Source organism: Sphingobium sp. FG11, from assembly GCF_057809915.1.
The window spans coordinates 1-43,659 of sequence record NZ_JBMDKW010000022.1 but is presented as its reverse complement, the minus strand read 5'-3'; the positions used below and the strand labels follow the sequence as shown (position 1 = coordinate 43,659).

Here is a 43,659-nt window from a genome sequence, read left to right as displayed (position 1 = left end):
TCCTTACAGAGCCTGAATCAGATCGCGCCTCTCAAATCAATGGGTCCTGACCCTAAACTTGGCGCCGAACTCCGGCGGAAAGTAGGTCGGTACGCCGAGAGTGAGCGACGCGATACGCGCTCCGGCCCGATTTTCGATCAGCAAATAACCTTCGCCAACCTCGCCAACCGTGCCGATCTGGCTGATGATAGTGCCTGTCGCGTTGTTGACGACCCGGGTGGGGCCTTGCGCCACGATCGTCTGGTTATTGGTTGTGACGGCGACATCGCAAGGGGCAGCGAAGGTGCCGGGGCAGGCTTGCGCGAAGGCGGGGTTAGCGGCGGCAAGCGCATAAAGGCTCGCACCCAAGAAAATGCTGTTGCGTGCGTGGTTCATGCTGGTCTTCACGGCAATATTCCTCCCCGTTCAATCGCTTCAGGTTATTGACCTGTGCCCGGTCACGCGCCGCGCACCAGTAAAGACGGGGCGGCACAAGGCAGACGATGCGATCAACCTGTTAGGGTAAAAAGGAAATTTAGGGCTTGTGGCAAATTGCGGTGAATTGCGGCGAATGGCGGTGGCGGGCCTTAGAGACTTTCAAACGCTGGTGCGGGCATGCGGACATGACCCAGCAAGCGCATCACTTCGGTATCGTTGCGCCACCGGGCCGCAATCCTTGCGGTGATGCCGGGGGAATACCATCGCTCCCCAACGACCACCGCCTGCCGCATAAGGGCAAGCAGGGCAGACCTGTCACCCATGGCGGAGGCGTAGAAAGCGGGAACTTCATGAATCCGACGCGTGCCCAGCGCGATCTCCCGCTCGGCGTCAGCGATCAAAGCGCGATGCGCGGTCGCCGGATTTGCCGCGACTGCGGCCCGCAGTTGGCGGGCGAGATTAACGAGCTGCGGCTCCTTGCGGGTCGCCGCCAGGTCGTTATAGGCGCGCGATGCCCCGGCCATGTCGCCAAGACCGATATAGACCCAGGTCAGGCAATTATTGATGGTCGCATCGTTCGGATGGCGCTTGCGCAGCGCCGTGAGCAGCCCTAGCGCCATTTGGTCCCGTCCAGCCTGCCATTGAGCGCAGGCATATTCGATCGCGATGGTCTGAGAGCCGGGATCGAGCAGCTTGGCGCGTGCATAGTGGCGCTCGGCTGCCGAGCTGGCGCCCATGTCAGCAAGCATGTTGGCGAACCAGAAATGTGTTTGCGCATCATCACTGTCCAGTTCTAGCGCCGTCTTGAATTCGCGCAGCGCGCTCGTTGGATCATTGTCCCACCAATATTCGACGAAGCCGAGCGCGCGGTGTCCGCTGGCAAGATCGGGGTCCAGTTCGATAGCGCGTTGTGCGGCGATTCTTGCTGCGCCGAAAGCACGGGCGTCGGCTATATCGCCATATTCGCGGGTAATGAGCCAAGCTTCGGCCAGCCCCGCACGCGCGGGCGCGAAATCCGGTTCCTGTCCGATGACCCGTTCGTATAGCCGGATCGCGCGTCGCAGATCGGGGGCGGTGCGGCGGCCCCAGGCATCGCGCGCGGCGACATAATCGGCCGCGACGCTCGGCGAGAGCGGTATGCTCCGGTGCTCCTTACGGGCGGCATCGACACGAGCGCTGGCGACCCATGCCGCCAGGGCTAGGCATGACAGGGTAATGCTAATCCAGATCGCCATGGGGCGCCAGCGGGGCGAGCGGGGAGGGGAATCCGTTGCCGGAAGTAGGGGCGTTGGGAGCAGAGCTGTCGATTCGTCCGCGGCCACTTCATCGATGTCGTGTGCGCCGGGGAGGTCTTCATCATGAGCGAGAATGGACGGCTCGGGCGATCGGTTCGCCCCCGAAGCGGCATTGGCGAGCGCCCAGGCGGTCAATTCCGCTTCAAAAGCGAAGACGGATTTTTGCTTGCCACCCGGGATTTGATGAATGGGCAAGTCCCGTTCCCGCGCCCATCTGGCCACGGTCGTCCGGTCCTTGCCAAAGAAGGCGGCGATCGCCTTCCAACCGTTCAGCCTTGCCCCTGCCCCAATCATTCGCCTGATCTTTAAGTCGCTGTGTACGGATGATTAATCGATCCGTAGAAATTCGCAACTTATCTTTGGCCCAAGATAATCTTGACTGCGATCAGTCTTGGGTACGGAAAGATTGCGCCGCGGCGCAGGCCAGTTGATCGGCTCTTTCATTTTCAGGGTGGCCTGCATGGCCCTTGACCCATTTCCAAAGGACGCGATGGCGGGCGGTTGCTGCGACCAGAGCCTGCCACAATTCGGCGTTCTTGACCGGCTTTTTGTCTGCGGTCTTCCATCCATTTTTCTGCCAGCCCAGCACCCATTTGGTGATGCCGTCCAACACATATTTGCTGTCGGTGAAAAGCGTGACGCTGCATGGACGTTTCAGCGCGTTCAGCGCTTCGATCGCGGCCATCATCTCCATGCGGTTGTTGGTTGTCTGCGCCTCGCCGCCCGATATTTCCTTTTCATGGTCGCCCGACCGGATGATCGCACCCCAGCCGCCTGGCCCCGGATTGCCCTTGCACGCGCCGTCGGTAAAGATTTCGACGCTCGTCAAATCGCTCATGCGCCGAGCAGTTCCTCTGGACTGGACGCGGCGTAGAAGTCCAGCCGCTGCAGATAGGCGAGCGGGTCCTTGCGCGTGACCAGCGCGTCGGCGGGTGTGTTGATCCAGTCGAACGCCCGCGTCAGCAGAAAGCGCAGCGCCGCGCCCCGGCACAGGATCGGGAAGGCCGCCCGTTCCGCGTCTGACAGGCCGAATGTCGCGGCATAGCCCGCCCCCAACGCCGCGCCGCGTTCCGGGAACCATGTCGCGCCGTCCTGGCTGAAACACCAGGCGCTGTGAGTGACGGCCAAATCATAGGCGCGGATGTCGGTGCAGCTGAAATAGAAGTCGATCAGCCCGGTCACGCTGTCGCCCAGCATCAGCACATTGTCCGGAAAGAGATCGGCGTGAATGACGCTGTGGGGCAGGTTGGACGGCCAGTGCGCATCGAGAAAAGCCAGTTCTTGCGCCACCCGATCGCGCAGGCCGGGGGCGATCCGATCGAAATCTTCGCCGCATCGAGCGGCGAGATCATGCCATCCCGCAATGTCCAGCGCGTTGCACCGCGTGCCCGCAAAGCTCGTCGCCGCGCGATGCAGATCGCCGAGCGCCGCACCCGCAGCCCTCGCCTGTGCAGGGGTCGGCTCCGTCACGGAAATGCCGGTCAGAAATTCGATCAGACAAGCGGGGCGACCGGCGAGTTGCTGCAACCGCTGCCCGTCGCGGTCAGCGATGAAGCGGGGGACGAGGCACCCATGCGCACCCAGATGGTCGAGCAGGTCCATGAAAAAAGGGAGGTCGCTTTCGTCCACCCGCTTTTCATAGAGGGTCAGGATATAGCGGTGGCCGGTGCCGTCCGACCCGGTGGTTTCCAGCAGATAATTGCTGTTTTCGACACCCTCTGCGATTCCCTTGGCGGACACCAGCGATCCCGCGTCGTAGCGGGTCAGGAAGGCGTCGATCTCTTCGGCCGGAACATGCGTGTAGACGGCCATCTTATGCTGTTTCCAGTCCGCGCGGCAGTTTGAATGCAATCGTTTCACGCGCCGTTTCGACTTGTTCCTCGGTGATGGCGAAGCGCTCACCGATATGATCCACGACCTCGCGCACCAATATTTCGGGGGCCGATGCGCCCGCCGTCAGGCCGAGAGTGCCCACACCGTCGAGCCAGGCGAAGTCAATCTCGCTCGCGCGCTGGATCAGCCGGGCGCGCGTGCCGGCGCGTTCGGCGACCTCGACCAGCCGCAGCGAATTGGAACTGTTGGGCGCGCCGATCACGAGGATCGCGTCGCATGCCGCCGCGATCGCCTTGACCGCGGCCTGCCGGTTCGACGTGGCGTAGCAGATATCCTCGCCGCGCGGGGCCTCGATGGCCGGGAATCGGCGGGTCAGTACCGCGACGACGGCGGCGGTGTCATCGACCGAGAGAGTGGTCTGCGTCAGGAAGGCCAAGTTGCCGGGATCGACGACCTTCAATGCCTCGGCATCCTCGACTGTCTCGATCAGGGTCATCGCGCCGTCGGATACCTGGCCGAATGTGCCGATGACCTCCGGATGGCCCCGATGACCGATGAACAGGATATGGCGGCCCAACTCGACCTGCCGTTCGGCCTGGCGATGGACCTTGCTGACCAGCGGGCAGGTGGCGTCGAGATATGGAAGCGCGCGCTCGCCTGCTCGTTCGGGCACCGATTTGGGCACGCCGTGGGCGGAAAACACCACCGGCATGCCATCGGGTACGGCGTCCAGCTCTTCCACGAATACCGCGCCCTTGGCCCGCAGATTATCCACGACATATTTATTATGGACGATTTCATGCCGCACATAGACCGGCGCGCCATATTTCTCGATCGCCTTTTCGACGATGATGATGGCGCGGTCCACGCCGGCGCAAAAGCCGCGGGGCGCCGCGATCAGCAGCTTCAGGGACGGGCGGGTGACCGGGGGCGCGTTCATGGCGAGCGGCTTAGGACAATGTGCGCGAAGAGAAAAGCGGCTTCCTTTCGGTTGCGTGCGCGGCGGGGGATGGATAAGGAAGCGCTCATGCCTGTGGCCTAAGGGCCGGTGCTTGCTGGCATGCTGCAAGGAATTTCTGCCTGTGACCCTGCCTGTGATTGTGTCTCGTATCGCGCTGACCGGAATGCTCGCCATCGCCCTTGCGGGATGTTCGCGACGGGGTGAAATCGACGCCACGGGCGGTATTGTCGCGGTGCGGTCCGCCTGTCCGGCGGCGGCCATTCCGGCTTATACCGGCGATATCACGCTGTTCAGTCCGGCGCAGAGCCGCGACGCTTCGGCGATCGATGTGGTCGCGAACATCACCGATCTGCGCTCTACCTGCGCTGACGGCGCGCAACTCTACACCGACGCGAATTTCGTCGTGAACGCTCGCCGCAGCGATGCGAGCGCGGCGCGACAGGTGACTTTGCCCTATTTCGCGACCGTGGTGCGCGGCGGCAATGCGGTGGTCGCCAAGCGGATCGGTCAGGTGACGCTCAATTTCGCCGCCGGCGAATATCGCGCCAGCACGAGCGCCAGGGCCGGGTCCTATGTCGACAAGGCGCAGGCGACGTTGCCGACCGAAATCAGCGACAAGATCACGCAGAAGCGCAAGGCCGGCGACGCGGACGCCGCGATCGACCCGTTCGCGCAGCCCGATGTCAAAGCGGCGTTGCAGCGGACGAGCTTCGAACTGCTCGTGGGGTTCAACCTGACCCCGGATCAGCTGCAATATAACGCGACCCGTTAAGTCCTAACCTTCCCCGTTCGGGCTGAGTTTTCAGGCCCTGACTCCCAAGTTGAGAGCAGCCCTTCGACAGACTGGCACGAGCGGGATCGACAGAAAGTTCATCCCGTGTCCCTCTATACCCGTTTTGCCGCTCATCTGAACGCCGTACTCGACGCGCTGGAGGCGGAGGGCGCTTTGCCCGCCGGTCTCAACCGTAAGGCAGTCACGGTCGAGCCGCCGCGCGATGCGAGCCATGGCGATCTCGCCACGAACGCCGCCATGGTTCTGGCCAAGCCTGCCGGCACGAATCCGCGCGCGCTCGCGGAAAAGATCGTTGCTGGATTGGAGGCGCTGGACGAAGTCGCAAGCGCGGCCATCGCGGGGCCGGGCTTCATCAACCTGACGCTGACCGACGCGACATGGCGCGATGAACTCGCCGCGCTGCATGACGCAGGCGATGCCTATGGCCGGTCGGACATCGGGCAGGGCGTCACCGTCAATGTCGAATATGTTTCCGCCAACCCCACCGGACCGATGCATATGGGGCATTGCCGGGGGGCGGTGGTGGGCGATGCGCTCGCGACGCTGCTCGAATATGTCGGGCATAAGGTTATCCGCGAATATTATATCAACGATGCAGGTGGTCAGGTGGACGTGCTCGCGCGATCGGTGCACCTGCGCTATCGCGAGGCGCTGGGTGAGGACGTCGGCGCGGTGCCGGAGGGTCTGTATCCCGGCGACTATCTGGTCCCGGTGGGGCAGGCGCTGGCGGCGGAGCATGGCGACAGGTATGTGAGCGCGCCCGAGGGCGAATGGCTCGTGCTTTTTCGCAGCTTTGCCGTGGCGCGGATGATGGACATGATTCGCGACGACCTGGCGCTGCTCGGCATCCATCATGATATTTTCGCGTCCGAGGCGGAGTTGCAGGCGGCGGGCAAGCCCGACGAGGCCGAAGCCTGGCTGCGCGCGCACGACCTCGTCTATGACGGCGTGCTCGAAGCGCCCAAGGGCGAGCTGCCCGATGATTGGGAGCCGGTGGTGCTGCCGCTGTTCCGATCGACGCAGTTCGGGGACGATCAGGACCGGCCGATCAAGAAATCCAGCGGCGCGTGGACCTATTTCGGCGCGGATATGGCCTATCATTTCCAGAAGGCGCAGGCGGCCGACCAGTTGATCGACATATGGGGCGCGGACCATGCGGGCACGGTCAAGCGCATTCAGGCGGCGGTCGCGGCGCTGACGGAAGGCAAGGCGCGCTTCGACGTCAAGCTGATCCAGATGGTGCGCCTGCTGCGCGATGGCGAGCCGGTGAAAATGTCGAAGCGGGCGGGCAATTTCGTGACGCTGGCCGATGTCGTGCGCGAAGTCGGCAAGGATGTCGTCCGTTTCACCATGCTGACGCGCAAGGCCGATGCGCAGATGGATTTCGATTTCGCCAAGGTGGTGGAGGCGTCGAAGGACAATCCGGTCTTTTACGTGCAATATGCCCATGCGCGCATTTCCTCGCTCGATCGGCGCGCGGCGGAGGCGGGGATGGCGCTGCCCGATCCCGACCTGTCCCGGCTTGGGACGGAGGAATTGGGGCTGGTCAAGCTCGCCGCGCAGTTCCCGCGCGTGGTGGAGGGCGCGGCCCTGACGCGGGAACCGCATAGAATCGCTTTCTATCTCAATGACTTGGCATCGGCGTTCCATAGCTGGTGGAATGCGGGTAATGATCGGCCGGAGGCGCGCGTTATTCTGGCTGGCGATCCCGCGACCACATCGGCGCGGCTTTTCTTAAGTCGCGGAATAGGGCAGATAATCCGTAATGGCCTCGCCCTGATGGGCGTGGTCGCCCTGACGGAAATGCAGTGATGCGGACGGAGTGCTGAGCGATGGGCGATTATGCGCGTGGCGAACTCGATTTCGATGATGAGGACCGGCTGCCCTGGCTGGAGCCGGCCATTGACGATGACGATGAAGAGCGCATTTCGCCGCTGCGGCTGCTGGGCCTCATCATCGTCGGTCTGGCGTTGATCGGCGCGGTCGTCGCTGGCGTATGGTGGTTGCAGAATCGCGGCAACAGCAACGGCGATGCGGGCGAGGGCAAGCTGATCGCGTCCCCCGGCCCGAACTATAAAATTGCCGCGAACGAGGCCGACGCCAAGAAGTTCGAGGGCGAGGGCGACGCGAGCTATGCCGCGAGCGAGGGCGTCGTGCGTGATGGCCGGATCGATCCCAGCCGCGTGCCAGAGGCTCCCATCACCAAGACCACGCCCGCGCCGACCAGCGGCACGAAGCAGGCCGTCACGGCGAAGCCGTCGCAGAAGGTGAGCGCGCCGGTCGAGGACGAAACCCATGCCAGAGCGACCACTGCCGCGCCCAAACCCGCGAGCGGCGGGGGCATGATCCAGCTGGGCGCCTATGGCAGCCAGTCGGGCGCGAGGGACGCATGGACAAGGCTGTCGAAGCGTTTCGCCTATCTCGCGCCGCTGACCAGTTCGGTCGAATCGGCGGCGGTGGGCGGCGGCACCGTCTATCGCCTGCGCGCGACCGCCGGCTCGCAAGCGGCGGCGCTGTGCGGCCGGCTGAAGGTCGCGGGCGAAAGCTGCATCGTCGTCAATTGAGCGTCGCGGCCCTGAACTAGCCTTCGACAGCGCTTGTCGAAGCGGCTAGCATTACGCGCATGAAACCAGTTATTTTCGGCATCGCCGGCGAAGCATTGAGCGCGGACGAGCGCCGTTTCTTTGGCGAGGCGGAGCCAGCGGGCTATATCCTGTTCCGGCGCAATATCGCGGACAAGGCGCAGCTGCGGGCGCTGACCAACGATCTGCGCGCGTTGCATGGCCGCGACGATCTGCTCATCATGATCGATCAGGAAGGGGGCCGCGTCGCGCGGATGCAGCCGCCGGTCTGGCCGGCATTCCCGCCCGGCGCCGTGTTCGACCGGCTGTACGATATCGCCCCCTCCAGCGCGATCGCCGCCGCCAGAGCCAATGGCCGGGCGATCGCCGCGACCTTGCACGAGGCGGGCATCACCGTCGACGCGCTGCCTTTGCTCGACGTGCGACAGGACGGGGCGAGCGACATCATGGGCGACCGCACGCTGGGCGGCGAACCGATGCGCGTGGCGGCGCTGGGCCGCGCCACGCTGGAAGGGCTGGCGGAGGGTGGCGTCGCCGGGATCGTCAAGCATATGCCGGGCCATGGCCGCGCGCTTGTCGACAGCCATCTGGAACTGCCGGTCGTCACCGCGGAGGAGGCGGCGCTGGCGACCGATCTCGCGCCGTTCAGGACGTTGCGGCACTGGCCCATCGGCATGACCGCGCATGTGATCTACACCGCCTGGGATGCCGAGCGTCCCGCCAGCCTGTCACGTTTCGTGATCGAGACGATCATTCGCGGACGGATCGGCTTCGACGGGCTGCTGATGTCGGACGATCTGGATATGAAGGCATTGCATGGCAGCATTCCGCAACTGGCGGCCGATGTCGTCGCGGCCGGGTGCGATCTGGCGCTCAACTGCTGGGCGCGGATAGACGATATGGTCGGGATTGCCGAAGTGTTGCCGGAGATCGCGCCCGAGAGCAGGGCGCGGCTCGACCGGGCGATGGCGACGATCAAACCGCCGGTGGATGATGCGGCGGTCGGGGATTTGATCGCGATCCGCGATTCGCTGCTGGCGCTGGTTCCGGCCTGAGCGGGGAGACAGGGGGATGGACGACCTGTTCTTCGATCCGCCCGCGCCCCGGCCGGACATGCTGACCGTCAGTTTCGATAGCTGGGAAGGGCCGCTCGACCTGCTGCTGGCGCTGGCGCGGACACAGAAGGTGGATCTGCGCGAGATTTCGATCCTGGCGCTGACCGAACAATATCTCGATTTTATCGAGGGCGCGCGGCAGTTGAAGCTGGAACTGGCGGCCGACTATCTGGTGATGGCGGCGTGGCTGGCCTATCTCAAATCCGGGCTGCTGCTGCCGCGCGAGGCCCAGTCCGATCCCAGCCCCGAGGATATGGCGTTGCGGCTGGCCTTGCGGCTCCAGCGGTTGCACGCGATGCGGGAGGCGGGCGCGCGGCTGATGGCGCGGGATCGCACCGGCCGCGATGTGTTCATGCGACCCGCGCCCGAGGGGCTGCGGCTGGTGCGGCGGGCGCGGTGGCAGGCGAGCCTTTACGAACTCATTCAGGCTTATGGACAATTATGCGCGCGTAACCGGCCGGTGGTCCATCATGTCGCCGCGCGGCCGGTGATGACGCTGGACGAGGCGATCCAGCGGGTGAGCGCCCTGCTCGGCACCGCGATCGAATGGACCATGCTCGAATCCTTCCTGCCGGAAGGGCGCGAGGGCGCGCTCGGTCGGTCGGCGCTGGCGAGCAGCTTCGTCGCGGCGCTGGAACTGGCGCGGCAGGGCAGGCTGGAGATTCGGCAGGAAGCGATCTTTGCGCCGATTTATCTGCGCGCGGCGGTGGGATCGCCGGCATGATATGGGAACCCGACGATATCGTGCGCGCGGTCGAGGCGACGCTCTTTGCGGCGGAAGCGCCGCTGAGCATCGCGGACCTGCGTGTGCATGTGGGACAGGGTGATGTGGCCGCGGCCTTGGCGCGACTGGCCGAGGATTATGCCGGGCGGGGCGTCAATCTGGTCGAGCGCGGCGGGCGCTGGCATTTCCAGACCGCCGCCGACCTCGCCCATATCCTGCGGCGGGAAAAGGACGAGATGCGCAAACTCTCCCGCGCGGCAATGGAGACGCTGGCGATCACCGCCTATCATGAGCCGGTGAGCCGGGCGGAGATCGAAGCGATTCGCGGGGTTCAGGTGGCCAAGGGCACGATCGACGTGCTGATGGAGGCGGGGTGGGTGCGGCCCGCCGGGCGGCGCGAGGTGCCGGGACGGCCGCTCACCTATGCCACCACGCCCGACTTCCTCACCCATTTCGGGTTGGGCAGCCGCCGCGACCTGCCGGGCATGGACGATCTGCGCGCGGCGGGTCTGCTCGATCCGGTGGATTTGGCGCTGGAGGGTCCGGGCGGCCAATCCGTTGTGGAAAATGATGACGAAGACGCCTAGATAGAGCGTCTTGCTGGAGTATAGTGACATGGGTTCCTTTTCGTTGATGCACTGGGTGATCGTGCTCCTGGTCGTCATGCTGCTGTTTGGCGGCGGACGGATTTCCGGGCTGATGGGTGACGTCGCCAAGGGCATCAAGAGCTTCAAGAAGGGCATGGCCGAGGATGATGACGATATCGCTCCCGCCAAGCCTGCCTCGCGGATAGAAGGGCATCGCGTGCCCGAGCAGGACGTGCCGAGCGCGACGGAAGAAAAGACCAAGGCCTGATCGCTCGGGCCGGGTAGCAAGCACGCATGTTTGGAATCGATTCGTCCGAGCTTTTGCTCATTGTGATCGTCGCGGTGATCGTGATCGGTCCGAAGGATTTGCCGCGCGCGCTGTACAAGGTCGGCCAGATCGTCGGCAAGGCGCAGGGCATGGCCCGTCATTTCCGCACCGGCATCGATGCGATGGTGCGCGAGGTCGAACTGGAAGAGCTGGAAAAGAAATGGGCCGCGCAGAACCAGCGCATCATGGCTGAACATCCGTCCGAAGCCGAGCCTGCGATGGAGGCTTTGCCGGCCCCGGTTGAGGCAGCGGCGACCGCAATTGAGAAGCCCGCCTATCTGGCCGATGCGCCCGTGGTGGCTCCAGCTGATTCCGTCATACCGCCGAAAGGCGAGGCGGGGGCATGATCGGCGATATCGATGACAGCAAAGCGCCATTGCTCGACCATCTGATCGAGCTGCGCGGACGGCTGCTCAAATGCGTTTATGCGCTGTTCCTCACCGGGGCGGTCAGCTTTTATTTTTCCGATGCGCTGTTCGCCATTCTCGTCCATCCGCTCAAGGAAGCGTTCGGCGATGCGGGCGGGCGGCTGGTCTATACCAAGCTGTACGAAGCCTTTTTCGTACAGGTGAAGATCGCGGTGTTCGGCGCGTTCGTGCTGTCCTTCCCGATCATCGCCAACCAGCTTTGGGCGTTCGTCGCGCCGGGGCTGTATGCCAAGGAAAAGAAGGCTTTGCTCCCCTTCATCCTGGCCACGCCGTTCCTGTTCGCGATGGGCGCCAGCCTTGCCTATTTCGTCGTGATGCCGACGGCCTTCCATTTCTTCCTGGAGTTTCAGGGCAATAGCAGCGGCCTTCAGGTCGAGGCGCTGCCGAGCGCTGACGCGTATCTGGGCCTGGTCATGCAATTCATTCTGGCGTTCGGGATCAGCTTCCTGATGCCGGTGCTGTTGATGCTGCTCAACCGTGCGGGGTTCGTGAGCCGGGCGCAGCTGATCGGCATGCGGCGCTATATGATCGTGGGTGCGTTCATCCTTGCCGCCGTGCTGACGCCGCCCGATGTGGTGTCGCAGCTGATGCTCGCGGTGCCGCTGTTGCTGCTGTACGAAATCACGATCGTCGCGATCTGGTTCACCGACCGGAGGCAGGCGAGGGAGACCGAGCGCGAGCGCGAGGCGGAAGCCTGAAAGAAAAAGGCCCGCCGGAAATGGCAGGCCTTTTTTTCAATTGGGCGGCTTGTCAGTCGGCGGCTTTTTCCACAGCCTTGCCGGCGCTCTGAACATCCTTGCCCGCGCCCTCTACAGTGTTGCATGCGGCGAGCATCAACGAGCCGGTGAGGAGCAGGGCGGCGACAATCTTCTTCGACATATTCGATCTCCTGGGTGAAATCCTGCGGCCAGATGTTTCCACGCTGGCGGCCGATAGGAAAACCCGTCACCGGAAAAAGCGTTCCGCTTGCGAAAAGATTTAGCGATTTCAGGGATGTGGCAGATAAAATTTGAGCCCGGAACGCGTCGGGGGGGGGAAGCGTTCCGGGCCCATGTTTATGGATAGCAAGAGCGGGGGGCAAAAGATTTGCTATCCGGAATGTAGAACCCCCGACGGCCCGGATCGGTTCCGAAAAAAGCCAAAAAATCTGTTTAAAACTTCTCGCGCAGATTCAGCATGTTGGATGGTTAATACCATCATAACTATAAAAAATGGTCTCTCAGATCAGGGGGCGGCCGCTGTTGCGATATTCGGCGCGGATCGTCGATTGGGGCAGCCCGTCATCGACCGGCGGTGCGGCGGGTTTCCAGCCCAGGGCGGGAACCGCGGTATTCCGCGCCGGGGTTGCGGCGATGTAGGGTGACGCGAGGTCGTCAACCGGTGTTACGGGCTTGACCGGCCAACTGCGCAGCGCCGGGCCGGACTGTGTCTCACGCCCGAGATAAGTCACCTGAAAAGCGGCGGGCGTGCCGTTGAAGCCGGGATTGCGGTAAAAGATATGTGCGCCGATCACCGCGACGGGTTGCAGCGATCCGGACCAGACCGGCCGGACCGCCAGCGTATGATAATGGGTGGCGAGACCGACCGGCTTGTAGACCAGCCCCGATAGCGCATCCTGTGCGATCCGCCGCGCCCTTGCCCATCCGGCGGCGGCAGGCAGGCGGGCCATGGACCCGTCGCAACTGAAGGTGAACTGGCACCGGAAGTCGGTCCGCTCCGACCCCTGATACACCACGCCGCACACGCTGTTGGGCCAGAGCGGGCTGCGCACCCGATTGAGTACGACCTGCGCCACGGCGCGCTGGCCATCGTCGGGTTCGCTGGCGGCTTCATAATAGATGGCGGAGGTCAGGCAGTTGAGCGCGCGATAGCTGTCGACGCCGGTGATGCCCCGGAACAGCGTCGCCGGTGCGGCCTGCACCTCGGCCAGCCCCATCACATGTTCGCTTTGCACCGTGAGCGCGCCGGGCACGGGATCGAACGCGCCTTCGGCGAAGAAGAAAGCGGAGCCGGGGAATGTCAGTCCGGCTTGTTCGGACGGGTCGATGGTGCGGGCGGCCGATCCATCCAGCATGTCGAGCGGCGCGGCGGTGAGAAAGCGCGGCGCGGCGAGCGCGAGCAGTGCCAGTGCGCCCCATGCGCCCCGCATCGCCCATACTCTCGCCTGTCGTCGCACCAGCATGCCAGACCTTTGAAAAAAGGGCGCAATGCCCCCGCCAATCGCCCTTACGCGATTTTCCTTTCGACTTCCTCCCCGGATTTCACATTGTGCCGCATTGGGACGTTAACCGCGGCAAAAGTTAATCGTGCGGGGCGGAGGGCGCGGTCTATTTGACCGCGGCGTCATTCCGTTGCTTGGCAAAGGCGGGCGCGCTCCGCTATGCGGGATACATGCTGCTCCACAATGATAGTCTCGCCCTGATCGGCAACACGCCCATGGTCCGCCTGACCGGGCCATCGCAGGCGACGGGCTGCGACATTTACGCGAAGTGCGAATTCGCCAATCCGGGTGCGTCGGTGAAGGATCGCGCGGCGCTGTTCATCGTCAATGACGCCGAGGAGCGGGGGCTGCTCCAGCCCGGCGGGACGATCGTGGAGGGGACGGCGGGTAATACCGGCATCGGCCTCGCGCTCGTCGCCAGCGCCAAGGGTTACAGGACGATCATCGTCATGCCCGAAACCCAGAGCCGCGAAAAGATGGATACGCTGCGCGCGCTGGGCGCGGAGCTGGTGCTGGTGCCGGCGGCGGCCTATTCCAATCCGGGCCATTTCGTACACACCTCGCGCCGGATCGCCGAAGAGACGGACAATGCGATCTGGGCCAACCAGTTTGACAATATCGCCAATCGCAAGGCGCATATCATCGGCACGGCAGAAGAAATCTGGACCCAGATGGACGGGCGGATCGACGGTTTCACCTGCGCGGCGGGCACGGGCGGCACGATCGCGGGCGTGGGGCTTGGCCTCAAGGCGCATGACGAGGATATCGTCATCGCACTGTCCGACCCCTATGGCGCGGCGCTGTACAATTATTACGCCCATGGCGAGTTGAAAGCGGAGGGCAGTTCGGTCGCCGAGGGGATCGGGCAGGGCCGCATCACCGCCAATCTGGAAGGCGCGCCGATCGACACCCAGTTCCGCATTTCCGATGAGGAGGGGCTGGAGTGGGTGCGCCGCCTGCTGAGTGAGGAGGGGCTGTGTCTGGGTCTTTCGTCCGGCATCAATGTGGCGGGTGCGGTGGCGCTGGCGAAGCAGTTGGGACCGGGCAAGCGGATCGTCACCATCCTGTGCGATACCGGCTTCCGTTATCTGTCGACCCTTTACAACCGGCAATGGCTGGAATCGAAGGGGTTGACGGTCTTTCCCTGGCTGGCGCAAGATAGCTGATCGCCCCGATCCTTTGCGGCGAGCGGGAAATGAACGCATCCATGGCTGAAAATCCGCGTAAGCAGGAAGGATTGCAGCGAGTCCAGATCGGCCTGACCGGGCTGGCGGGCGTGGTGCTGCTCGTGGGGCTGGCCAATATCGTGATCGACAAGGCGCGCCTGACCGACCCGAGTGCGCCACCGACAGTGGTGCCGACGCTGACCGGCAATGCGGTCGCGCCCAAGGAGCCGCTGGCGGAACTGGGCGTCCAGCCCGCGCCCGAACAAGCGCCGATCGTGCCCGATCTTCAGCCCGATCCCAAGCTGCGGAAGCCGATGGACCGCTGACGGTTCCAGGCTGTTGGGTTCCCTGGCACCCGGCGAGATGTGGCCGGGTGCAAATTCTCTTCCGTGGCGACTCCGATGATTCCCCGTCTTGTATCGCCCTGCGCGTGAGCAGGCGGTATCTGCCGGTGTCAGTAACCATATTCATTATGTTCTCCCTTCGCGTAACCCCGGATAAATGGCGTCTGACCAAGTAAAAAACAGAACAAAACAGGATTTCCCAAATCTTCCCGACTTTTTCCTTTCCATGCCCTGCGGGGCTTGGTATCTGCTTTCCATTGGGGTTGTGAAAGGCTTGGCCAGTGCCGCACGTTGGATCGCATGTCGCGATTCAGCGGGCCGACGCCTGCGCCCCACGAACAAGGGGGCGCAGGGTCGATCGCGTGGCGGACGTCATTCTCTACACGGGCAACGCGTTCAGCGTGGCGGACGGCAAGGGCCGTTTCGTGCTGCCCCTTGAGATGCGCCGGCAGGTGAAGCTGTCCAGCGGCGGCGAAACCACGCTCTATCTATCCGTCCACCACGACAATCCCTGTGCGGTGGGCTTTGGCGATTCGCATCGCCGCTTCCTGTTCGAAGAGGTTGAGGATCTGGCGCGCGAAGCCCGCGCCGCAGGTCGCGACTATCACGCCGATCTGGAGCTGGAGCGCAGGCTCGGCACGATCGAGCCGGTCAATTTCGACGATGGCGGCCGCTTCTTCCTGCACCCCGACATCAAGGATGAATATGGCGTCATCGACACGCTCTTCTTCTACGGCGTGGGTCGCTATATCCAGATGTGGAAGCCCGAAACGCTGGTCGACAGCAAGGACCGCCCGGAACTGATCCGCAACAAGGTGCGCCGCTGGCTGGACCAGCGCGACGCGGAGGGCGGGAAGTGAGCGCGGCGGCGGACCTCGACCGCCACATTCCCGTCCTGCTCGACGAAGTGCTCGACGCGCTCGCCATTGCCCCCGGCGAAACGTATGTCGACGGCACGTTCGGCGCGGGCGGCTATAGCCGCGCGATGGCGGCGAGGGGCGCGCGCGTCATCGCCTTCGATCGCGATCCCGACGCCATTGCCGAAGGACGCGCGCTGGCCGACGAGCAGGGCATCACTCTGATCGAAGGCGAATTTTCGCGGATGGAGGAACTGCTGGCCGAACGAGGCGTAGCCGGCGTGTCGGGCGTAACGCTCGACATCGGCGTATCCTCGATGCAGCTTGACCGGGCGGAGCGGGGCTTTTCCTTCCAGTCGGACGGGCCGTTGCTCATGACGATGAGCCAGAGTGGCACGAGCGCCGCCGACTTCCTGAATACGGCGTCCGAAGAGGATATCGCCAATGTCCTCTATCGCTATGGCGAGGAGCCGCGTTCCCGCCGCGTCGCCCGCGCCATTGTCGAGGCGCGGCCGCTGGAGCGCACCGGGCAACTCGCCCAGGTCGTGCGCCGGGCGCTGGGTCATAAGCCACATGACAAGAAGGACCCGGCGACGCGCGCTTTTCAGGCGATCCGCATCCATGTGAACCGCGAACTGGAGGAGCTGGAGCGCGGGCTGGAAGCGGCGGAAGCGGTGCTGGAAGAGGGCGGCCGGATCGCGATCGTCACTTTTCACAGCCTGGAGGACCGGATCGTCAAGCAGTTCCTGCGCCAGCGCAGCGGCGGGGAAGGCGGCGGATCGCGCCATCTGCCCGAGCGCAAGGCGACCCAGGCTCCCACGTTCGAGCGGCCCGCCAAGGCGGTGCGGCCGGGAGCCGCCGAGCTGGCGCGCAACCCCCGCGCCCGATCGGCCACACTGCGCAGCGCCGTCCGCACGGGCGCGCCTGCATCCCATTCGTCCGACCAAACTACCAGCCGGAGTGCGCGCTCATGATCGCGGTGAAGAGGTTGCAAAGCCTGTTCTGGGTATTGCTCGTCGCGCTGGGCGCGCTGGGCGCCTATCTCGTGTCGCTCAAGGTGGCGACCGAGCGCAACGAGCTGATGCGCGTGCGCGCGCAAATCGCGCGGGCGCGGGGGGATATCCGCTATCTCGAAACCGAATTCAGCGCGCGGTCCAGCATGCGGCAGCTCGAACGCTGGAATTCGGAGGACTTCCTCTATGCGACGCCGAGCGCTGCCCAATATCTGGGTGGCGAACGCGCATTGGCGCATCTCGACGGGGTTCAGCCCAATGGGCCTGACTATGTCCCCGCCCCGGTGATGGTGGCTATGGTCGAGACGCCGGCCGACCTGCCGTCCGCCCCGCAAGCCGCGCCCGCCAGCCCGGCGGCGACCCAGATCCACAGCGACATTCAGATCATCCGCGCCGCCCATGCGGAGGATGATGTCGACAAGATCGCGAAGGCCGCGCCGCGCACAGAGCGCGAAAAGGCGAAGGCTGACGCGGATGTGTCGAGGCCCAATCCGGTCGCGCGCCGCGCCGAACGGATGGCGATGCTGGACGCCAAGCTGCTGGACGACAGTACGCTCGGCGATATCAGCGCCAAGGCCGCGCGCGAACGCCGCAAGGAAGTGCGCTGATGGCGACGATCATCATTCAGCCGGGCGGGGCGCGGGCGGGGCGGCAGCGGGTCAACCTGACCGCGATCGCGCACAACCGGCTGATGTTACTGCTCATCCTGTTCCTCGGCATCACGACATTGCTCATCAGCCGGCTCATGTGGGTCGGCATTTTCGCTAATGGCGCACATGGCGATGACGCGATTTCGGCGTTTCTGCCGGCCCGCGCCGATATCGTCGATCGTAACGGGGTGCCGCTGGCGCGGACGATGGACGCCTATTCGGTCGCGGTGCGTCCGTCCAAGCTGATCGGCGACCCCGCCGAGCTGGCGCGCAAGCTGCACGAAATATTCCCCGACGAGAAGGAAGCGGTCCTCTACAAGAAGCTGACTGGCAAGCCCTGGGCCTATCTGCGCCGCCGCGCGCTACCCGAGCAGGTGGCGGCGGTGAATGCGCTGGGCGAAATCGGCATCGAATTTCCGCGCGAAAAGGAGCGGCTCTATCCCCAGCGCACGCTCGCCGCGCATGTGCTGGGCTTTGCGCCGACGCCCGAAGGCGTGGGTGGCATGGGGGTCGAGGCGGCGTTCAACGACCGGCTGATCGACCCGGCATTGCGCGGCCAGCCCTTCGCGATCTCCATCGACAGCCGCGTGCAGGGCGCACTGGAAAGCGAGCTATATGCGCAGATGATCGCTCAAAGCGCCAAGGGCGCGGGCGGGGTGATCCTCGACGCGAATACCGGCGAAGTGATCGCCATGGCGTCGATCCCGGTGTTCGATCCCAACAAGCTGGCCAATTATGCCGGCAAGACATGCAGCCAGTCGCCGCTGTGCAACCAGATGGTGCAGGCGCGCTATGAACTGGGATCGACCTTCAAGCCCTTGTCGATCGGCAAGGCGATGGATCAGGGTGTCGTCACATCGATGAGCAAGCGCTATGATGCGACCGCCCCGATCGAGGTCGGCGGTTTTCGCATCAAGGACGATCATCCGCTGAAGCGCTGGCTGAACGTCCCCGAGACGCTGGTCCACAGTTCCAACATCGTCACCGCCCGCATCGCCGATGAAATGGGGCCGCAGCCCTTGCAACAGCTGTTCCGCAGCCTGGGCTTCGACCAGCGCGCGCCTATTGAGCTGAATGAACGGGCCGCCGGAATTTGGCCGTCGAGCTGGGGCCGGGCGACCACCATGACCGTGGCCTATGGCCATGGCATCGCGGTTACGCCGCTGCATCTGGCCAGCGCCTATGCCGCGCTCGTCAATGGCGGCATCTGGCGGCCTGCCACGTTGCGCAAGATCAAGCCGGGTGAGGTGGCGCCGGGCCATCGCGTCTTTTCCGCCGCCACCAGCGCGCGGATGCGCCAATTGTTGCGCATGATCGTCGCGGCGGGTACGGGTCGCAGCGCCGACGCCAAAGGCTATCGCGTGGGCGGCAAGACGGGATCGGCCGAAAAGCCCCAGGAGGGCGGCTATAACAAGAGTTCGCTGGTGACGACCTTCGCTTCTGCATTTCCGATGGATAATCCGCGCTACGTCGTGCTGGCGATGATGGATGAGCCGAAGGGCAATGCGCAGACGTTTGGGCTGCGCACCGCCGCATGGACCGCCGCGCCGGTGGTGAAGCGCGTGGTCGAGCGGATCGGGCCGATGCTGGGTGTCATGCCGGACGAGCGCCGCGACGTGGATATTTCTGATCTGATGCCGCTCCTGTGGAAAGCCAAGGGAGAGGATTGATGCGGCTGGCCGCGCTCATCGAGGGGCTGGATGCGCCGGTTGCTGCGGGGGACGGACTCGCCGCGCCGGTGACGGGCTTTGCCATCGACAATCGCAAGGTCGCGCCAGGCACGGTGTTCGGCGCGTTTCAGGGCCTGCGCGTCAATGGCGAGGATTATATCGCCGATGCGATCCGCGCCGGGGCGATCGCCGTGGTGGCCCGCCCCGAAGCGCGGGTCGATGGCGCGATCCACATTGCCCATGCCAATCCGCGCCGGCTGTTCGCGCTGCTTGCCGCCCGCTACTTCGCGCCCTTCCCCGATGTCACCGTCGCCGTGACCGGCACCAACGGCAAGACATCGACCGTCGAACTGGTCCGGCAATTATGGCGCATGATGGGCGAGGCTTCGGCATCGATCGGCACGCTGGGCGTCACCACGTCGGTCGATCAGGTTTCGACCGGCCTGACGACGCCCGATATCGTCACGTTCCTGTCCAACATGTCGGGTCTCAAGCGCGAGGGCGTGACCCACGCCGCGTTCGAGGCGTCGAGCCACGGCCTCGACCAATATCGCACCGAAGGACTGCCGGTGCAGGCGGGCGCCTTTACCAACCTGTCGCGCGATCATCTCGATTATCACGGCGACATGGACCGCTATTTCGAGGCGAAGATGCGGCTGTTCGACGAGGTCGTCGCGCCCGGCGGGGCAGCGGTGATCTGGGCTGACGACGCATGGTCGGAACAAACCATCGAGCGGGCTACGAAGCGGGGGCTTCGTGTGCTGAGCGTCGGGGTGCAGGGGCAGGCATTGCGTCTTGCCAACCGCACCCCGACCCAGTTGGGCCAGACGCTGGAAATCGAGGCGGGCGGGGCGATCCATAAGGTCAACCTGCCGCTGATCGGCGCGTATCAGGCCGCAAATGCGCTGGTCGCCGCTGGCCTCGTCCTCGCCACCGGCGGCGATGTGGCGAGGGTGATGGATTTGCTGGCGCGGGTGCAGCCGGTGCGCGGGCGGCTGGAGCGGGCAGTCATCACCAAGGCGGGCGCGCCGGTCTATGTCGATTATGCCCACACGCCCGATGGCTTGCGCGCGGCGATCGAGGCGCTGCGGCCGCATACGAAGGGCAGGCTGATCGCGCTGTTCGGGGCGGGCGGCGATCGTGATACCGGAAAACGGCCTTTGATGGGCGCGGTCGCGGCGGAGCTGGCCGATCATGTCATCGTTACCGACGACAATCCGCGCAGCGAGGAGCCTTCGACGATCCGTGCCGCCGTCATGGCCGGCGCACCGGGCGCGCAGGACATTGGTGGACGCCGCGCCGCCATCGCGGCCGCCATCGCCATGGCGGGCGCGGATGATATCGTGCTGCTCGCGGGCAAGGGGCATGAGCAGGGCCAGATCATCGGCGATCGCGTGCTGCCCTTCGATGACGTCATCGTGGCGCGGGAGTGCGCGGGTTGAGCGACCTGTGGACGTCCGAAGAGATCGCCAGCGCCACCGGCGGGACAGCGTCTGCGTCCTTCACCGCGTCCGGCGTCGCCTTCGACAGCCGCGAGGTGACGACCGGCGACCTGTTCGTCGCGATGAAGGGCGAGGCTACGGACGGCCACCGCTTTATCGACAAGGCGTTCGATCAGGGTGCGGCAGGAGCGATCGTCAGCCAGCCGGTCGACCGGCCGCATATATTGGTGGAGGACGGCGCCGTCGCCCTGGAAGCGCTGGGCCGAGCGGCGCGCAAGCGCATGACGGGCAAGGTGATCGGCGTCACCGGATCAGTCGGCAAGACCGGCACGAAAGAGGCGCTGTTTCACGCGCTCGACCGCGCGGCGCCGGGCGCGGTGCATCGTTCGGTCAAAAGCTATAACAATCATGTCGGCGTGCCGCTCAGCCTTGCCCGGACGCCGCGCGACTGCGCCTTCGCCATCTTCGAGATGGGCATGAACCATGCGGGCGAGCTTTCCGCGCTGACCCGCATGGTGCGTCCCCACGTCGCCATCGTCACCGCCATTGCGCCCGCGCATATCGAATTTTTCGGCAGCGAAGCGGCGATCGCGCAGGCCAAGGGCGAGATATTCGAAGGGCTGGAGCCCGGCGGGACGGCCGTCATTCCCTATGACAGCCCCCATGTCGCGACCCTCTATAACAAGGCCGAGCGCCATGCGGCACGCATCCTGACCTTCGGCCTGCGCGAAGGGGCGGACGTGCGCGCCAGCGAAGCCGTGCCGGCGCCGGGTGGCGGCACGCTCGTCACCGCGATGCTGCCGGGCGCGGAATTATGTTTCACCATCAGCGCGCCGGGCGAACATTGGGTGTCCAACGCGCTCGCCATATTGGCGGCGGTTGAGGCGGTCGGTGGCGACCTGGGCATTGCCGGATTGGCGCTGGCGGAACTGCCGGGCCTGCCGGGGCGCGGCGAGCGACAAAGGCTGGCGGTGGGAGGTGGCGAAGCGCTGCTGATCGACGAAAGCTATAACGCCAATCCCCTCAGCATGGCGGCGACGCTCAGGCAACTGGGTCGTGAAGAGGCGCGGCGGCGGATCGCCGTGCTTGGCGGCATGCGCGAACTGGGCGAGCGGAGCGTCGAACTGCATGAAGGACTGGCCGGGGCGCTGACGAGCGGGCGGGTCGATTACGCCATTCTCGTCGGCGCGGAAATGACGCCGCTCGCCCATGCACTGGACGGCGTGTTGGCTTTCGACCATGTGGCGGATGCCGATGCGGCGAGCGAACTGCTACAGGGGCGGATGCAGGCGGGCGACGCCATATTGGTCAAGGGATCGAACGGGATCGGCCTTTCGCGGCTGGTCGCGGCGCTCAAAAAAGATATGTCGCGCTGTGCCGCGCATAGGAAAGATACGGATTGATGCTCTACTGGCTCGCCCAGACCATGGATTTTGCCGGGGTGTTCAACCTCATCCGCTATCTGAGTTTTCGGGCCGGCGCGGCGATCGCCACGGCGCTCGTCATCGGCCTGCTGATCGGACCGCGCTTCATCGGCTGGCTGAGGGTGCGGCAGGGCAAGGGGCAGCCGATCCGCAGCGACGGGCCGCAAACCCACCTCGCCAAGCGCGGCACGCCGACCATGGGCGGCCTGATGATCCTGACGTCGCTTGTCTCCTCGGTGCTGCTGTGGATGGATCTTTCGTCCATCTATATCTGGGCCTGCCTGTTCGTCACGCTGGGGTTCGGCGCGATCGGGTTTCTCGACGATTATGACAAGGTGACGAAGGCCAGTCACAAGGGACTGTCGGGTAAGGCGCGGTTGCTGTTCGAATTTCTGATCGCCGGCTTTGCCGCCTGGCTGATCGTGCACCAGCATGGCAATACCGCGCTCTACGTGCCGTTCTACAATGGCCCTGCGATCGAACTGGGACCATTCTACTTTCTGTTCGCGGCGTTCGTGATCGTGGCGTTCGGCAACGCGGTGAACCTGACCGACGGGCTGGACGGGCTGGCTTCGATGCCTGTCATCATTTGCAGCCTGGCTTTCCTGCTGATCGTCTATCTCGTCGGCCGGGCCGATTTCGCCCATTATCTGGGCATTCCGCACGTTCCGGGCGCGGGCAACCTTACCATATTATGCGGCGCGATCATCGGATCGGGTCTCGCCTTCCTGTGGTTCAATGCGCCACCAGCCGCCGTATTCATGGGCGATACCGGCAGCCTGGCGCTGGGCGGGACGCTCGGCGTCATCGCCGTCACCGCGCATCACGAGATCGTGCTGGGCATCATCGGCGGGCTGTTCGTGGTCGAGGCGATGAGCGTCATCATTCAGGTGTTCTTCTACAAACGCACCGGCAAGCGGGTGTTCAAGATGGCGCCGATCCACCATCATTTCGAACAATTGGGCTGGGCCGAGCCGACGGTCGTCATCCGCTTCTGGATCATCGCCTTCGTGCTGGCGCTCGCCGGTCTTGCGACGTTGAAGCTGCGATGATCGTTTCCAGCGCCTTTGCGGGGAAAAGCTATGCGGTGCTGGGACTGGCGCGCTCCGGCCTTGCGACCGTCGAAACGCTGGTCGCCAGCGGCGCGCGGGTCGTGGCGTGGGACAGCCAGGAAACGGCGCGCGATCAGGTCGCGGGCAAGGCGGAAATCGGCGACCCCATGGAGATCGACCTCGCCGGATTCGACGGCATCGTCGTGTCGCCGGGCGTGCCGCTCAACAAGCATCCCATCGCCATGCGCGCGAAGATCGCCGGGGTGCCGATCATCGGGGACATTGAATTGTTCGCGCTCGCCCGGCCGACCCTGCCGCCGCACAAGGTGATCGGCATCACCGGCACCAACGGCAAGTCGACCACCACCGCGCTCGTCCACCATATCGTCGGGCAGGCGGGCTTTCCGACGCGGATGGGCGGCAATATCGGCCTGCCGATCTTGGGGCAGGAGCCGCTGGAGCCGAATCTGCATGGCGTCGGCGTCTATGTGCTGGAACTGTCGAGCTACCAGATCGACCTGACGCAGAGCCTCGATTGCGACGTCGCGGTGCTGCTCAACATCACGCCGGATCATCTGGATCGCTATAACGGGTTCGAGGGCTATGTCGCATCGAAGGCCCGGCTGTTCGCGATGCAGTCGGCGGGGCATGTCGCCATCATCGCCACCGAAGATGAGCCGAGCCGTACCATCGCGCACAGCCTCGCGCGTGACGTTGTGGAGGCGACATCCACGGCTGTCGATCCTGCGGCGCAGCTTGGCTGGCCCGCCCTGCAAGGGCCGCACAACGCCCAGAACGCGGCGGTGGCGATCGCTGTGGCGCGCGCTCTGGATATTTCCGACGACGATATTTTTCCGGCGCTTGCCAGCTATGCCAGCCTGCCGCACCGGATGCAGGCGGTGCGCGAACTCCACGGCGTCCTCTACGTCAACGACAGCAAGGCGACCAATGCCGCGTCGACCGCCCCCGCGCTCGCCGCATGGCCGCCGGTCGATGGGCGTCCGCGCATCCACTGGATCGTCGGCGGCCTCGCCAAGACGGACAATCTCGATGAGTGCGCGCCACAGTTCGGCAATGTCGCGCACGCCTATACTATCGGCGAAGCGGGGCATATGTTTGCCGATCTGCTGCGCCCGTCTATGGCGGTGGACGACAGCGAGATGCTATCGGCGGCGGTGCGTCGCGCGGCGCGGGTGGCGCAGCCGGGCGATGTCGTGCTGCTGTCGCCAGCCTGTGCGAGTTTCGACCAGTTTCGCGATTTCGAGGCGCGGGGCGATGCCTTTGCCGCCGCCGTCGCGGCGCTGGAATAGCGCGCCGGGGCGGCGTTATGAACGGGGAAGGGACGACGCGAATGTTCAGGCCGGGCGAGCTGGTGAAAGGCTTCAAGGGCCGCACCGTGCCGCGCGAGCGGACGGCGCTGGCCATCTGGTTCTGGGAGATCGACCGCGTTCTCCTGTCGCTGATCGTCGCGCTGATGGCGATCGGCCTCGTCGCTGTGGCCGCCGCTTCGCCGGTCGCCGCGATCGACCGATCGACCAGCGCGGTCGCGGTCAATCCGCTCATCTATTTCTATCGCCAGCTGATCTGGGTCGTGATCGGCCTGCCGATCATGCTGGTCATTTCGATGTTGCCCCGGCCGCAGGCGCGGCGGCTGGCCCTGTTTATGGGCTGCCTGTTCCTGCTCATGCTGGCGCTTGTCCCGCTGCTCGGCAATACGGTAAACGGCGCGAAGCGGTGGATCGATCTTCCGGGCTTCCGGTTCCAGCCATCCGAATTTCTCAAACCCGTCTATGTTGTCACCATTGCATGGTTGCTCTCGCTGCGTGGCAAGGATTCGACGCTGCCCGTCATCCCGCTGACCGGGGTGCTGACCGCACTGATCGCGGCGCTGCTGATGCGCCAGCCCGATTTCGGCCAGACGGTGATCTTCTGCGCCTGCTGGGCCGCGCTGCTGCTGCTGTCGGGGGTGGCGATGCGCTGGATCGGCGCGCTCGGCGCGGCGGCGATCGGGCTGCTGGTGCTGGTCTATATGTTCTATGAAAATGGCCGCCAGCGGATCAACGATTTCCTTGGCATCGGCGTCAGCCTCGACGCCGGGCCGGATCAGACCGATCTTGCTTTTCGCACCATCACCCATGGCGGCTTTACCGGCGTCGGGCCGGGCGGCGGACAGAATAAATTCCGCCTGCCCGAAGCGCATACCGACTATATCTTCTCTGTGATCGGTGAAGAGTTCGGCCTGCTCGCGTGCATCGCCATTGCGCTCGTCTATCTCGCCATCATCGTGCGGGTGCTGCTGCGTCTGCTGGACGAGGAGGATAATTTCACGATCCTCGCCGCTGCGGGCCTCACCACCGAATTCGGGCTTCAGGCGATCATCAATATGGGCGTCAATGCGCAGATTTTTCCATCCAAGGGCATGACGCTGCCCTTTATCAGCTATGGCGGCTCCTCTATGCTGGCGCTCAGCATCGGTATCGGCCTGCTGCTGGCGTTCACGCGCCGCAATCCCTTCATGGGCCGGCATACCGTGGTCAAATGGAGCGGCCGATGAGCATTTCCCGTCATTTCGTCCTCGCCGCTGGCGGGACGGGCGGCCATATGATTCCGGCCCATGCGGTTGCCGAGGAACTGATGGCGCGGGGCCACCATGTCGCGCTGGTCACGGACGAACGCGGCGCCAAAATCCCCGGCATCTTCGAACGGGCGCAGGTCCATGTGCTGCCCGCTGGTCGCATGACGGGCAATCCGGCCAGCTGGGCGCCGGCGATCAAGGCGATCCTTGCGGGCCGGGCGATGGCGCGGCGGCTCAACGAGACGTTTCGGCCGACCGCGGTGGTGGGCTTTGGCGGCTATCCGACCGTCCCGGCGCTGCTGGCGGCGCTGGCCGATGGCGTGCCGACCGCTATCCATGAACAGAATGCGGTGCTGGGGCGGGTCAACCGGCTGGCGGCGCGGCGGGTCGATGCGATCGCGACCGCTTACCCGGTGATCGAGCGGCTGAAGGACAAATATGCCGCGAAGGTGCATCTGATCGGCAATCCCGTGCGCGAGGAAGTGAAGGCGCTGCGCGAGGAGGAATTCCCGCCGCTGACCGACGAAAGCGTGTTCCGCCTGCTGGTGATCGGTGGCAGCCAGGGGGCGAGCATCCTGTCGTCGGTCGTCCCCGATGGCCTCGCCATGCTGCCGCTCAGCCTGCGCCGCCGACTTCAGGTGACGCAGCAGTGCCGGGCGGGCGATATCGAGCGGGTGCGGGCGCTTTATGCCAGCCTGGAGATACCGGCGGACCTGGCGACCTATTTCAACGACGTGCCCGAAAAGCTGGGCTGGTCCCATCTGGTGATCGCGCGGGCAGGGGCTTCGACGCTGGCGGAACTGAGCTGCGCCGGACGGCCCGCTATCCTCGTGCCGCTGCCGAGCGCGATGGACGATCATCAGACCGCCAATGCGCGGGAGATGACCGAGGCCGGCGGCGCGCGCACGATCCCGCAGAGCCGCTTTACCCCGGTCGAGCTGGCCAAGCAGATGCAGAAAATGGCGATGGAGCCGGGCGCGCTCCAGAATGCCGCGAAGCGCGCGCGCGCCTGTGGCCGGCCCGATGCCGCGCGCGACATGGCCGACCTGCTCGAAAGCATCGGCCACGCGCCGATCGTCAATGATCCGGTGCGCGTTGGGCCTGTGCCCGCCACCCTCAATCTCCAGGGAGTTCCCGCATGAAGGGTGTCGGCACTGACATCGGCACGATCCATTTCATCGGTATCGGCGGTATCGGCATGTCCGGCATCGCCGAAGTGATGCATAATCTGGGCTACAAGGTGCAAGGGTCCGATGTGGCCGAAGGCTATGTCGTGGAAGGGCTGCGCGCGAAGGGCATCGCGGTGATGATCGGCCACAAGGCGGAAAATCTGGGCGATGCGGCCGTGGTCGTCACCTCCACCGCGATCAAGCGCGGCAATCCCGAAGTCGAACTGGCGCTGGAGAATCGCGTGCCGGTTATCCGGCGGGCGGAAATGCTGGCGGAGCTGATGCGGCTCAAATCCACCGTCGCTATCGCGGGTACGCATGGCAAGACCACGACGACGTCGATGGTCGCGGCGTTGCTGGATGCGGGCGGGGTCGATCCCACCGTCATCAACGGCGGGATCATCAACAGCTATGGGTCCAACGCGCGGCTCGGCAACAGCGACTGGATGGTGGTGGAGGCCGACGAGAGCGACGGCAGCTTCCTGCGGCTCGATGGTACGATCGCGGTCGTCACCAATATCGATCCCGAACATCTCGATCATTATGGATCGTTCGACCGGGTGAAGGATGCGTTCGTCGAGTTCGTCGGCAATGTGCCCTTCTATGGCGCGGCGCTGCTGTGCCTCGATCATCCCGAAGTGCAGGCGATCCTGCCGCGCGTGCAGGACCGGCGGATCGTGACCTACGGCTTTTCGGCGCAGGCCGATATTCGCGGGGAAAATGTCGTGAGCTTCCCCGGCGGCAACCGCTTCGACGTGCAGATCCGCGAGCGCGACGGATCGACGCGGCGGATCGAGGGGATCGAAATGCCGATGCCAGGACGGCATAATGTGCTGAACGCGATGGCGGCGATCGGCGTGGCGCTTCACATGGGCATCGAGGATGCAACGATCCAGACAGGCTTCGCGAAGTTCGGCGGGGTCAAGCGGCGCTTCACCAAGGTCGGCGAGATACCGGCTGGCGCGGGTGTTGCCACGGTTATCGACGATTATGGCCATCATCCCGTGGAGATAAAGGCGGTGCTGGCGGCCGCACGGGAAGGCGCGCGCGGGCGAGTCATCGCTGTGGTGCAGCCGCATCGCTTCACCCGCCTGCGCGATCTGATGGATGAGTTCCAGCAGGCGTTCAACGATGCCGATATAGTGTTCGCCGCGCCGGTGTATACCGCTGGCGAGCAGCCGATCGAAGGGGTGGACAGCGCCGCGCTGGTGGCTGGTCTCAAACGGCGGGGGCATCGCCATGCCGCGACGATCGAAGGGCCGGAGGCGCTTGCCGCCGCGCTCGCCGCCGATGTGCAGGCGGAGGACATGATTATCTGCTTGGGCGCGGGTGATATCACCAAATGGGCGGCGGGGCTTGCTCCGGCCGTCGCGGCCAAGGTCAGGGAGGCGGCGTGAGCGCGATCGCGCCCTTTCCTGACGTTGCGATCCCGTCCGTGCGCGGCAAGCTGACGGCGGGTGCGCCGCTTGCGCCGCTGGTGTGGTTCAAGAGCGGCGGCGCTGCGCAATGGCTGTTCGAGCCGGCCGATGCCGACGATCTGTCCGATTTTATGGCGCAACTCGATCCTGCGATCCCGGTGATGGCGCTGGGGCTTGGCTCCAACCTGATCGTGCGCGATGGCGGGGTGCCGGGCGTCGTCGTGCGGCTGGGCAAGCCGTTCGCGAAGGTGGAGGCGCTGGATGCGACGACCCTGCGCTGCGGCGGCGGAGCGAGCGGCATCCTCGTGTCCTCGACCGCGCGCGACAAGGCTGTGGCGGGGCTTGAATTTCTGCGGTCCATCCCCGGTACGGTTGGCGGGTTTGTTCGGATGAACGGCGGCGCCTACGGCCGCGAGACCCGCGATATCCTGATCGAATGCGACATTGTGTTGCGCTCGGGCGAGCAGGTGACGCTGACCAATCGTGATCTGGGCTATAGTTACCGGCATTCCAGGCTGACGGACGGCGCGGTCGTCGTAAGCGCGGTTTTTCAGGGCGAACCCGGCGAAGCGGCTGCGATCCAGGCGGAGATGGACCGCATCGGCGCGGCACGGGAGGAAAGTCAGCCGTTGCGCAGCAAGACCGGCGGATCGACTTTCAAAAATCCTGACGGCCACAAGGCCTGGGCGCTGGTGGACGAGGCGGGATGTCGCGGACTGGTGCTCGGCGGGGCGCAGGTAAGCGAGAAGCACACCAATTTCCTGCTGAACATGGGTGACGCCAGCAGCGCCGATATCGAGGCGCTGGGCGAGGAAGTGCGGCGACGAGTGAAGGATAGGAGCGGCGTGGAGCTTGAGTGGGAAATCCAGCGCGTCGGCATGTTTGCCGATAGCGCCGATCAAGAACGCGTCGGCCTGACGGCCGACAGTGCCGATCGCGAAGGGTCGATCAAGTGAGCCGTGGTCCGTGGCATGTCGCCGTCCTGATGGGCGGCTGGTCGGCGGAGCGGCCTGTTTCGCTGTCATCGGGCGAAGGCGTCGCCAAGGCGCTGGAATCGCGCGGGCACAAAGTCACGCGGATCGACATGGACCGGGATGTCGCTGCGCGCCTCTCCGAAACTAAGGCGGACGTGATATTCAACGCGTTGCATGGCGTGCCGGGCGAAGATGGCACGGTGCAGGGGATGATGGACCTGATGGGGCTGACCTACACCCATTCGGGCCTCGCCACATCCGTCATCGCGATCGACAAGCAACTGACGAAGCAGGCGCTGGTCCCCCATGGTGTGCCCATGCCCGGCGGGCGGATCGTGCAGAGCGAAAGTCTCTATGCGGGCGATCCGCTGCCGCGCCCTTATGTGCTCAAGCCGGTGAATGAGGGTAGCTCGGTCGGTGTGGCGATCGTGACCGACGATGGCAATTACGGCTCGCCGATCGGCCGCGATGTTGCCGGACCATGGCAGGAATTTCCCGAGCTGCTCGCCGAACCCTATATTCGCGGGCGGGAACTGACCACCGCCGTGCTGGGTGACGAAGCGCTGCTGGTGACGGAGTTGCGGCCTAAAAGCGGCTTCTATGATTTCGACGCCAAATATACCGACGGCATGACCGAACATGTCTGCCCCGCCGATATTCCCGACGAGGTTGCGGAGGCTTGCAAGGCGATCGCGTTGCAGGCGCACCGACTGCTCGGGTGCAGGGGCGCGTCGCGATCCGATTTTCGCTGGGATGACAGTCAGGGCGTCGAGGGGCTTTTCCTGCTGGAGATCAATACCCAGCCCGGCATGACGCCGCTCAGCCTCGTGCCCGAGCAGGCGGCCAAGCTGGGCATCGATTATGCCGAACTGGTCGAGCGGATCGTTGAGGATGCGCTGAATACAGGACGCGATTCCGGGGGGAAGGCACATGGCTGAGGCACGAATCCGGCGGGGCGGCACCGCGCGCATCACCCCCGGCAAGGGCCGGGCAGGGCAGGGGCGCGGTCGTTCGCTCAAGCGGCAATCCTGGTTCGACCGGCTGCTCGAAGCTCTACCGATGAGCGAGGCGACGGTGCAGCGCATGGCGACCTGGCTTATCATCGGCATCGTCGCGGCGATCCTGTGCGGCATCGCAGCCTTCTTTGGCGTTCCGGCGATGGCCCGGCAGGAAGCGGCGCAGATCGCCGCGCGCGCGGGTTTCGAGGTGCAGAAAGTCGAAGTGCGCGGCGTCGAGCGAATGGACGAAATGCCCGTCTATAATATCGCGCTGGGGCAGGTGGATCGATCGATGCTGGCGCTCGATCTGCCCAAGGTGCGCACGCAGATGCTGCAATTGGGCTGGGTCAAGGATGCGCGCATTTCCCGCCGCTTGCCCGATACGCTGGTGGTCGACATCGTCGAGCGCGAGCCGGTCGCGGTTTGGCAGCATGAGGGGCAGTTGCACCTGATCGACGTGCAGGGCGCGGTGCTTCAGTCGGTTTCGGCCGGGGCCATGCCCGATCTGCCGCTGGTCGTCGGCCCTTATGCCAATCGCCAGACCGCCGGGCTGAACCGGCTGATGGAGAATGCGCCGGCGCTCAAGCCGATGCTGGCGGGCGCGACCTGGGTCGGCAATCGCCGCTGGGATCTGCGCTTCCAGTCGGGCGAGACGCTGTCCCTGCCCGAAGGCGACCGCGCGTCGGCGACGGCACTGGTGAATTTCGCGCGGATGGATGGGGTGAACCGGCTGCTGGGACGCGGGATCGTGAAGTTCGATATGCGCGATCCCGACCGCTTCGTGCTGCGTTTGCCCGAAGGACAGGCGAAGGACCAGCCCACCGGCACGGACAAGAGCGCCAGCGCCCCGGCGGCGTCGGACGTCACTCCGGGCGAGGACGGTTAGCCATGGCGCAACCCAAGGTCGAAAAGCTCATCACCGCGATCGACATCGGGTCGTGGAAAGTATCCGCGCTGATCGCGGGGCGCACCGACACGGGCGAGCTGGCGATCCTGGGCACCGGACAGCGTGAAAGCCGGGGCGTGCGGCGGGGCTTCATCGCTGACATGGAGCGCACCGAACTCGCCGTGCGCGAAACGGTGGAGCAGGCGGAGCGGGTCGCCGGCACCAATATCGAAGATGTGTGGGTCAGCTTTTCGGGCGGCAGTCTGGTAAGCGACGTCGTGACGGTCGAGCGCGACATGAGCGGTTATCGCATCGAGCAGGCCGATATCGACGATCTGCTGACTACGGGGCAGCAGGGCATCGATCCCGATGGCCGCGTCGTCCTGCATGCGCAGCCGACTTGTTTCACCATCAACGGCCGGGTGCCGGTGAAAAAGCCGCTCGGCATGCATGCCGATCTGCTCGGCGTCGATATTCATGTCGTGTTGGCCGATGGCGCGCCGCTCGCCAATCTCGACCTGTGCGTGCGTGGCGCCTATCTCAACGTCAATTCGATCGTCGCCTCGCCGATCGCGACCGGCCTTGCCTGCCTGTCCGAGGAGGAGCGGGATCTGGGGGTCGCGCTCGTCGAACTGGGGGCGGGGGTCACCAATGTTTCGCTCTACGCCGGGGGCATGCTGGTGGGCCTGCATTCCATCCCCATCGGCGCGTCCGACATCACCGACGATATCGCATCGGCTTTCGGCATTCGCAGGAGCCAGGCAGAGCGGATCAAATGCTTTTATGGTTCGGCCATGCAGAACCGGCGCGATTTCCGCGAAATGATCGAGATCGCGACGCCCCAGGGCGATGTCGCGATGCCGGGGCAGGCGGCCGGTCCCAATGCGGAAGGGGGCAAGATCACGCGCGCCGCGCTGGTCGGCGTGATCAGCGAGCGGCTCAACCAGATCATGTCGGAAGTCAACGCGGCGCTGGCCGGTATGGGCTTTAACACGCCCACGGGACGGCAGGTGGTGCTGACCGGCGGCGGGGCGGAGCTTAAGGGGATCGCCGATTATGCGCAGGGCGCGCTGGGGCGGGCGGTGCGAATCGGCCGGCCGCGCGGCCTGTCCGCCATGCCCGAAGCGCATAGCGGCCCGGCCTTTGCGACGCTCGCGGGCCTTGCGCTTTATGGCGCTTCCAATCCGGTTGATCTCCGCGCGATGGCGCCGCTGCCGCAAACGGTGCATCGTATGGGTGCGCCATTATGGTGGCAGCGGATGATGCGTGCGATGCGAACAAACTACTGACCGATTGCGTTGGAAATGAAATTAGTAGGTGAATTACCCCATTTTCTGTTGCATTAACTTTCAGTGACAGTTTCGCTTCACATAGCCGAAGCTGAGGGAGCATGAATTTATGAGCATCGAGATCAGCCCGCCGCATGTGGATGAACTGAAGCCACGGATTGCGGTTATCGGCGTGGGCGGTGCGGGCGGTAACGCCATCGCGAACATGATCGCCGCCCATGTCGAGGGCGTGGACTTCATCGTCGCCAATACCGATGCGCAGGCGCTCAATGCCTCGCCGGCCGAGCGGCGCATCCAGCTTGGGCCGCAGATAACCGAAGGACTGGGAGCGGGATCGCGGCCGGAAATCGGCAAGGCGGCCGCCGAAGAGACGATCGCGTCGGTCGAACAGGCGCTGGACGGCGCGCATATGTGCTTCATCGCCGCGGGCATGGGTGGCGGCACCGGCACCGGCGCGGCTCCCGTCATCGCCAAGGCGGCGCGTGATCGCGGCATCCTGACCGTCGGCGTCGTGACCAAGCCGTTCACCTTTGAGGGCAATCGCCGGATGAAGTCGGCGGACACGGGCATCGAAGAGCTGCAAAAGCATGTCGATACGCTGATCGTCATCCCGAACCAGAATCTATTCCTGATTGCCAACCCGAACACCACCTTCAAGGAAGCCTTCCAGATGGCGGACGAGGTGTTGCAGCAGGGCGTGCGCGGCATCACCGATCTGATGGTCATGCCGGGCCTCATCAACCTCGATTTCGCCGATGTCCGCTCGGTCATGGGTGAAATGGGCAAGGCGATGATGGGTACGGGCGAGGCGGAAGGCGATGGCCGCGCGTTGCAGGCGGCGGAAAAGGCGATCGCCAATCCGCTGCTCGACGGCGTGTCGATGCGCGGCGCGAAGGGCGTGATCGTGTCGATCGTCGGCGGCGAAGACATGCGCCTGATGGAAGTGGACGAGGCCGCGAATCATATTCGCGAACTGGTCGATCCGGACGCGAACATCATCTGGGGCAGCGCCTTTAATGACGGCCTTAACGGCAAGATCCGGGTGTCCGTCGTGGCGACCGGGATCGATAGCGATGCGGGCGGCAATGCCGCGCCCTTGACCCAGCCGTTCAGCTTCGCGAGCCGTCCGGCGGTGGCCGTGCCGTCCGCCGCAGCCCCCAAGCCTGCACCCGCGCCGCAACCCGTGCCCGTCGAGCAGCCCGAGGCGCTGGAACTGGACGTGCCCGCAGCGCCCGCACCCGCGCCGGTTGAAGCAGCGGCGCGTGCGCCCACTCCGGCGCCCGCGCCCGCACCCTTTGCCGCGCCAGCCCCGGCGGCGATTTTCTCCGATGAGGATCCGTCGGAGGATGAACTGGTTCTCGGGTCGGACAGTGCCGAAACCCAGCCGGCTCCCGAAGCGCCTGCGCCGCGCGTCGCTACGGGCGGCACGCTGTTCGAGCGTATGGCCGGGCTGACGCGGGGCACGGAAAAGGGTGTTTCGCCCGATGAGGGCGCGCCGGGTCTCGACATTCCGCGCTTTCTCAATCGGCAGAGCAACCAATAATATAGGCTGGCATCCGTGTTGAGCGGGACGGCGACGTTTCGTCCGCTCCGGCGGACGGACGGTCGCGCTTTTGGGGCCTGTAAATTGCCTATTCATGGCCTGATCCACTAAGGGGCAGTGGTGAAACGCTTTTCCTTATGCATTCTGGGATCGCTCCTGCTGGCCAGTGGCGCGCAGGCGCAGTCCGATCAGGCCCAGCTCGTCCTGCCGTCCGGCGCGGCCGACCTTAACAACCATCTTGCCCGTCTCGCGGCCAATCCCCGCGACGTCAGCGCGCTGATCGGCGCGGGCGAGGCGGCGCTGGCGCTGGACGACCCCCGTGCCGCCGCCGGATTTTTCGCGCGCGCCGACGCGATCGAAAGCGGCAATGGCCGGATCAAGGCGGGGCTGGGGCGGGTGATGCTGCAAATGCAGAATCCGGCCGAAGCATTGCGCCTGTTCGATCAGGCGAACCGGCTTGGCTATCCCGATGCCACCATTTTGTCCGACCGGGGCTTGGCGCGCGATATGGGGGGGGATCAGGCAGGCGCACAGCGCGATTATCAGGCGGCGTTGCGGACCCGCCCCGATGACGTCGAACTCATCCGCCGCTATGCCGCGTCGCTCGGCATTTCCGGTCAGGTTGACGCTGCGGAGCGGCTGTTGCAGCCGTTGCTATACAAGAGCGATCGCGCGGCGTGGCGCTATCGCGCTTTCATTCTCGCGATGAATAACCGGCAGGCCGACGCCAAAAAGATCGCCGACCAGACCATGCCCGCCCAGCTGGCGGCGGCGATCGCGCCCTATATGCAGAAAATGCCCTATCTGACCGCGGGTCAGAAGGCGGCTGCTGTGCATTTCGGGCATTTCCCCGCCACTATCGGAACGACGATCGCGGCCATCACGCCGACCCCGGCCGCGCCGGGAGCCGCTTCCGCGCCGGTGCAGGTCGCATCGACGATAGCGGCGACCCCGCAAACGACGACCCGCAGCGACTGGCGGTCGCGCCGCGAGGAACAGCGGCGGGCAAGGGAAGCGAAGGCGGCGGCACGCAAGGCGACCCAGCTCGCGGCTGCGAACCCCCTGCCGAGGCCGACGCCATCGCCGGTCGCAGAACCTGTGTTCGGGCGGGCCGCTGCCGTTGCTGCTCCGCAGGCGCCCCGCTCGCCATCCACATCCGCTTTGCTGGCACAGTCGGCTGCGCCATCGCCGCCGCCCGCGCCTGTGGAGCGCGGGCCGATGACGCAGGCCCGGACGGAACCCTCATCTCCACAGGTGCAGGGACCGCCAGCACCGGGCTTCGACACCATCACCCCGTCCTCACCGCGAACGCAGGCTCAGTCACCATCGACCGCCAGTCAGATCAACGCGATCTCCCTGGCGCAAGCCTCCGCGCCGTCGCCGGCAGCGACAGCGCCCGTATCGATTACGCCTGCGACGGCTCTCGCGTCATCGGCTCCGCCCGCATCGACGATACCCACGCAAGCCGCGCCAATCGCGCCGCCGACCGCTGCGCCGCTGCCTGCGACCCCGGCCCTGGCGCCAGTATCGAACCCGACTGCGCCGCAACCCAATCCGGCCGCGACGCGTAGTCTGGCCGATATCATTCGCGCGATCGACGTACCCGAGGCCGAGCGGCAGGCCAGTGCTGGCGCGGTCGATCTGGCGGAACTCGACGCTTTGCAGACGGCTCGCCGGGCTGGACGACAGGCCATCGCCGAGAAGGCGAAAAAAGCCGCCGCTGCAAAGGCGAAAGCCGAGGCCGAGGCAAAAGCGAAGAAGGAAGCCGAAGAAAAGGCCCGTCTCGCGGCCAACCCGGCCCGCAACTGGCTTCAGATCGGGACCGGGGCCAATCGCAGCGCTTTGGGCTTCACGCTGAAGGCGATGCGCCGCAAATATGCGTCGATTGCGCCGCAGGACGGCTGGATGGCCAGTTGGGGCCGGACCAACCGGCTGCTGGTCGGTCCGTTCGCCAGCTTCACGCGCGCGCGGACGCTGGAGGCCAAGCTCAAGGATGCCGGGGCGGATGTGTTCGCGTGGCAAAGCGATGCGGGAGAGGTGGTCGAAAGGGTGAGCGGCGAGTAAGGGGCGGGGATGACCACCCTTGCTTCCTATGCCTGCCACCCCGATCGCAGCCGTGGCCGCCTGCATCCAGAGCCGGGCGGGGAGATGCGCGGGCCGCGTGACGTTTTTCAGCGCGACCGGGACCGCATCATCCATTCGATCGCCTTCCGCCGATTGCGGCACAAGACGCAGGTGTTCGTTTCGCCCGATGGCGATCATTATCGCGTCCGCCTGACCCACAGTCTGGAGGTCGCGCAGATCGGCCGCACGACCGCGCGGACACTGGGCCTCAATGAAGATCTGACCGAAGCCCTGTGCCTCGCGCATGACATCGGTCATCCCCCGTTCGGCCATGCCGGGGAGGATGCGCTGGAGGCGGCGATGGAGGATCGGGGCGGGTTCGATCATAATGCGCACACGCTGCGCACGCTGATGCTGCTGGAAAGCCCCTATCCGCTGTTCCGGGGGCTGAACCTCAGCTGGGAGATGCTGGAGGGGCTGGCCAAACATAATGGGCCAATCGAACGGCCGGGCTGGGCCATGCAGGAAATCGACGCACTGTTTCCGCTCGACCTGCGCAGCCATGCGTCGCTGGAGGCGCAGCTTGCGGCGATTTCGGACGATATCGCTTATGATAATCACGATATCGACGATGGCTTGCGGGCGGGATTGCTGACGCTGGAGCAATTGCTGGAGTTGCCGCTGGTCGCGGGTTGCTGGGACCGGGTGCGGGCGCGCTACCCGGACGTGCCGCAGGACCGGCTGCTGCGCGAACTGGTGCGCGAACAGATCGGTGTGATGGCAACGGACCTTTTGCGCACGACATCGGCGAATATCGCGGCATCGGGGGTGGAAAGCGTGGAGGATGTCCGCGCTTTCGGCAGCACGTTGGTGGGGTTTTCGCCCGAGCTGGCTGCGCAGGAACGGGATTTGAAGCGTTTCATGTACGCCTCGCTTTATCATCACCCGACGCAGCTTGCGGCTGCGGACAGGGCGCGGGTGGTCGTGACCGATCTGTTTCGGGCGTATCAGGCGGAGCCGCAATTACTGCCCGCCGAGTGGAGCGACGATTGCGCGCTGGAAGAACCGCAGCGTAGCCGCCATATCGCCGATTTCATCGCGGGCATGACCGATCGCTACGCCGAAAAGCGGCACGCGGAAATTTTCGGCGCGCCATCAGCGCATTGACGCGGGGCGTCGATTGGGCGATGCACGATCCGTCTCCGCCGCCGAAGATTCGGTGTCGGGCACGATGCGGGAGAGCATGGGCGGCCTTTGAGGCCATGCCCGTCGCCGAAGGAGCAACCGCCCCGGAATCTCTCAGGCCCAAGGACCGCATCGCGCGTAGACACTCTGGAAAGCGGACGGGCAGATTGCGCGTCCCACCGAAGGGGTAAGCCATGCGGCGTCACGCGCCGCTGGTCAAAGCTCTCAGGTTCCCGTGACAGAGGGGGTGACGAACAGGCGGCCTTGCGAAAGGCCGGGCATCGTTGCTGTACCCTCTCACGGAAAGGCCGTCCCATGACCGGCGCTGACGACATCGCGACCCTCGAAGAGCCATTGCCGCTCGAACATCTGCCGCTCGATGGCTGGCACCGCGCACGTGGCGCGCGCATGGTGGGTTTCGCGGGCTATCACATGCCGATCCAGTATGAAGGCATCATGGCCGAACATAGCTGGACCCGCGAACATGCGGGCCTGTTCGATGTCAGCCATATGGGCCAGCTCAGCTTTTCAGGCGAAGGTGTGGACGAGGCGCTCGAACGTCTGCTGCCCGCCGACATCAAGGGTCTTGCGCCCTTCCGTCAGCGCTATTCGATGCTGCTGGACGAAGAGGGCGGCATCCTCGACGATCTGATGCTGGCGCGGCCGGGGAACGGCGCGTTCGATGATGCGGCCATCTATATGGTCGTCAATGGCGCGACGAAATATGACGATATCGGCTGGATGATCGAGCATCTGCCCGATGCGGTCGTGATGAACCACATGGCCGATCAGGCGCTGCTGGCGTTGCAGGGGCCGGAAGCGGGCGAGGCGCTGGCGACCTTGATTCCCGAGACGGCCGACCTGCTGTTCATGCAATGCGGTCTGTTCGACTGGCAGGGCATCAGCCTGTGGATCAGCCGTTCGGGCTATACCGGCGAGGACGGGTTCGAGATCAGCGTGCTGGGCGAGGCCGCGGAGGCGCTGGCCGACGCGCTGTGCGCGCTGCCGCAGGTCAGGCCGATCGGGCTGGGCGCGCGCGATTCGCTGCGGCTAGAGGCGGGGTTGCCGCTGTACGGGCATGACATCATGCCTTCGGTCAGCACCATCGGCGCGGATCTGGGCTTTGCCATAGGCAAGCGCCGGCGCGAGGAGGGCGGCTTTATCGGTCACGCCCGTGTGATGCGCGAACTGGCCGAGGGACCCGGCGCGCGGCGCGTCGGACTGACCATCGAGGGGCGTTTGCCCGCGCGTGAAGGTGCGCTCATCTATGCCGGGGATGTGCTGGTCGGCGAAGTCACCTCGGGCGGTTTCGCGCCGACCGTGGGCGCGCCGATCGCGATGGGATGGGTCAGCACCCCCCACGCCGTCGCTGGCACGCCGCTGCACATCGAGGTGAGGGGCAAGCGCATCGCCGCCGCGGTCGCGGCCATGCCGTTCGTGCCGCATCGCTATCGTCGCAAATAATCATTAAAGCCAAGGGGTAATGTCATGAGCCGTTATTTCACCGACGAACATGAATGGATCGATGTCGAGGGCGAGATCGCCACGGTCGGCATCACCGATTATGCGCAGGAGCAATTGGGCGACATCGTGTTCGTCGAACTCCCCGCCGAGGGCGCGAATTTCGACAAGGGTGACGACGCCGCCGTGGTCGAATCGGTCAAGGCCGCCTCCGATGTCTATGCGCCGATTTCGGGCGAAGTCGTGGAGGCCAATGGCGCGCTGGAAGAAGAGCCTGCGCTGGTCAACAGCGATCCGGAGGAGGATGGCTGGTTCTTCAAGATCCGCGTCGCCGATCCGTCCGAGCTGGAAGGGTTGATGAACGAGGCCGCCTACAAAAAGTTCGTGGCCGCGCTGTAAGTTGGCATGGCCCCTCCCTCTACGGGGGGAGGGGGGAGATATTGATATGCGCTACCTACCCCTTACCGACAGCGACCGGCAGGACATGCTGTCCGTGATCGGCGCGGAATCGATCGACGATCTGTTTATCGACGTGCCTGTGCAGGCGCGGCTGGGCGAGCAGATTGCCGGCTTGCCCGATCATGCCAGCGAACTGGCGGTCGAACGCCATATGGCCGCGCTCGCGCGCAAAAATCTGTCGGCGGGGGACGCGCCCTTCTTTCTGGGGGCGGGCGCTTATCGCCATCATGTGCCAGCGAGCGTCGATCATCTGATCCAGCGCGGCGAGTTCCTGACCGCCTACACGCCCTATCAGCCGGAAATCGCGCAGGGCACGTTGCAGGTGCTGTTCGAATTCCAGACGCAGGTGGCGCGGCTGCTCGGCTGCGACGTCGCCAATGCGTCGATGTATGACGGGTCGACCGCCTGCTGGGAAGCGATCGGCATGGCGCGGCGGATCACCAAGCGGAGCAAGGCGATCCTGTCGTCCGGCCTGCATCCCCATTATGTGTCGGTCGCAAAGACGATGGCGAAATTTACCGGCGACGAGCTGGCGCATGAAGCCCCCCGGCTGGAGGCCGCGACCGATATCGACGCGCTGATCGCCGGAATCGACCAGGATGTCAGCTGCGTCGTCGTGCAATATCCCGACATATTGGGCCGCATCGCCGACCTGACCCCGCTGGCGGATGCCGCCCATGCGGCGGGCGCGCTGCTGGTCGTGGTGGTCACCGAGCCGGTGGCGCTGGGCGCGCTGATCCCGCCGGGCGAGATGGGCGCGGATATCGTCGTAGGCGAGGGCCAGTCGATCGGCGTCGGACTGCAATTTGGCGGGCCATATCTCGGCCTGTTCGCGTGCAAGCAGAAATATGTCCGCCAGATGCCGGGACGGCTGTGCGGCGAGACCGTCGATGCGGCGGGCAAGCGCGGCTTCGTGCTGACGCTTTCGACCCGCGAGCAGCATATTCGCCGGGAAAAGGCGACGTCCAACATCTGCACCAATTCGGGGCTGTGCGCGCTGGCGTTCAGCATCCACATGACGTTGCTGGGCGAAGCCGGGCTGCGCCAACTCGCCACGCTCAACCACGGCTATGCGGTGCAGGCGGCGGAGCGGCTGGCGACGGTGCCGGGCGTGACGCTGTTGAACGACAGCTTTTTCAATGAGTTCACGCTGGTGCTTAGTAAAGATGCGCGCGATGTGGTGCGCAATCTGGCCGAACGGCAGGTACTGGGCGGCGTGTCGCTGGGGCGGTTGTTCCCTGATGCGCCCGCGATCGGCAACGGGCTGGTGGTGGCGGTGACGGAGATGGTCACGCCCGAGGATATCGAAGCCTTTGCTGCGGCGCTTGAGGAGGAACTGGCATGACCATGCTGAAGGAAGGCCGCCCGACCGCGCCCGCCCCCGTGCCGGTGCACGAAGCGCATATGGCCCCCGCCACCGCGACGGGAAACCGCGCGCTGATGCTGGAAGAAGCGCTGATCTTCGAAATCGGCTCGGTTGAGACCACTGGCGTCGATTTTGCCGATGCGCCGCAGGTCGCCAATCGCTTGGGCGGCCTGGCGCGTCGCGCGCCGATCGGCCTGCCCGGCCTGTCGGAGCAGGAAACGGTGCGGCATTATACCCGGCTGTCGCGGCAGAATTATGCGATCGACCTTGGCCTGTTTCCGCTCGGTTCATGCACGATGAAGCATAATCCGCGCCTCAATGAAAAGGTCGCGCGGATGCCGGGCTTTGCGGACCTGCATCCGCTCAGCCCCCAATCGACGACGCAGGGGGCACTCGCCGTCATTCATGAACTGGCGCAATGGCTCATCACGCTGACCGGCATGCACAGCGTCGCCATGAGTCCCAAGGCGGGTGCGCATGGCGAATTATGCGGGCTGCTGGCGATCCGCGCGGCATTGGAAGCGCGCGGCGATGCGCGCTCGGTGGTGCTGGTGCCCGAAAGCGCCCATGGCACCAACCCGGCCACGGCCGCCTTCTGCGGTTACAAGGTCGAGGATATTCCGGCGACGCCCGAGGGGCGCGTCGATCTGGCGGCGCTGGAGGCGCGGCTCGGACCCGATGTCGCGGCGGTGATGATTACCAATCCCAATACCTGCGGCCTGTTCGAGCGCGACATGAAGAAGATCGCCGACGCCGTTCACGCGGCGGGAGCGCTGGTCTATTGCGACGGGGCGAATTTCAACGCCATCGTCGGCCGCGTGCGTCCGGGCGATCTGGGCGTCGATGCGATGCACATCAATCTGCACAAGACCTTTTCTACGCCCCATGGCGGCGGCGGTCCCGGTTCCGGGCCGGTGGTGTTGAGCCAGGCGCTGGCCCCGTTTGCGCCGCTGCCGTTCGTGGAGAAGCAGGGCGATCAGTTCGTGCTGATCGAGGAGGAGACGGCGGGCGAGCATCATGCCGGCACATTCGGCCGCATGGTCGCCTTTCATGGCCAGATGGGCATGTTCACCCGCGCCCTCGCCTACATCCTCAGTCATGGCGCGGACGGCTTGCGGCAGGTGGCAGGTGATGCGGTGCTGAACGCCAATTATATCCTGCGCAGTCTGGACGATGTGCTCGACGCGCCATTCGGGGCGAGCGGCCCGTGCATGCACGAGGCTCTGTTCAGCGACAAGGGACTGGCGGAAGGCTTCACCACGCTCGACATCGCCAAGGGGCTGATCGATGAGGGGTTCCACCCGATGACCATGTATTTCCCGCTGGTCGTTCATGGCGCGATGCTTGTCGAACCCACGGAGACCGAAAGCAAGGCGGCGCTCGACCAGTTCATCATGGCGCTGCGCAGCCTCGCCGAGCGGGCGAAGGCGGGAGACGAGGCGCTCAAGGGCGCGCCCTATCACGCACCGCGCCGCCGCCTGGATGAAACGCTGGCGGCGCGCAAGCCGGTGCTCACCTGGAGCGAGCCTGCATTGGCGCAAGTGGCGGAGTGACGCAGCCGCCGAGGCCCTGGCTGAGCGCGATCGACGGCGTTGGCGATGACAAGCGTCATGCGCCAGCGACGGCGCGCAACCGGGATGCGATCCTGGCGGTGCTTCGACAGGAAGCGCCACCTTCGGGACATGTGCTGGAGGTGGCGAGCGGGAGTGGCGAACACGCCGTTGCCTTTGCGCGTGCTCTGCCCGCATTGACATGGCAACCGAGCGACCCCGATCCTCTGGCGTTATCCTCGATCGCGGCATGGTGCGAGGAAGCGGCGCTTCCCAATCTGCAAGCGCCGGTTCTGCTGGATGCGGCCGCCCTCGACTGGCCAGTGGTCGAAGCGGACATGATCCTTTGCATCAACATGGTGCATATCAGTCCATGGGCCGCCACGGTCGGGCTATTCACGCAAGGCGCAAGGCTTCTTCAGAAGGGTGCGCCGCTGATCCTTTACGGACCGTATTTCCGCAAAGACCACGAGACCGCACCCAGCAATCTGGCCTTTGACGAAAGCCTGCGCGCGCGGAACGCGGAATGGGGCGTTCGGTGGCTGGAGGAGGTGACGAACCTAGCTGCAGCGCATGGGTTTGCCGCGAGCGCTGTCCGCGATATGCCAGCGAACAACCTGACGCTGGTCTACAGAAAGATGTGACCAGGTTACAAGGTCAGGCACTATGCCCCACACCCACCTCGGCGACGCGCCGGTAACGGAAGTACCAGACCTCATGGCCGAGGCGGCGGGCCTTGGCTTCGTAGCGGGTTTCGGGCCAGCCGCCCGGCCGGTTCAGGAAATCGTGGGGTTCGCTTGCGAGCCACTCGAACGAAGGATGGCCGTTCATCACCATCAGCGCCCAGCGCAGATAGACCGGATGATCGGTGCCGAAGCGAAATTCGCCGCCGGGTTTGAGTTTGCTGGCGATCATGGCGACCGGGCCGGGGTTCATCATCCGGCGCTTGGCATGGCGCGCCTTGGGCCATGGATCGGGATGGAGGAGGTAGACGAAGCTGAGGCTGCCGTCGGGAAGGCGCGACAGCACATCGAGCGCATTGCCCATATGCAGCCGGATATTGCCCAGCCCCGCCTCGCGAATGTGGCCGAGCGCGGTGACGACGCCGTTGAGGAACGGTTCGCAGCCGATAAAGCCATGATCCGGAAGCAGGTCGGCGCGCGCGGCGAGATGTTCGCCGCCGCCGAAGCCGATCTCGAAATGGAGGGGCCGGTCATAGCCGAAAAGCGAGGCGGCGCTGATTTCGCCCTCTTCCGGCACGGATAGCGCGGGGAGCAGCGTATCGGCCAGTTCCTGTTGACCGGCGCGCAACTTATGCCCGGACTGGCGGCCATAAAGGCGGTTGAGCGTGGTGGGATCGCCGGATTTGAAAGCAGTCATGCCGGGCCGATAGCGACCAGCCCCTTCGCTGCCAAGGGCGTCAGCCTATTTGCACTTGATGAATTTGCCCTTTGCATCCTTGCACGGTGCCTTTCGCGCGGGAGCGGGTTTGGGCGGGCATTTGACGAACTTGCCCTTGGCATCCTTGCAGGGCGCGGCAAGGACAGGGGAGGCGGTGCCCGCGACGAGCGCCAGTCCGATCAAGAAGGCGGCGATCTGACGTGTCATAAGGCGCACTCCCGAAAGAGAGGGGGGTGCCGGGCTCGACAGGGGTGCGAGCCCGACAAGGGCCTTATGAGCGCGGCGGACCGACGATCCTAGTGAACTTTTGGTCATGTTTCGGACGGGTTGCGCACACTGATTTCGGCGCGTGTCGACAAAAAAAGGCGCCGGAGTTTGCTTCCGGCGCCTTTTTGTTTCTGCGGCGATCAGTTCAGGCG

General features: G+C 65.1%; 43 protein-coding genes and 1 riboswitch. Of the genes, 34 read left to right on the top strand and 9 right to left on the bottom strand.

Annotated elements, in window-relative coordinates:
• Positions 1-36 precede the first annotated feature (36 nt).
• The 5 genes from ACODSN_RS15185 to ispH all read right to left on the bottom strand — a co-directional run bounded on the left by ACODSN_RS15185 (position 37) and on the right by ispH (position 4,485).
• The gene (locus ACODSN_RS15185) at positions 37-387 is read right to left on the bottom strand and encodes a hypothetical protein (protein ID WP_489056327.1); all 351 of its coding nucleotides are present in this window, start codon (positions 385-387) and stop codon (positions 37-39) included.
• Positions 388-566: 179 nt separating this feature from the next.
• The gene (locus ACODSN_RS15180; RefSeq protein WP_489056326.1) at positions 567-1,652 is read right to left on the bottom strand and encodes a tetratricopeptide repeat protein; all 1,086 of its coding nucleotides are present in this window, start codon (positions 1,650-1,652) and stop codon (positions 567-569) included.
• A 445-nt stretch (positions 1,653-2,097) separates the two neighbouring features.
• The gene (gene rnhA / locus ACODSN_RS15175) at positions 2,098-2,550 is read right to left on the bottom strand and encodes a ribonuclease HI (protein ID WP_489056325.1); all 453 of its coding nucleotides are present in this window, start codon (positions 2,548-2,550) and stop codon (positions 2,098-2,100) included.
• Positions 2,547-3,524, bottom strand: a complete 978-nt coding sequence (gene thrB / locus ACODSN_RS15170; protein ID WP_489056324.1) for a homoserine kinase — start codon at positions 3,522-3,524, stop codon at positions 2,547-2,549. The genes rnhA and thrB overlap by 4 nt, the downstream gene beginning before the upstream one ends.
• A 1-nt stretch (position 3,525) precedes the next feature.
• Positions 3,526-4,485, bottom strand: a complete 960-nt coding sequence (ispH, locus tag ACODSN_RS15165) for a 4-hydroxy-3-methylbut-2-enyl diphosphate reductase (protein ID WP_489056323.1) — start codon at positions 4,483-4,485, stop codon at positions 3,526-3,528.
• Positions 4,486-4,669: 184 nt separating this feature from the next.
• Between ispH and ACODSN_RS15160 the strand changes: the two genes are divergently transcribed.
• The 9 genes from ACODSN_RS15160 to tatC all read left to right on the top strand — a co-directional run bounded on the left by ACODSN_RS15160 (position 4,670) and on the right by tatC (position 11,761).
• A complete protein-coding gene (locus ACODSN_RS15160; RefSeq protein ID WP_489056328.1) occupies positions 4,670-5,278 on the top strand; it encodes a hypothetical protein in 609 nt (202 codons plus the stop codon).
• A gap of 105 nt (positions 5,279-5,383) precedes the next feature.
• The gene (argS, locus tag ACODSN_RS15155) at positions 5,384-7,111 is read left to right on the top strand and encodes an arginine--tRNA ligase (protein WP_489056322.1); all 1,728 of its coding nucleotides are present in this window, start codon (positions 5,384-5,386) and stop codon (positions 7,109-7,111) included.
• 20 nt (positions 7,112-7,131) lie between these two features.
• Positions 7,132-7,863, top strand: coding sequence for an SPOR domain-containing protein (locus ACODSN_RS15150; protein WP_489056321.1), 732 nt, complete (start codon positions 7,132-7,134; stop codon positions 7,861-7,863).
• A 59-nt stretch (positions 7,864-7,922) separates the two neighbouring features.
• Positions 7,923-8,936 carry a beta-N-acetylhexosaminidase gene (gene nagZ, locus ACODSN_RS15145; protein ID WP_489056320.1) on the top strand — a complete coding sequence of 338 codons (1,014 nt, stop codon included), beginning with the start codon at positions 7,923-7,925 and terminating at the stop codon, positions 8,934-8,936.
• Between the two features lie 16 nt (positions 8,937-8,952).
• Positions 8,953-9,720, top strand: coding sequence for a segregation and condensation protein A (locus tag ACODSN_RS15140; RefSeq protein WP_489056319.1), 768 nt, complete (start codon positions 8,953-8,955; stop codon positions 9,718-9,720).
• The gene (scpB, locus tag ACODSN_RS15135; protein ID WP_489056318.1) at positions 9,717-10,307 is read left to right on the top strand and encodes an SMC-Scp complex subunit ScpB; all 591 of its coding nucleotides are present in this window, start codon (positions 9,717-9,719) and stop codon (positions 10,305-10,307) included. The genes ACODSN_RS15140 and scpB overlap by 4 nt, the downstream gene beginning before the upstream one ends.
• Positions 10,308-10,335: 28 nt before the next feature.
• The gene (locus ACODSN_RS15130; protein ID WP_489056317.1) at positions 10,336-10,575 is read left to right on the top strand and encodes a twin-arginine translocase TatA/TatE family subunit; all 240 of its coding nucleotides are present in this window, start codon (positions 10,336-10,338) and stop codon (positions 10,573-10,575) included.
• 26 nt (positions 10,576-10,601) lie between these two features.
• Positions 10,602-10,982 carry a Sec-independent protein translocase protein TatB gene (gene tatB / locus ACODSN_RS15125; RefSeq protein WP_489056316.1) on the top strand — a complete coding sequence of 127 codons (381 nt, stop codon included), beginning with the start codon at positions 10,602-10,604 and terminating at the stop codon, positions 10,980-10,982.
• Positions 10,979-11,761: a twin-arginine translocase subunit TatC gene (gene tatC, locus ACODSN_RS15120; RefSeq protein WP_489056315.1), complete on the top strand. Its 783-nt coding sequence runs from the start codon at positions 10,979-10,981 to the stop codon at positions 11,759-11,761. The genes tatB and tatC overlap by 4 nt, the downstream gene beginning before the upstream one ends.
• A gap of 52 nt (positions 11,762-11,813) precedes the next feature.
• Here tatC and ACODSN_RS15115 read toward each other — a convergent pair whose 3' ends face one another.
• Together ACODSN_RS15115 and ACODSN_RS15110 are read right to left on the bottom strand one after the other, a co-directional pair.
• Complete coding sequence (locus ACODSN_RS15115; protein ID WP_489056314.1) at positions 11,814-11,942, bottom strand: entericidin A/B family lipoprotein; 129 nt, start codon at positions 11,940-11,942, stop codon at positions 11,814-11,816.
• Between the two features lie 340 nt (positions 11,943-12,282).
• Entirely contained in the window at positions 12,283-13,245 is a 963-nt protein-coding gene (locus ACODSN_RS15110) for a cell wall hydrolase (protein WP_489056313.1), read from the bottom strand.
• Between the two features lie 209 nt (positions 13,246-13,454).
• On the opposite strand from ACODSN_RS15110, the gene ACODSN_RS15105 reads away from it, so the two are divergent.
• From ACODSN_RS15105 to ACODSN_RS14985, 25 genes are all read left to right on the top strand, one after another.
• The gene (locus ACODSN_RS15105) at positions 13,455-14,450 is read left to right on the top strand and encodes a cysteine synthase A (RefSeq protein ID WP_489056312.1); all 996 of its coding nucleotides are present in this window, start codon (positions 13,455-13,457) and stop codon (positions 14,448-14,450) included.
• 41 nt (positions 14,451-14,491) lie between these two features.
• A complete protein-coding gene (locus ACODSN_RS15100) occupies positions 14,492-14,776 on the top strand; it encodes a hypothetical protein (RefSeq protein WP_489056311.1) in 285 nt (94 codons plus the stop codon).
• A gap of 380 nt (positions 14,777-15,156) precedes the next feature.
• The gene (locus ACODSN_RS15095; protein WP_489056310.1) at positions 15,157-15,654 is read left to right on the top strand and encodes a division/cell wall cluster transcriptional repressor MraZ; all 498 of its coding nucleotides are present in this window, start codon (positions 15,157-15,159) and stop codon (positions 15,652-15,654) included.
• Positions 15,651-16,625 (top strand): 16S rRNA (cytosine(1402)-N(4))-methyltransferase RsmH, encoded by a 975-nt coding sequence (rsmH, locus tag ACODSN_RS15090; protein ID WP_489056309.1) that lies wholly within the window; start codon positions 15,651-15,653, stop codon positions 16,623-16,625. The genes ACODSN_RS15095 and rsmH overlap by 4 nt, the downstream gene beginning before the upstream one ends.
• A complete protein-coding gene (locus tag ACODSN_RS15085) occupies positions 16,622-17,272 on the top strand; it encodes a colicin transporter (RefSeq protein ID WP_489056308.1) in 651 nt (216 codons plus the stop codon). The genes rsmH and ACODSN_RS15085 overlap by 4 nt, the downstream gene beginning before the upstream one ends.
• Positions 17,272-18,984 (top strand): peptidoglycan D,D-transpeptidase FtsI family protein, encoded by a 1,713-nt coding sequence (locus ACODSN_RS15080; protein ID WP_489056307.1) that lies wholly within the window; start codon positions 17,272-17,274, stop codon positions 18,982-18,984. Before ACODSN_RS15085 ends, ACODSN_RS15080 begins: the two co-directional genes overlap by 1 nt.
• Entirely contained in the window at positions 18,984-20,426 is a 1,443-nt protein-coding gene (locus tag ACODSN_RS15075; protein WP_489056306.1) for a UDP-N-acetylmuramoyl-L-alanyl-D-glutamate--2,6-diaminopimelate ligase, read from the top strand. The genes ACODSN_RS15080 and ACODSN_RS15075 overlap by 1 nt, the downstream gene beginning before the upstream one ends.
• Positions 20,423-21,829: a UDP-N-acetylmuramoyl-tripeptide--D-alanyl-D-alanine ligase gene (locus ACODSN_RS15070; RefSeq protein WP_489056305.1), complete on the top strand. Its 1,407-nt coding sequence runs from the start codon at positions 20,423-20,425 to the stop codon at positions 21,827-21,829. Before ACODSN_RS15075 ends, ACODSN_RS15070 begins: the two co-directional genes overlap by 4 nt.
• Positions 21,829-22,902, top strand: coding sequence for a phospho-N-acetylmuramoyl-pentapeptide-transferase (mraY, locus tag ACODSN_RS15065; RefSeq protein WP_489056304.1), 1,074 nt, complete (start codon positions 21,829-21,831; stop codon positions 22,900-22,902). Before ACODSN_RS15070 ends, mraY begins: the two co-directional genes overlap by 1 nt.
• Complete coding sequence (gene murD, locus ACODSN_RS15060; protein WP_489056303.1) at positions 22,899-24,212, top strand: UDP-N-acetylmuramoyl-L-alanine--D-glutamate ligase; 1,314 nt, start codon at positions 22,899-22,901, stop codon at positions 24,210-24,212. Before mraY ends, murD begins: the two co-directional genes overlap by 4 nt.
• 41 nt (positions 24,213-24,253) lie before the next feature.
• Entirely contained in the window at positions 24,254-25,456 is a 1,203-nt protein-coding gene (locus ACODSN_RS15055; RefSeq protein ID WP_489056302.1) for a peptidoglycan glycosyltransferase FtsW, read from the top strand.
• Complete coding sequence (murG, locus tag ACODSN_RS15050) at positions 25,453-26,619, top strand: undecaprenyldiphospho-muramoylpentapeptide beta-N-acetylglucosaminyltransferase (protein WP_489056301.1); 1,167 nt, start codon at positions 25,453-25,455, stop codon at positions 26,617-26,619. Before ACODSN_RS15055 ends, murG begins: the two co-directional genes overlap by 4 nt.
• Entirely contained in the window at positions 26,616-28,043 is a 1,428-nt protein-coding gene (gene murC, locus ACODSN_RS15045) for a UDP-N-acetylmuramate--L-alanine ligase (RefSeq protein WP_489056300.1), read from the top strand. The genes murG and murC overlap by 4 nt, the downstream gene beginning before the upstream one ends.
• Positions 28,040-29,020, top strand: a complete 981-nt coding sequence (gene murB, locus ACODSN_RS15040) for a UDP-N-acetylmuramate dehydrogenase (protein WP_489056299.1) — start codon at positions 28,040-28,042, stop codon at positions 29,018-29,020. The genes murC and murB overlap by 4 nt, the downstream gene beginning before the upstream one ends.
• Complete coding sequence (locus ACODSN_RS15035; RefSeq protein ID WP_489056298.1) at positions 29,017-29,976, top strand: D-alanine--D-alanine ligase; 960 nt, start codon at positions 29,017-29,019, stop codon at positions 29,974-29,976. The genes murB and ACODSN_RS15035 overlap by 4 nt, the downstream gene beginning before the upstream one ends.
• Positions 29,969-30,922, top strand: a complete 954-nt coding sequence (locus ACODSN_RS15030) for a cell division protein FtsQ/DivIB (protein ID WP_489056297.1) — start codon at positions 29,969-29,971, stop codon at positions 30,920-30,922. Before ACODSN_RS15035 ends, ACODSN_RS15030 begins: the two co-directional genes overlap by 8 nt.
• A 2-nt stretch (positions 30,923-30,924) precedes the next feature.
• Positions 30,925-32,211 (top strand): cell division protein FtsA, encoded by a 1,287-nt coding sequence (ftsA, locus tag ACODSN_RS15025; protein WP_489056296.1) that lies wholly within the window; start codon positions 30,925-30,927, stop codon positions 32,209-32,211.
• Positions 32,212-32,320: 109 nt separating this feature from the next.
• On the top strand, positions 32,321-33,754 hold the full coding sequence (gene ftsZ / locus ACODSN_RS15020; protein ID WP_489056295.1) for a cell division protein FtsZ: 1,434 nt from the start codon (positions 32,321-32,323) through the stop codon (positions 33,752-33,754).
• Positions 33,755-33,874: 120 nt separating this feature from the next.
• The gene (locus ACODSN_RS15015) at positions 33,875-35,818 is read left to right on the top strand and encodes a tetratricopeptide repeat protein (protein ID WP_489056294.1); all 1,944 of its coding nucleotides are present in this window, start codon (positions 33,875-33,877) and stop codon (positions 35,816-35,818) included.
• A 9-nt stretch (positions 35,819-35,827) separates the two neighbouring features.
• Entirely contained in the window at positions 35,828-36,985 is a 1,158-nt protein-coding gene (locus ACODSN_RS15010) for a deoxyguanosinetriphosphate triphosphohydrolase (RefSeq protein WP_489056293.1), read from the top strand.
• Positions 36,986-37,042: 57 nt separating this feature from the next.
• A riboswitch (glycine riboswitch) is annotated at positions 37,043-37,143 on the top strand.
• Positions 37,144-37,318: 175 nt separating this feature from the next.
• The gene (gene gcvT / locus ACODSN_RS15005; RefSeq protein ID WP_489056292.1) at positions 37,319-38,467 is read left to right on the top strand and encodes a glycine cleavage system aminomethyltransferase GcvT; all 1,149 of its coding nucleotides are present in this window, start codon (positions 37,319-37,321) and stop codon (positions 38,465-38,467) included.
• A gap of 24 nt (positions 38,468-38,491) precedes the next feature.
• Complete coding sequence (gcvH, locus tag ACODSN_RS15000; protein ID WP_489056291.1) at positions 38,492-38,863, top strand: glycine cleavage system protein GcvH; 372 nt, start codon at positions 38,492-38,494, stop codon at positions 38,861-38,863.
• A gap of 46 nt (positions 38,864-38,909) precedes the next feature.
• Positions 38,910-40,268 (top strand): aminomethyl-transferring glycine dehydrogenase subunit GcvPA, encoded by a 1,359-nt coding sequence (gene gcvPA / locus ACODSN_RS14995; RefSeq protein ID WP_489056290.1) that lies wholly within the window; start codon positions 38,910-38,912, stop codon positions 40,266-40,268.
• The gene (gene gcvPB / locus ACODSN_RS14990) at positions 40,265-41,842 is read left to right on the top strand and encodes an aminomethyl-transferring glycine dehydrogenase subunit GcvPB (RefSeq protein WP_489056289.1); all 1,578 of its coding nucleotides are present in this window, start codon (positions 40,265-40,267) and stop codon (positions 41,840-41,842) included. Before gcvPA ends, gcvPB begins: the two co-directional genes overlap by 4 nt.
• On the top strand, positions 41,839-42,483 hold the full coding sequence (locus ACODSN_RS14985; RefSeq protein ID WP_489056288.1) for a DUF938 domain-containing protein: 645 nt from the start codon (positions 41,839-41,841) through the stop codon (positions 42,481-42,483). Before gcvPB ends, ACODSN_RS14985 begins: the two co-directional genes overlap by 4 nt.
• Positions 42,484-42,496: 13 nt before the next feature.
• Here ACODSN_RS14985 and trmB read toward each other — a convergent pair whose 3' ends face one another.
• A complete protein-coding gene (gene trmB / locus ACODSN_RS14980) occupies positions 42,497-43,219 on the bottom strand; it encodes a tRNA (guanosine(46)-N7)-methyltransferase TrmB (RefSeq protein ID WP_489056287.1) in 723 nt (240 codons plus the stop codon).
• A 45-nt stretch (positions 43,220-43,264) separates the two neighbouring features.
• A complete protein-coding gene (locus ACODSN_RS14975) occupies positions 43,265-43,447 on the bottom strand; it encodes a hypothetical protein (RefSeq protein WP_489056286.1) in 183 nt (60 codons plus the stop codon).
• Between the last annotated feature and the right edge of the window lie 212 nt (positions 43,448-43,659).

Bases quoted from the DNA above. Each gene is read 5' to 3' on its own strand.
- ACODSN_RS15180 (WP_489056326.1), bottom strand. From the start codon at position 1,652: ATGGCGATCTGGATTAGCATTACCCTGTCATGCCTAGCCCTGGCGGCA.
- rnhA (WP_489056325.1), bottom strand. From the start codon at position 2,550: ATGAGCGATTTGACGAGCGTCGAAATCTTTACCGACGGCGCGTGCAAG.
- thrB (WP_489056324.1), bottom strand. From the start codon at position 3,524: ATGGCCGTCTACACGCATGTTCCGGCCGAAGAGATCGACGCCTTCCTG.
- ispH (WP_489056323.1), bottom strand. From the start codon at position 4,485: ATGAACGCGCCCCCGGTCACCCGCCCGTCCCTGAAGCTGCTGATCGCG.
- ACODSN_RS15160 (WP_489056328.1), top strand. From the start codon at position 4,670: ATGCTCGCCATCGCCCTTGCGGGATGTTCGCGACGGGGTGAAATCGAC.
- ACODSN_RS15150 (WP_489056321.1), top strand. From the start codon at position 7,132: ATGGGCGATTATGCGCGTGGCGAACTCGATTTCGATGATGAGGACCGG.
- nagZ (WP_489056320.1), top strand. From the start codon at position 7,923: ATGAAACCAGTTATTTTCGGCATCGCCGGCGAAGCATTGAGCGCGGAC.
- ACODSN_RS15140 (WP_489056319.1), top strand. From the start codon at position 8,953: ATGGACGACCTGTTCTTCGATCCGCCCGCGCCCCGGCCGGACATGCTG.
- scpB (WP_489056318.1), top strand. From the start codon at position 9,717: ATGATATGGGAACCCGACGATATCGTGCGCGCGGTCGAGGCGACGCTC.
- ACODSN_RS15130 (WP_489056317.1), top strand. From the start codon at position 10,336: ATGGGTTCCTTTTCGTTGATGCACTGGGTGATCGTGCTCCTGGTCGTC.
- tatB (WP_489056316.1), top strand. From the start codon at position 10,602: ATGTTTGGAATCGATTCGTCCGAGCTTTTGCTCATTGTGATCGTCGCG.
- tatC (WP_489056315.1), top strand. From the start codon at position 10,979: ATGATCGGCGATATCGATGACAGCAAAGCGCCATTGCTCGACCATCTG.
- ACODSN_RS15115 (WP_489056314.1), bottom strand. From the start codon at position 11,942: ATGTCGAAGAAGATTGTCGCCGCCCTGCTCCTCACCGGCTCGTTGATG.
- ACODSN_RS15110 (WP_489056313.1), bottom strand. From the start codon at position 13,245: ATGCTGGTGCGACGACAGGCGAGAGTATGGGCGATGCGGGGCGCATGG.
- ACODSN_RS15105 (WP_489056312.1), top strand. From the start codon at position 13,455: ATGCTGCTCCACAATGATAGTCTCGCCCTGATCGGCAACACGCCCATG.
- ACODSN_RS15100 (WP_489056311.1), top strand. From the start codon at position 14,492: ATGGCTGAAAATCCGCGTAAGCAGGAAGGATTGCAGCGAGTCCAGATC.
- ACODSN_RS15085 (WP_489056308.1), top strand. From the start codon at position 16,622: ATGATCGCGGTGAAGAGGTTGCAAAGCCTGTTCTGGGTATTGCTCGTC.
- ACODSN_RS15080 (WP_489056307.1), top strand. From the start codon at position 17,272: ATGGCGACGATCATCATTCAGCCGGGCGGGGCGCGGGCGGGGCGGCAG.
- ACODSN_RS15075 (WP_489056306.1), top strand. From the start codon at position 18,984: ATGCGGCTGGCCGCGCTCATCGAGGGGCTGGATGCGCCGGTTGCTGCG.
- mraY (WP_489056304.1), top strand. From the start codon at position 21,829: ATGCTCTACTGGCTCGCCCAGACCATGGATTTTGCCGGGGTGTTCAAC.
- murD (WP_489056303.1), top strand. From the start codon at position 22,899: ATGATCGTTTCCAGCGCCTTTGCGGGGAAAAGCTATGCGGTGCTGGGA.
- ACODSN_RS15055 (WP_489056302.1), top strand. From the start codon at position 24,254: ATGTTCAGGCCGGGCGAGCTGGTGAAAGGCTTCAAGGGCCGCACCGTG.
- murG (WP_489056301.1), top strand. From the start codon at position 25,453: ATGAGCATTTCCCGTCATTTCGTCCTCGCCGCTGGCGGGACGGGCGGC.
- murC (WP_489056300.1), top strand. From the start codon at position 26,616: ATGAAGGGTGTCGGCACTGACATCGGCACGATCCATTTCATCGGTATC.
- ACODSN_RS15030 (WP_489056297.1), top strand. From the start codon at position 29,969: ATGGCTGAGGCACGAATCCGGCGGGGCGGCACCGCGCGCATCACCCCC.
- ftsA (WP_489056296.1), top strand. From the start codon at position 30,925: ATGGCGCAACCCAAGGTCGAAAAGCTCATCACCGCGATCGACATCGGG.
- ftsZ (WP_489056295.1), top strand. From the start codon at position 32,321: ATGAGCATCGAGATCAGCCCGCCGCATGTGGATGAACTGAAGCCACGG.
- ACODSN_RS15010 (WP_489056293.1), top strand. From the start codon at position 35,828: ATGACCACCCTTGCTTCCTATGCCTGCCACCCCGATCGCAGCCGTGGC.
- gcvT (WP_489056292.1), top strand. From the start codon at position 37,319: ATGACCGGCGCTGACGACATCGCGACCCTCGAAGAGCCATTGCCGCTC.
- gcvH (WP_489056291.1), top strand. From the start codon at position 38,492: ATGAGCCGTTATTTCACCGACGAACATGAATGGATCGATGTCGAGGGC.
- gcvPA (WP_489056290.1), top strand. From the start codon at position 38,910: ATGCGCTACCTACCCCTTACCGACAGCGACCGGCAGGACATGCTGTCC.
- gcvPB (WP_489056289.1), top strand. From the start codon at position 40,265: ATGACCATGCTGAAGGAAGGCCGCCCGACCGCGCCCGCCCCCGTGCCG.
- trmB (WP_489056287.1), bottom strand. From the start codon at position 43,219: ATGACTGCTTTCAAATCCGGCGATCCCACCACGCTCAACCGCCTTTAT.
- ACODSN_RS14975 (WP_489056286.1), bottom strand. From the start codon at position 43,447: ATGACACGTCAGATCGCCGCCTTCTTGATCGGACTGGCGCTCGTCGCG.